General features: G+C 44.6%; 49 protein-coding genes and 2 pseudogenes (2 of these 51 cut by a window edge). 21 read left to right on the top strand and 30 right to left on the bottom strand.

Going from position 1 to position 57,671, the window contains the following annotated elements:
• Window positions 1-627 carry the 3' portion of a 2-hydroxyacid dehydrogenase gene (locus ACED60_RS11600; RefSeq protein WP_012600151.1) on the top strand. 366 nt of this gene lie to the left of the window's left edge, so only the last 627 of its 993 coding nucleotides appear in the window; the start codon falls outside the window, past its left edge; its stop codon occupies window positions 625-627.
• A 118-nt stretch (window positions 628-745) separates the two neighbouring features.
• On the opposite strand, the gene ACED60_RS11605 is transcribed toward ACED60_RS11600, so the two are convergent.
• The 8 genes from ACED60_RS11605 to ACED60_RS11640 form a co-directional block, all read right to left on the bottom strand.
• Entirely contained in the window at window positions 746-1,618 is an 873-nt protein-coding gene (locus ACED60_RS11605) for a patatin family protein (protein WP_371727568.1), read from the bottom strand.
• Between the two features lie 230 nt (window positions 1,619-1,848).
• Window positions 1,849-3,300, bottom strand: coding sequence for a catalase (locus ACED60_RS11610; RefSeq protein ID WP_017100300.1), 1,452 nt, complete (start codon window positions 3,298-3,300; stop codon window positions 1,849-1,851).
• Between the two features lie 201 nt (window positions 3,301-3,501).
• Entirely contained in the window at window positions 3,502-4,671 is a 1,170-nt protein-coding gene (locus ACED60_RS11615; RefSeq protein ID WP_371701162.1) for a glycerate kinase, read from the bottom strand.
• A 56-nt stretch (window positions 4,672-4,727) separates the two neighbouring features.
• A complete protein-coding gene (locus tag ACED60_RS11620) occupies window positions 4,728-6,959 on the bottom strand; it encodes a hypothetical protein (RefSeq protein ID WP_371727569.1) in 2,232 nt (743 codons plus the stop codon).
• 361 nt (window positions 6,960-7,320) lie between these two features.
• Entirely contained in the window at window positions 7,321-8,889 is a 1,569-nt protein-coding gene (locus ACED60_RS11625; RefSeq protein ID WP_371727570.1) for a hypothetical protein, read from the bottom strand.
• 308 nt (window positions 8,890-9,197) lie between these two features.
• Window positions 9,198-9,536: a hypothetical protein gene (locus ACED60_RS11630; protein WP_012600132.1), complete on the bottom strand. Its 339-nt coding sequence runs from the start codon at window positions 9,534-9,536 to the stop codon at window positions 9,198-9,200.
• A 199-nt stretch (window positions 9,537-9,735) separates the two neighbouring features.
• Entirely contained in the window at window positions 9,736-10,710 is a 975-nt protein-coding gene (locus tag ACED60_RS11635) for a Gfo/Idh/MocA family protein (RefSeq protein ID WP_371727572.1), read from the bottom strand.
• Between the two features lie 3 nt (window positions 10,711-10,713).
• Window positions 10,714-11,037, bottom strand: coding sequence for a putative quinol monooxygenase (locus ACED60_RS11640; RefSeq protein ID WP_017092743.1), 324 nt, complete (start codon window positions 11,035-11,037; stop codon window positions 10,714-10,716).
• Window positions 11,038-11,143: 106 nt separating this feature from the next.
• On the opposite strand from ACED60_RS11640, the gene ACED60_RS11645 reads away from it, so the two are divergent.
• A complete protein-coding gene (locus tag ACED60_RS11645) occupies window positions 11,144-12,001 on the top strand; it encodes a LysR substrate-binding domain-containing protein (protein WP_371727573.1) in 858 nt (285 codons plus the stop codon).
• A gap of 65 nt (window positions 12,002-12,066) precedes the next feature.
• Here the strand turns inward: ACED60_RS11645 and ACED60_RS11650 are convergent, their stop codons facing one another.
• The 3 genes from ACED60_RS11650 to ACED60_RS11660 all read right to left on the bottom strand — a co-directional run bounded on the left by ACED60_RS11650 (window position 12,067) and on the right by ACED60_RS11660 (window position 14,936).
• The gene (locus ACED60_RS11650) at window positions 12,067-13,275 is read right to left on the bottom strand and encodes a winged helix-turn-helix domain-containing protein (RefSeq protein ID WP_371727574.1); all 1,209 of its coding nucleotides are present in this window, start codon (window positions 13,273-13,275) and stop codon (window positions 12,067-12,069) included.
• Window positions 13,276-13,309: 34 nt separating this feature from the next.
• The gene (locus tag ACED60_RS11655) at window positions 13,310-13,957 is read right to left on the bottom strand and encodes a DsbA family oxidoreductase (protein WP_371727576.1); all 648 of its coding nucleotides are present in this window, start codon (window positions 13,955-13,957) and stop codon (window positions 13,310-13,312) included.
• A gap of 181 nt (window positions 13,958-14,138) precedes the next feature.
• Window positions 14,139-14,936 (bottom strand): Cof-type HAD-IIB family hydrolase, encoded by a 798-nt coding sequence (locus tag ACED60_RS11660; RefSeq protein ID WP_371727577.1) that lies wholly within the window; start codon window positions 14,934-14,936, stop codon window positions 14,139-14,141.
• A gap of 482 nt (window positions 14,937-15,418) precedes the next feature.
• Here ACED60_RS11660 and ACED60_RS11665 point away from each other — a divergent pair, with 482 nt between their 5' ends.
• Window positions 15,419-15,760, top strand: a complete 342-nt coding sequence (locus ACED60_RS11665) for a helix-turn-helix transcriptional regulator (protein ID WP_171307549.1) — start codon at window positions 15,419-15,421, stop codon at window positions 15,758-15,760.
• A 102-nt stretch (window positions 15,761-15,862) separates the two neighbouring features.
• Entirely contained in the window at window positions 15,863-16,918 is a 1,056-nt protein-coding gene (arsB, locus tag ACED60_RS11670) for an ACR3 family arsenite efflux transporter (RefSeq protein WP_371727578.1), read from the top strand.
• 78 nt (window positions 16,919-16,996) lie between these two features.
• On the opposite strand, the gene ACED60_RS11675 is transcribed toward arsB, so the two are convergent.
• On the bottom strand, window positions 16,997-17,887 hold the full coding sequence (locus ACED60_RS11675) for a LysR family transcriptional regulator (RefSeq protein WP_371727579.1): 891 nt from the start codon (window positions 17,885-17,887) through the stop codon (window positions 16,997-16,999).
• 130 nt (window positions 17,888-18,017) lie between these two features.
• On the opposite strand from ACED60_RS11675, the gene ACED60_RS11680 reads away from it, so the two are divergent.
• From ACED60_RS11680 to ACED60_RS11705, 6 genes are all read left to right on the top strand, one after another.
• Window positions 18,018-18,449, top strand: coding sequence for a PACE efflux transporter (locus ACED60_RS11680; protein ID WP_102249466.1), 432 nt, complete (start codon window positions 18,018-18,020; stop codon window positions 18,447-18,449).
• A gap of 448 nt (window positions 18,450-18,897) precedes the next feature.
• The gene (locus ACED60_RS11685; RefSeq protein WP_004732234.1) at window positions 18,898-19,752 is read left to right on the top strand and encodes an MIP/aquaporin family protein; all 855 of its coding nucleotides are present in this window, start codon (window positions 18,898-18,900) and stop codon (window positions 19,750-19,752) included.
• Window positions 19,753-19,811: 59 nt separating this feature from the next.
• Window positions 19,812-21,335, top strand: coding sequence for a glycerol kinase GlpK (glpK, locus tag ACED60_RS11690; RefSeq protein ID WP_065206658.1), 1,524 nt, complete (start codon window positions 19,812-19,814; stop codon window positions 21,333-21,335).
• A gap of 292 nt (window positions 21,336-21,627) precedes the next feature.
• On the top strand, window positions 21,628-22,413 hold the full coding sequence (locus tag ACED60_RS11695) for a DeoR/GlpR family transcriptional regulator (protein ID WP_371727580.1): 786 nt from the start codon (window positions 21,628-21,630) through the stop codon (window positions 22,411-22,413).
• 267 nt (window positions 22,414-22,680) lie between these two features.
• Window positions 22,681-24,240, top strand: coding sequence for a glycerol-3-phosphate dehydrogenase (gene glpD, locus ACED60_RS11700; protein WP_371727581.1), 1,560 nt, complete (start codon window positions 22,681-22,683; stop codon window positions 24,238-24,240).
• A 302-nt stretch (window positions 24,241-24,542) separates the two neighbouring features.
• Window positions 24,543-25,352: an SDR family NAD(P)-dependent oxidoreductase gene (locus ACED60_RS11705; RefSeq protein ID WP_371727582.1), complete on the top strand. Its 810-nt coding sequence runs from the start codon at window positions 24,543-24,545 to the stop codon at window positions 25,350-25,352.
• A gap of 104 nt (window positions 25,353-25,456) precedes the next feature.
• Here the strand turns inward: ACED60_RS11705 and ACED60_RS11710 are convergent, their stop codons facing one another.
• Complete coding sequence (locus ACED60_RS11710; protein ID WP_102536787.1) at window positions 25,457-26,353, bottom strand: LysR family transcriptional regulator; 897 nt, start codon at window positions 26,351-26,353, stop codon at window positions 25,457-25,459.
• 192 nt (window positions 26,354-26,545) lie between these two features.
• Window positions 26,546-26,782 carry a YdcH family protein gene (locus tag ACED60_RS11715; RefSeq protein ID WP_017060944.1) on the bottom strand — a complete coding sequence of 79 codons (237 nt, stop codon included), beginning with the start codon at window positions 26,780-26,782 and terminating at the stop codon, window positions 26,546-26,548.
• A 667-nt stretch (window positions 26,783-27,449) separates the two neighbouring features.
• Between ACED60_RS11715 and ACED60_RS11720 the strand changes: the two genes are divergently transcribed.
• Window positions 27,450-28,490 (top strand): DUF1214 domain-containing protein, encoded by a 1,041-nt coding sequence (locus tag ACED60_RS11720; protein WP_371727583.1) that lies wholly within the window; start codon window positions 27,450-27,452, stop codon window positions 28,488-28,490.
• Window positions 28,491-28,612: 122 nt separating this feature from the next.
• Here the strand turns inward: ACED60_RS11720 and ACED60_RS11725 are convergent, their stop codons facing one another.
• The 6 genes and pseudogenes from ACED60_RS11725 to ACED60_RS11750 form a co-directional block, all read right to left on the bottom strand.
• Window positions 28,613-29,527 (bottom strand): LysR family transcriptional regulator, encoded by a 915-nt coding sequence (locus tag ACED60_RS11725; protein ID WP_017082586.1) that lies wholly within the window; start codon window positions 29,525-29,527, stop codon window positions 28,613-28,615.
• Window positions 29,528-29,744: 217 nt separating this feature from the next.
• Window positions 29,745-30,989 (bottom strand): annotated as a pseudogene (locus ACED60_RS11730) (NADH:flavin oxidoreductase/NADH oxidase family protein).
• Between the two features lie 176 nt (window positions 30,990-31,165).
• Window positions 31,166-32,596 carry a DUF1254 domain-containing protein gene (locus ACED60_RS11735; RefSeq protein WP_371727584.1) on the bottom strand — a complete coding sequence of 477 codons (1,431 nt, stop codon included), beginning with the start codon at window positions 32,594-32,596 and terminating at the stop codon, window positions 31,166-31,168.
• A gap of 72 nt (window positions 32,597-32,668) precedes the next feature.
• Window positions 32,669-34,207, bottom strand: coding sequence for a sulfatase-like hydrolase/transferase (locus ACED60_RS11740; protein ID WP_371727586.1), 1,539 nt, complete (start codon window positions 34,205-34,207; stop codon window positions 32,669-32,671).
• A 186-nt stretch (window positions 34,208-34,393) separates the two neighbouring features.
• A complete protein-coding gene (locus ACED60_RS11745) occupies window positions 34,394-35,290 on the bottom strand; it encodes a LysR family transcriptional regulator (RefSeq protein ID WP_371727588.1) in 897 nt (298 codons plus the stop codon).
• 17 nt (window positions 35,291-35,307) lie between these two features.
• Window positions 35,308-36,459 carry an anaerobic sulfatase maturase gene (locus ACED60_RS11750; RefSeq protein ID WP_371727589.1) on the bottom strand — a complete coding sequence of 384 codons (1,152 nt, stop codon included), beginning with the start codon at window positions 36,457-36,459 and terminating at the stop codon, window positions 35,308-35,310.
• Between the two features lie 242 nt (window positions 36,460-36,701).
• On the opposite strand from ACED60_RS11750, the gene ACED60_RS11755 reads away from it, so the two are divergent.
• From ACED60_RS11755 to nfsA, 3 genes are all read left to right on the top strand, one after another.
• A complete protein-coding gene (locus ACED60_RS11755) occupies window positions 36,702-38,102 on the top strand; it encodes a DUF1254 domain-containing protein (RefSeq protein ID WP_371727590.1) in 1,401 nt (466 codons plus the stop codon).
• Between the two features lie 188 nt (window positions 38,103-38,290).
• The gene (locus ACED60_RS11760) at window positions 38,291-39,403 is read left to right on the top strand and encodes an OmpP1/FadL family transporter (protein WP_371727591.1); all 1,113 of its coding nucleotides are present in this window, start codon (window positions 38,291-38,293) and stop codon (window positions 39,401-39,403) included.
• A gap of 222 nt (window positions 39,404-39,625) precedes the next feature.
• Window positions 39,626-40,348, top strand: coding sequence for an oxygen-insensitive NADPH nitroreductase (gene nfsA, locus ACED60_RS11765; RefSeq protein WP_371727592.1), 723 nt, complete (start codon window positions 39,626-39,628; stop codon window positions 40,346-40,348).
• Window positions 40,349-40,465: 117 nt separating this feature from the next.
• Here nfsA and ACED60_RS11770 read toward each other — a convergent pair whose 3' ends face one another.
• Complete coding sequence (locus ACED60_RS11770) at window positions 40,466-41,998, bottom strand: phospholipase D family protein (RefSeq protein WP_371727593.1); 1,533 nt, start codon at window positions 41,996-41,998, stop codon at window positions 40,466-40,468.
• A gap of 160 nt (window positions 41,999-42,158) precedes the next feature.
• The gene (locus ACED60_RS11775; RefSeq protein ID WP_371727594.1) at window positions 42,159-42,722 is read right to left on the bottom strand and encodes a TetR/AcrR family transcriptional regulator; all 564 of its coding nucleotides are present in this window, start codon (window positions 42,720-42,722) and stop codon (window positions 42,159-42,161) included.
• Between the two features lie 60 nt (window positions 42,723-42,782).
• On the opposite strand from ACED60_RS11775, the gene ACED60_RS11780 reads away from it, so the two are divergent.
• A complete protein-coding gene (locus tag ACED60_RS11780) occupies window positions 42,783-43,349 on the top strand; it encodes a dihydrofolate reductase family protein (protein ID WP_371727595.1) in 567 nt (188 codons plus the stop codon).
• 139 nt (window positions 43,350-43,488) lie between these two features.
• Entirely contained in the window at window positions 43,489-43,986 is a 498-nt protein-coding gene (locus tag ACED60_RS11785; RefSeq protein ID WP_371727596.1) for a hypothetical protein, read from the top strand.
• Window positions 43,987-44,140: 154 nt separating this feature from the next.
• Here the strand turns inward: ACED60_RS11785 and ACED60_RS11790 are convergent, their stop codons facing one another.
• On the bottom strand, window positions 44,141-45,022 hold the full coding sequence (locus ACED60_RS11790; protein ID WP_371727597.1) for a LysR substrate-binding domain-containing protein: 882 nt from the start codon (window positions 45,020-45,022) through the stop codon (window positions 44,141-44,143).
• Between the two features lie 281 nt (window positions 45,023-45,303).
• Here ACED60_RS11790 and ACED60_RS11795 point away from each other — a divergent pair, with 281 nt between their 5' ends.
• A complete protein-coding gene (locus tag ACED60_RS11795; protein WP_029222798.1) occupies window positions 45,304-46,491 on the top strand; it encodes an MFS transporter in 1,188 nt (395 codons plus the stop codon).
• Window positions 46,492-46,562: 71 nt separating this feature from the next.
• Here the strand turns inward: ACED60_RS11795 and ACED60_RS11800 are convergent, their stop codons facing one another.
• The 5 genes and pseudogenes from ACED60_RS11800 to ACED60_RS11820 all read right to left on the bottom strand — a co-directional run bounded on the left by ACED60_RS11800 (window position 46,563) and on the right by ACED60_RS11820 (window position 51,010).
• On the bottom strand, window positions 46,563-47,126 hold the full coding sequence (locus tag ACED60_RS11800) for a sugar O-acetyltransferase (protein ID WP_017081374.1): 564 nt from the start codon (window positions 47,124-47,126) through the stop codon (window positions 46,563-46,565).
• A 203-nt stretch (window positions 47,127-47,329) separates the two neighbouring features.
• A complete protein-coding gene (locus ACED60_RS11805) occupies window positions 47,330-48,328 on the bottom strand; it encodes a LacI family DNA-binding transcriptional regulator (RefSeq protein ID WP_371727598.1) in 999 nt (332 codons plus the stop codon).
• 106 nt (window positions 48,329-48,434) lie between these two features.
• Window positions 48,435-49,874, bottom strand: a pseudogene (locus ACED60_RS11810) (6-phospho-beta-glucosidase).
• A gap of 170 nt (window positions 49,875-50,044) precedes the next feature.
• Window positions 50,045-50,569, bottom strand: coding sequence for a hypothetical protein (locus ACED60_RS11815; RefSeq protein ID WP_371727614.1), 525 nt, complete (start codon window positions 50,567-50,569; stop codon window positions 50,045-50,047).
• Window positions 50,570-50,620: 51 nt separating this feature from the next.
• On the bottom strand, window positions 50,621-51,010 hold the full coding sequence (locus tag ACED60_RS11820) for a VOC family protein (protein ID WP_371727599.1): 390 nt from the start codon (window positions 51,008-51,010) through the stop codon (window positions 50,621-50,623).
• A 265-nt stretch (window positions 51,011-51,275) separates the two neighbouring features.
• On the opposite strand from ACED60_RS11820, the gene ACED60_RS11825 reads away from it, so the two are divergent.
• Window positions 51,276-52,106 carry a DMT family transporter gene (locus ACED60_RS11825; RefSeq protein WP_371727615.1) on the top strand — a complete coding sequence of 277 codons (831 nt, stop codon included), beginning with the start codon at window positions 51,276-51,278 and terminating at the stop codon, window positions 52,104-52,106.
• Window positions 52,107-52,194: 88 nt separating this feature from the next.
• Here ACED60_RS11825 and ACED60_RS11830 read toward each other — a convergent pair whose 3' ends face one another.
• Window positions 52,195-53,109 (bottom strand): LysR family transcriptional regulator, encoded by a 915-nt coding sequence (locus tag ACED60_RS11830; RefSeq protein ID WP_371727600.1) that lies wholly within the window; start codon window positions 53,107-53,109, stop codon window positions 52,195-52,197.
• A gap of 188 nt (window positions 53,110-53,297) precedes the next feature.
• Between ACED60_RS11830 and ACED60_RS11835 the strand changes: the two genes are divergently transcribed.
• A complete protein-coding gene (locus ACED60_RS11835; protein ID WP_371727602.1) occupies window positions 53,298-55,370 on the top strand; it encodes an alkyl/aryl-sulfatase in 2,073 nt (690 codons plus the stop codon).
• Window positions 55,371-55,715: 345 nt separating this feature from the next.
• On the top strand, window positions 55,716-56,369 hold the full coding sequence (locus ACED60_RS11840) for a YopT-type cysteine protease domain-containing protein (protein WP_371727603.1): 654 nt from the start codon (window positions 55,716-55,718) through the stop codon (window positions 56,367-56,369).
• A gap of 202 nt (window positions 56,370-56,571) precedes the next feature.
• Here ACED60_RS11840 and ACED60_RS11845 read toward each other — a convergent pair whose 3' ends face one another.
• Window positions 56,572-57,162: a TetR family transcriptional regulator gene (locus ACED60_RS11845; protein WP_371727604.1), complete on the bottom strand. Its 591-nt coding sequence runs from the start codon at window positions 57,160-57,162 to the stop codon at window positions 56,572-56,574.
• 119 nt (window positions 57,163-57,281) lie between these two features.
• Here ACED60_RS11845 and ACED60_RS11850 point away from each other — a divergent pair, with 119 nt between their 5' ends.
• On the top strand, window positions 57,282-57,671 hold the 5' portion of the coding sequence (locus ACED60_RS11850; RefSeq protein ID WP_371727605.1) for a DMT family transporter. It continues 498 nt past the right edge of the window; only the first 390 of its 888 coding nucleotides appear in the window; its start codon is at window positions 57,282-57,284; its stop codon lies off the right edge, out of view.

The following is a 57,671-nucleotide window of genomic DNA, read 5'->3' on the forward strand; positions in this document are numbered from 1 at the left end:
AAAGCATACCAACGCACTCGTGATGCGAACTTCTCTCTTGAGGGTTTGGTTGGCTTTAACTTCCACGGTAAAACTGTTGGTGTGATCGGCTCTGGCAAAATTGGTCTAGCAACTATGCGAATTCTGAAAGGTTTAGGCATGAACATCCTATGCTACGACCCATACCCGAACCCATTGGCAAAAGAACTGGGCGCTAAATACGTAGAACTCGACGAGCTTTACCAAGAATCTGACGTGATTTCTCTGCATTGCCCAATGAGCAAAGAGAACTACCACCTGTTGGATGCAACGGCATTTGAGAAAATGAAAGATGGCGTGATGATCGTCAACACCAGCCGTGGTGAACTACTGGATTCAACCGCAGCAATCGAAGCGTTGAAACAAAGCAAGATTGGCGCGCTTGGCCTTGATGTTTACGACAATGAGAAAGAGTTGTTCTTCCAAGACAAATCTAACGACGTGATTGTCGATGACGTATTCCGTCGCCTATCTGCTTGTCACAATGTATTGTTTACAGGTCACCAAGCCTTCTTGACCAAAGATGCTCTGTTCAATATCGCCAATACAACGCTCACCAGTGTTGATGCCTTCTTTACTGGCAACACCAGCGGCAACGAACTGGTTTAACAACAACTTGAGTTAATAGCAGACTGAGTTAGTAATAGACTCAATCTAGAAATAGAAAGCCACGCTAGTCCTAAGGGAACAGCGTGGCTTCTCGTTTATCCCGCATTCAAAAACAGTTCTAAACGCAGAAATGACAATCTTCGGTATCTAAGCCATAGACACCGTTTCTAATGGCAAGGTGCTCTTCCCCTGCTTTCACACCCATCTCATAACCTGCATTCAAGACCGTTTGATCCATTGTCAAACGCTTCACTGCAAACGCTTCTGGCGGCGCTATCACTTTAATGGTCGCATCTTTGGGTGGGTTACGAATGAACTCCAGAGACTGGTTGTAGTTTTCAGCACGTACCGCCATCGACTCAGCAATGTTTGGGAATTTCTTTAACAGTTTTTTTAGCATCCATTGATGCTTTTGAGGCTTCATTCGGTAACTCAAAGGATGAGAAAGAATCACCGTAATGTCTCGTGCGCCGCGACGATAAGCTTCACGAACCGGAATTGAATCGGCTACACCACCATCGGTATAACAACCACCAGAGAAGCACGGCGTTTCGCGGTAAGCGATAGGTAGAGCCGTTGTTGCTTCAACCACGTTAGAAAGGTTTTCTGGCTTGATGTGATAGTAGTCTGCACTGCCAGTATCGACGTTAGTTACAGCAGCAATTAAAGGAACACTTGAGAACAGCTCACCACAATCCAGTGGATAACGATGGTTAGATTCATCCCACAACCACTTAACGTCGACCAAATTGCCACCTTTAGCAAAGCGAGCAGGATTGAAGAACGTTTTATCCGTCGCCATGGTAGTAATCACGTTGTAGCTACGCTTCGGAGCTTGAGATAAGTAACCAACCAAATTCGACACACCCGCAGATACGCCAATAGCAAAATCATAAGGACGGAAATCGTCTTGCATAAAAGCGTCCAATACTCCTGCTGCGAAGATGCCTCTCATTGCCCCACCTTCAACGATTAATGCGCTCTTACTCATCTCAAACTCTTCTACTTTATAAACTGATAGCCGTAGGATAATCCGTTACCCTAACTAAATATAATGGGATGAGTTTATTAATTTGATAGGCAAAAACTATCAATAGAAATGGTGCTAATTTTCAAGTAATTGGTACGACTTACATGACTCACCTAATACACAGCATGATCAAAAAAGGCCGTTGAGTGATTCACTCAACGGCCTTTCATTTAACTAATCAAACTTATTGATTACGACTTAAATTCGCTTACATCGATTTCAAGTAGCTTACCAATGCCTTCTCCGTAAGCAGGGTCGGCTTTGTAACAGTGTCTTAAGTGACGCAGCTGAATCTCTTTAGGCACGCCGCCTAGGTTACGAGCAGTGTTATCAAACAGAATCGCTTGTTTCTCTGGCGTCATCAGGCGGAACAAGTCACCCGGTTGCGAGAAGTAATCTTCATCTTCGCGGTGATCCCAATGCGCTGCAGCACCATCTAGGTTCAATGCTGGCTCTGCAAAGTCTGGCTGCTCTGCCCATTGGCCTTCGTTGTTTGGCTCATAGCCAAGTGTGCTACCAAAGTTACCATCAACACGCATCGCACCATCACGGTGGTAGCTGTGGACAGGGCAACGAGGTGCGTTTACTGGGATATGCTGATGGTTAACACCCAAACGGTAGCGCTGTGCATCACCGTAAGCAAACAGACGGCCTTGTAACATCTTGTCTGGTGAGAAGCTGATACCCGGAACCACGTTTGCCGGGTTGAATGCAGACTGCTCAACTTCAGCGAAGAAGTTTTGTGGGTTACGGTTCAATTCAAACTCACCCACCTCAATTAATGGGTAATCTGCGTGTGGCCAGATCTTAGTCAGATCGAACGGGTTGTATGGCACTTTCGCTGCGTCCGCTTCTGGCATCACTTGAACTTTCAGTGTCCATTTAGGGAAGTCTTGATTATCAATGCTGTCTAGCAGATCACGTTGGTGGCTTTCGCGATCGTCGCCGATCACTTGTGCCGCTTCTGCATCAGACAAGTTCTTAATACCTTGCTGAGATTTGAAGTGGAACTTAACCCAGAAACGTTCGTTGTCTGCATTAATAAAGCTGAATGTATGGCTACCAAAACCATGCATATGACGGTAAGTCGCAGGAATACCACGGTCACTCATTACGATGGTGATTTGGTGAAGCGCTTCAGGTAGAGAGGTCCAGAAATCCCAGTTGTTTTTCGCACTGCGCATGTTGGTGCGCGGGTCACGCTTAACCGCATGGTTTAGATCTGGGAACTTAAGAGGATCACGAAGGAAGAATACCGGCGTGTTGTTACCCACCATGTCCCAGTTGCCTTCTTCGGTATAAAACTTCAATGCAAAGCCGCGGATATCACGCTCAGCATCGGCAGCGCCACGCTCACCCGCCACCGTTGTAAAACGTGCAAACAGGTCGGTCTTTTTGCCTATTTCAGAAAACAGTTTTGCCTTGGTGTATTTGGTAATGTCATGCGTAACAGTAAATGTACCGTAAGCGCCTGAACCTTTCGCGTGCATACGACGCTCTGGAATGACTTCGCGGTCAAAATGCGCCATCTTTTCTAAAAACCAAACATCTTGAAGAAGTTGAGGACCGCGCTTACCCGCAGTTTGAACATTCTGGTTATGAGCAACAGGACAACCCGCAGCTGTAGTTAGTTTTTTACTCATGATCTATTCCTTAAGGTCCAAAGGTGCAGCAATAGTGAGTGCACCTTGATATTTATACTGGCTTCCTTTCAAAAGCCCCTAAAATATTATGGATATAGAATAGACCTCTAATGGTATAAAATATAATCGTTTCTATTTATCGTTGCTATCTATAAAACCTATCGAACCATGATGTTAAGTAACCAATTGTCAAACCTCACTTTATTTCAAGATCGCATGGCCTACTTTCAGAGTCGCAGCGATATTTCTCGCCGTTCTGGTAAGGTTTAGTTCGGCTTCTAGCAGAACTTGGTCAAGTGACTGAGGAGAACGAACCGTACCAAACAAGCTGTTCATTTCACCATAAAGTGCTTCTACTTCTGTTCCCAGTGAGCCAGCAATGCCTATGATCGGAATGCCTTGTAAGCTCGCTCGTTTAGCAATGCCATAAGGCGTTTTCCCTTGCAGAGTTTGGTTGTCCATCTGCCCTTCGCCAGTAATCACCAAGTCGGCACCTTTCAATAGATCATCAGCTTGCAAAACATCGAGCACCATCTCAATGCCGGGTTTAATTTGGATATTGAATAACAAACCAAGCCCCATCGGCGTGCCACCAGCTGCGCCATAACCCACGCGCTTGTAAACAGGCTCATCGCCACCGGCATAACCTTGCGTTTCTGCAACTTGAGCAAAATTCTCAAGCGCCTTATCAAGCATTAAGACTTGTTCAGGTGTCGCTCCTTTTTGCGGACCAAATATATAGCTGGCACCGTTATCACCACACAATGGATTATCCACATCGCACGCCACAATCAACTCAATATCGGAGCAACGAGAATCGACGCCTGTAAGATCAATTGAAGCCAAATCCGCTAGCACAGCGCCACCTCGGCTGAGCTCTTGCCCTGCACGATCAAGCAATTTACCACCTAACGCTTGTACAATGCCTGCACCACCATCATTGGTCGCACTGCCACCCAATCCAAGAATGATGGTTTGAGCACCCTGCTCTATCGCTTCTAATATCAGCTGTCCGGTACCAAAAGAAGAAGCAACCAAAGGATCGCGCTGTTCTGGTGTCAGCAAGTCTAAACCAGACGCAGCAGCTATCTCTATCAAAGCCGTTCTCTTGGAGCTCTGAACTGACGGTTCTAACATCGCCCATTCAGCACTAATCAATGTTCCCAATGGCCCTTGGACTTTATTTGTTCGCTTTTGTCCGGCTAAACCTTGTAGCAATACATCTACCGTACCTTCGCCACCATCGGCCAGAGGCAAGGTCACATAGTCAGCGTCAGGGAAGATTTCACGAAAGCCCTTTTCAATGCACGCCGCCACCGATACAGCAGATAAAGATTCTTTAAACGAGTCTGGTGCAATTACAATTTTCATAGCGATGAGTTCCAATTGAATATTCGTTTTGACAGCTTATTCTCATTCTATTGACTCTAATAAAGCAAGAACAGCCCTTCATAACCGCCAATATGAATTTCAGTCACATACTCTCCGATGTTGCCGTTTTCATCGACAGGCTTCATCGGCACGTCCAATACAATCATCAGCTTCTCTGCCTCATAAAAGCTCGAATTCTTACCGTGGAAATCCGTGCGATACAACACACGACCATTGCTGAACTCTCTCGCTAACACCATATCTTCAGGGCCACCAGCGGCCACCTGATTTTTAGATTGATACATAAAGTACGTGAACGTAGGTAGAACGTGAGTCATACCATTGGGCAGATCAGCATGCACCACTTCACTCATCGATGAATCACCAACGATGGTGTAGTCTGTGGGTTGAGGTGTCGTTGTCGACAACATCAAAGGAATTGGCTCAAATCCCTGTAGGACCTGATGACTCGGCTCTCCCAAATCAACGGCTAATAACGAACTTGGTTGATAAGCGATATTTTTAGGGACACCACTTTGCCAGAAAGTGTCAGCAGTCGTGTTATCACTCCCATAGACGTAACTATTGTTCCACTGATTAAAATAGCTGTGTTGAGCATGTCGATTGAGGTGGTAAATCGCTAGGGTCGAGTATTGGTCTTTCTTCCAATTCTCTTCACTATTTCCTAGATACTGGACTCGCCCGTAACGCGTTGTCGCCTGAAAAATAACTCTTTGTCCATTGTAGGCGAGCGCAGAATTATCCCAGAACTTAGAGATCCCCGAGTAACCACTAAATCCAGTAGACGGAAAAATGTAATGCTCTCTCAGATACAAAGACCCGGCTTCGCTAAGATGACACTGCCCATTTCGACCTAGCAAGTTCGCCGTACCAATGTTCAACCCAATAGACGCATCACTTTCTAAAACAGATAGATTTTTGAGAAACGCTGAAAATTGTTGCTTGTAGAGATCATCCGCTTGAATTGAACCCGCAACAGCTCCTAACTCTTGAACATGTCCGCCAGAATGGACATAGAACTGGTTCGAGCCAATGAGTTTATTTGTGTCGTCGTTGTATGCACCATTCAAACCTTGGCTTGCCCAGCTTTGCTTGTAGTAGCGATGAATGGCCGATAAATAATCCGCGTTTGCGACGTTCGTTAACGACCAAGATGAATTCGCGCTCCACATTCGACCAAATGGCACCACTCTTGATTCCCAACGAAAACGCGCTGTCGCATTCTTATTGGTTCGATTTCGATACTCGCTTGGCGACAAGTAGTTATCGCCATTCAGGTCTGCAGACACGTCAAAGCCACGAATATTTCGCCATTGGCTGATAGCATTGCCATCAGGCGTTGTGGTCGGAGCGTCGGTTAACTTAACGGTTGGAAAGCTGTTTTTGAGTGTTACTTCTTTTAAACGCGGCCTGTCATCAGCGCTCTCACTTTGCCAACGAACTCTCACAACGTGTAAGCGCCCACCATCTCGCAAAAAAGTTGAACCAAAATACTGGCCGCCACCATAACTCGCCCCACTGCCATCATGAGTTGTGGCTCTTACCCAGTTATCCGGAAGGTTCCAAATAACCGATTGGTTTTTGGTCATATTGAGCGTTTTGTCTTTCTTTACATCGAGCCTTTCCCACTGTGAAACCCTTCCGTGAGAATCAATCGCTGTTGGGTATTCAATCCAGAATTCGCCGCTGCCAGCAAACTGTGAGAACTTAAAGGTCAGCCTTTCGAACTGTTCAGCATGATAGACATACAAAGCCCCGTCCTGTTCGAAATTCTCAAACACATCAGCATCCCAAGGAGGCTCTTGATACAGCCAAAAGCCCGCATGATCTTCACTGGCTGTATAGCCCAAGATCATAGGCTTTCCACTTAAGAGAGTATTTTCACCGTGGGTGTTATCAACTTCTGCGAGCACTGTATCTTCAGAAAAATGGAGAAAGAAGTCTTCAAAATTAACGCCATGTAATTCTGCGTTATTACGAAGGTCGTTCTCCAACCAACCAGAATTGAACTCCAATTTTTGGTTATACATATACCCAATTGTCGTAGCTCGCTTATTGTCGGTTTTATCTGCATAAGAGCCAAATACGAGGTCACTGTTCGCAATTTCCCAATCAATGACAGCATTCGCAGACATTGGGGAGCCCGAAAGATCAGCGCCGGATTCATGTTGCCCTGGCAGTACAATCGCTGTACCAACAGCAAAAGAATAACCGGTAATTAAATATGAAGGAATGAGTGTGAGCAGCCCAGAAATGTAAGTTTTCATGATTCAAACTTCCTAATCGATACCATTACCATTCAAAATACTTCGTTTAAAATCAACACATTAAACATCAACCTTGAGGACAATGTACGAAAAAAGTATCGTCTAGAAAAGTTCATAGTTCAAGCGTTAAGCCACCCGGTTCAACGAGCATTTAAGTGTGCCATCGAATACCCGAATGAAGACAATCTGAAACTACCGCCAGCTTAAGGGGAAAATGATTATGTTGGTCGTTATAAAAACCAAATGAGAGGGGGATTAGGCTTGCTGTGTCAGTATCAATCGATGAAAACCACCTACGGATGTAAGTGGTTTTTGCCGGAATAAATAGAAGGGATATATTTAGGTGCTTGAGTCGCTTTAACTAGATTTTGTCTACCTTAACAACCTCATCGTTAAATTTAATGTATTCCACATTGGAAATCTTGTCCGTTCCAATCGATTTACCAGAAATTTTTGTCACACCACCAGCCAGCTTTTCAATCGAATAATCGTTTTTGTTACCATTAATCTTCAATACATCGGTACCATCAGATCCATCGAAAGTGTTGTTAGCAGAATTCCCCTCAAAATAATTATCCTGAGAATTTCCAAGTATATCTAAAGCCTCAGAACCTACGATTTTCAAATTTTTAATATATTGAGATTTAAAGGTGTACTTTTCTTTATCATCAGAAGAAATTTGGATCTTAAATGTATTATTTAAAGACGGGTTCGCATTTAAATACGTATTGACCTTTGAACTGTCAATCCGCGCCGTATACTGATGATATTCAGGCAAGAATTCTTTGACGATAGCAAAACCAGTACTATCACTAGGCAAAGTTTCTCGGGTAACGTAACGGTAGTTATCCATTCCTCCAAACTCTGAATTAAACCCACCATACATTCCGTAATACGTGTCTGCTAGTGCGGCAAAATACTCGTGAGAAAAGGTTTGCCCCATCTTATACTGCTCAGGCATTCCTAGGTCTTTACCTATATCGTCACCGCCCCAATCGCCATCCCATTGTTCTTCACGTTTTTCATCAAGAGTTGCGCCTGCTGCTTGTGGACTCCAAATGGAACTTTTAGCCACATAATCTTTGCTAGTGTCTTTATCCTCGTAAACATATAAGCCTGTTGTGCTGTCATACCGATAATCTTTGAAAATACTCAAGCTATGGGCAGTAATTCTTTTTTGTAATCCGCCTTTGCTACCATCACCGGTCAAAGGGGCAATTCCTTGAGCTTGAGTTATATGAAGAATTTCTTCTATTGAAGCATCTCTTTTACCTACATTGGTAACGGAATTATAACCAGTGAAATACTCTGTCTCACCAACGTATGTCGTTTCGTTATATCCAAGCGCTTGGCTATGAACAAACCAACCATATTTTTTGAATAGCTCATTATCTGAAGCTATCAGCTGCAGGTAGTTATCAGCTGTAGCTGAGGCAAGTTTAGGCTCACGCGCTTTCAACAACCTCAGTAGCTCTTGCTGAAGATTACCAATATCACCTTCTGACGATGCCATAAGAAGCGTACCCTGACGCTGACTTATCGATTTAAAGACATCAAGCTTACTCAGTTCTGTATTCGCTCCATTTTCGGACAAAAGAGAAGTCCACACACCAATGGCTTGACGCAGATCCTCATCACTACCTTTTGTCGCAAGAATGGTAATACTAATACTTGAATCTGAGCGTAACGGTATTTTAATAAAGTAATCAAAACCTGCATCTTTCGCTATCTGGTAGTTACTTGGGAATACCGTATTAAAAGCACTATCGATATTGTAATTGGTAATCAACTTCGATTCATTTGGCAAGGTAAACCCAGGGGTTGGTGCCGGCGTAGGGGTCGTAGCGGCTGGACTCTTACTATCGCTACCACATGCTGAAAGCAAAGGTAAAATTGCGAGGATTGTTAGGGTGATTTTATTTTTGTTCATTTAAATACCATTGAAGTTCAAGTGCGCCTACACACATATTCTCAGTGACTAACTGTATTTTTACCTATTAATCATAAAAATACGTCAGCTTCAATTAGCGATACTTATATACGTGACACCCATTCACCTCAATTATATTTACTCAAAAATAGAGTTAACTCATGCGCTTAAAAAGACAAGTATTGTTAATATTAGGTTGACCGAAATTTAATAATTCCCGGTTCTTTCCCCATTGATTAAAATAAACTAAATAGCCCCCCAGCCATTACATTACCTAAGCACTCAGGTCACTGATCCCCCAAACCTATTTACAACCTCTTGTTCCACTTCCCTTGATGGTCGCGGTCGCAATTTTCTTGTGTATCGTAACTGACGTGCTTATCGATACTCTTCAATGTAATCCCAACCTGACTAAACGCCTTTTGGATAGCAACAGAGACCTCCTGCTGACCTCCCACCTCTAAGAAGTTCGTTCTATCCTGATTGGTATCGAATACGCAGACGATTTTCAAACTTTGCGGGAATGAAGAGAAATTGACCGTATGAGTCACCCACAGAAAACCATCGAAGCCTTTTAACGTGTCTTCACACACGTCCGTTAACACGTCTCTGATTTGATTTTCGATCTTCTTATCTGATTTGCGCATGCAGCAAACTTCCTATTTAACACCTTTAAAAATAAGGTTTTTCGGTCAATGTTGTCTTAACCGACATTGGACACTGTGGCTGTTTCAAATGCAAAGTATTTATTGGGAAGAGTCTACTGGAAGATATAGAGGAAACGCCTCATGCTTGATCACTGACGAAGCAATCAAGCATGAGGCGAATATAGGATTTAGGAAGATCTTAGCTCGCCGCTTGTTCCCAATCAGTCAGTAACTTCATGATCACGCGAGAGTCTTGGTGAGTTGCCATTGGGGCAGCAAGTTGTGTGTCACCTTGCTCAACTGCTTGGCGGATATTACGTACTTGATAATGGAAGCCATCGCCTTGCGCTTCGACTTTCACTTCGCGTGTCGACGTCTCATAGATCTCAACCGTGAATGTGTTGTCTTCAGTCGGTAGCCATGGGTTGGTATCGAGCGTGATACAGCCTTTGCTACCTAGAATCGTGAAGCCATGCTTTAAGCCGTGATCTTCAGCAGTGTGGATTTGCGCGGTAAAACTGCCGTTGAAACGCATCATCGCCGACGATTCACAGATATTGCCATCTTGGCCACGTCGGCCGATTGCCGAGATCTGCACATCATCGAACACACTCTCGCCAAATTGCTGCTGCGCAACAGAATGAATCAGCGACATTGGATAACAACCCAGGTTGTACAACGCGCCTTTGCTCGCAGGGTTAACGAACTGATCAATCGCCGCAACGTAGGAACCTTGGATTGAGCGCACTTCGCCAATCTCACCTGTCACTAATTCTTGATGAAGCTTGGCAATCAATGGATGGTGTAAGTACATCAAACCTTCTGCGAAGAACACGCTAGATGCTTTCACCGCTTGCAGAGCTTGTTCGGTTTTTTCCATATCAACCGATAACGATTTTTCACACAGAATCGCTTTGCCTTTTTGAGCGGCTTTAATCACGTATTCGTGGTGGACGTGATTAGGTAGCGCGATGTAGATAATGTCGACTGACTCATCTTCAATCAGGGCTTCATAGCTGTTGAAGGTTCGTGTTGGTTGATACTGCTCAGCAAACTCATTGAGTGTTTTCTCTGTGCGCCCTGCAACTGCATACAGTTCACTTTGTGCATCGCCTTTGATCGCATCCGCCATTACGCCTGAGATAAAGCTGGTTCCTAGGATTCCCCATTTCATGACTTAGATCTCCTGCTCTTGTGTTTTGATAGGTCCACGTTGCGTTTCAAATGCTTGTACTAATTCCGTTATATCACGCTCAATAAAAGCTTGCGTATGAGGCATCACAAAGTGCTGATTGATCGCCTCACGGTTAACGTATTGCTCAAGCAAGACAACGCGATCGCTTTGGTTTTGATCATAGCTTGCAATTGCTTGTAGGCAGCCCGGCTCACTTTGCATGTCTCGGCAAAATTGCTCGATAGCTTCAATCGCAGCCTCACGATCAATGTTGGTTTTAATCTTAATTTCTGCAGTAACAAAGATGGTTTCATTCGTCTGAGGCATTTCACGCTCTTATTTTAGTTAATTATCGGTTTGCCATTAATATAATTAACCCCTAATAATTGATAAACTCACGTTTTGTTTATTGTTTATCAACCGTGAGTGTTTAATGGATAAGTTAACTAGCATGAAGGTCTTCGTTTACGTGGTCGAGCAAGGCAGCTTTCGTAGCGCCGCCAACCACTTCAACTTGTCGGCGACCATGATCAGTAAACATGTCCACCACCTTGAATCGAGCCTCAACTCTCAACTGATCCACCGCACCACGCGTAAGCAATCGTTAACCGATTCAGGGCAGCTTTATTATCGAGAATGTAAACGAATTCTCGAAGACATCAGCAATGCAGAGAACCTGATTCAAACCTTGGAAAACCAACCACAAGGCACGGTAAAAATTAACTGCCCAGTTACCTATGGAAACAAGGTGCTCGCCCCTATCGTGGCCAAATTTCTCGCACATCACCCAACCATCAACGTTGAGCTGATGTTGAATAATGACCTTGTCGACCCTTATTCATCCGACATTGACCTGATTGTGCGAATTGGCGACCTGTCCGATTCAAGCTTGGTCGCAAGGTATTTAGGGGATTATGAGATGTGTTATTGCGCCGCGCCCGCTTACCTAAACCAACATGCTGAAATCAGAGTACTAGAAGACTTGGCGCAGCACCCATCGCTTGGATTCAGTTACAGCAGCCAAGCCCCTCACACCACACCGAATAAAGAGCGTGTGCGCTTGATGTCGAATAATGGTGATGTGTTGCGATATGCTGCCCTTCAAGGCGTAGGCGTATTGTTACAGCCGACTATCTTAGTTGCCGAAGAAATTGAGCGTGGAATGCTATTGGAGATCTTGCCCGGCATGGCACCTTTCCCTAAGCCGATTCACTTGCTCTACAAAACCAAGCAACTGTCGTTGAAGAACCGAACCTTTGTCGAATTCTTGTTAGCCACTCTTTCTGAGTAACTAAGCGCTGACGAATTAGCAAAGAGGCTTCTAAGTAACGAAGAGTTTTTTTAACAACAAAACCGCTAGACTGTTTGCCAATGGCTCATCAAGCGCTTACCAAGATCAGAGGGTGTGGTGTTATGGACGATCATCTCATCACATTGGTTGAACACCATGAAGTGTTTTAGTTCATCGCATAAAGCATGAACCAAAGACTCATGGTTTTTAATTCGCTCTTCCACAACCAAGTTACGGATATTGAGCAAACCACTCTTCCTGTCGACCTTGCAATCCATTCGTGCCACCAGCTCACCTTGCCAGAGAATCGGTAAGCTAAAATAACCAAACTGACGCTTGGCTTCTGGAACATAGCACTCAAGAAGATAATCAAAGTTAAACAGTGATTGCATTCGCTTTCGTTGAATCAACAGGTTATCAAACGGAGACAATATCTTTAACTTGGTTCTAGAAAGGGGTTGATTCAACAACTCAAACGCATCAGGCAGTACATAGTAATCAGAGCCTTGAATCTCTACTTTCAGAACCTGCTTATCTTCAAGCATCTGTTGGAGTGTTTTCTGAATCAGAGGCTTAGTGTTCTTAAGTAGGTAGCTCATTTCCGACGCTATTCCAACTCCGTTAGCCTCTAAATAACGTGTTATCAGATGCTCGATGTACTCTTGTTCCGTTGGTTCTGAGGTATCAATGCCACTCGGCAAAACTCGTTCGGTTAGGTCATACACCTTATGGAAGTTCACTCGGCTCGGCACCATTAGGTCGCCTTGCATAAACAACGTCTCTAGCGCCTGTTTGGCCGGTTTTCCGCCCCATCCCCCAGGGTTTGGTCTATCCCCTTCAAAGTCTTTCGCCATTAACGGCCCTTCGCTCTCAATGCGTTTGAGAACATGCGCCATCAGTGCATCATCCTTTTTATACCAATGCTTAAGCTTACCGCTCGCAAACCCGTTCTTTCGATGCAAGCTGAAACGGTAATCACGCATAGGTAGATAAGCGGCAGCGTGCGACCAATACTCAAACACTTCTCGACGCTCTAACAGCTTATCCAGATGATCAAGCTTGTAGTCTTGATTACGATTCCACAGCGTATGATGGTGAGCTCGCTGAATCACAGAGATGGTATCAATTTGCACATATCCAAGGTTTTCAATCGCAGACAGCGTGTTCGCCAAAGTGCCCCCATTGCGTTGCTTTTTAGGTGGTAACTTCTTAGGCGGCAGCTTTTGCGAAAGCAATACCAGTTTTTGCGCTTGAGCGAGTGACAGTGATTCCATGTAATTCAGACTCTAATTGATACCAATAATCGGCTTATGATTCAGCAATAAGTTCTTGAAGAATTTGCTTGTACGTTTCGACCGTCTGCGCACCAGTGACTGCACTCTTTCGGTTGAATACCACGGTAGGAACCGCTGAGATTCCCATGCGTTGCCATTCAAACTCTTGCGCTTCAATTTGCTTCAAGTTATCGATGTTCTTTAGGCGCTTCAGTGCTTTCGTTGAGTCTAAGCCAACTGCTTCAAGTTCTTGCGCGATAACCTCAAGATCGGACAAATTTTTCTGCTCTGAAAAATGAGCAGTAAAGAAGCGTAGCTTTAACTCAGTCTGTTTGCCATGCACCAACGCGAAATCGAGCAGCACATGTAGGTGACGTGAATTAACCATTCTCATGCTGTCATAGAAATTGAAATCGAAACCAACCGCTTTGCCACGCGCCGCAAGCTGTTCGCGTGAACTTTGACTCTCTTCTGCGCTAGAGCCGTATTTTCTCATGATATGGTCACGCAGATTTTCACCTTCTTGCGGCATATCGGGATTCAGCTCAAACGGCTGCCATTCAAGTTTAATTTGCTCCGCTAAGCCAAGTTCCGTAATGGCTTGCTCTAAGTTTTTGTAGCCGACTACGCACCATGGGCACATTACGTCAGAAATAATATCGAGTTGAAGTTTCTTGCTCATCGTCATTCCAAGTGATCATTGATAAGGCATGTCTGCAGTAAAAGCAGGCATCCAATTTATCTTCAGACTACAACAACCTGAACAATCGTTCAAATTTAACTAAATTCAACATTAACGAACAAAAAAGCCAACTCATGTTCACGAGTTGGCTTTGATAAAAATCGGGTCGAGCTTAAGAGCGTTACGCTAGCAACTTCTCAAGTACTTGGAATACACCCGCGTCAACGTTACTTGGCGCGCTAAAACGTGCGATCTCTTTTAACTTAGGATGTGCATTTTCCATCGCGTAAGAGTGGTAGCTCTCTTTAAGCATTTCCAAGTCATTGAGGTAGTCACCAAAGCTCATGGTCTGCTCGTAAGTGAAGCCAAGTGTGTTTTGTAGATGTTTAATCGCCGCACCTTTTGACGCTTCAGCGTTCATCACATCCAACCAAATTTTTGCACTCACAACCACTTGGTAGTTCTCACCGAATTTGGCATCAATAGTTGGGTTCACTTTCTCTTGTGAACCGTCGAAGTGACAGATAGCCACCTTGATGAAATCGTCTTCTACCGCCAGTAAGTCTTCTACTTGCGCACGGCGATGGTAGTACTTAGAGATCTCCGCTAAAGCACGCTCATCTTTGGTTTCAATGTATGCAGACTTTTTACCACAAAGTACAACGTGTGCACCTTCAATCGCACGCGCTTCTTTGATGATGTCTTTGATGGCATCAGTATCAAGTAAGCAGCTGTAGAGCTCTTGCCCTTTGTGCATCACTAATGTGCCGTTTTCAGCAACGAACATCATGCGATCTTTTAGCGGAGAAAATGTTTCCATCAGGCTGTAATACTGACGACCCGATGCCGCAGCAAAAATGATGTCTTGAGCTTCTAGTCGCTCATAAAGATTAAAGAATTCTGGGTCTAACTTTCCGTGTTCATTAAGAAGAGTGCCGTCCATATCAGCAGCGATAAATTTGATGTTCTGTTGTGGCATTTCAGGGCTTACCTATAAGTAATACCAATCGTAGTAAATAACTGTTCATCCTAGCTGGTTAAAATACTCGATAACTGCGTTAGAATTTTTGATTGTAGAATAACTACTTATCAAAAAATTCCGCCTTGTTCTCAAGTCTTTTCCCTGCGCTATTTCTGATCATTTACTTACTGTGATTGGTATGAAAATTAAATAGCAAATTATGATTTTTCGTTATCTTGTGTAACGGTTCTGCCTTCGATTATATCGCTAGAGTAGCCAGTGAATGCAATGCTTTTCGGTCGATTTCTTTGTTTAAATCTAAGATCTTGTTTATGCGCAATAAGAAGGTAAAAACAGATAAAAATCGAATATCAAGCTTAACTAAAAACACTGTTCTGAGATGCCAATTTAAGCCGACTTTCAAATTTCGCATTGACCAATAAAAGAAATAGGCCTACCATTAATCGTCTTTTAACGATTATGGAAAGCGAAACATCAATATGAACGAAACTTGCTCTACAACTGCTGGCTGTGCTCTGCCAATCGGACATGGTGATGTCGAAGCTGAAAAGCAAATGGCAACTCTAGCGAAAGCGCTCGCTCACCCGGCAAGAGTTCGTATATTGAGTATCCTTTCAACGTTAGAAAAATCGGGCGGCTGTTTGAACAGTGACTTGGTGAGTGAATTAGGCTTGGCTCAATCAACAGTATCAGAGCACCTAAGAATCTTGAAAACCTCAGGCTTCATCACTGCTGAATCGATACCACCGAAGATGTGCTATCGCATTAACCGAGATAATATTCAGCAATTTGAATCGCTTATCGACATTATTTTAAAATAGATTAACCACGCTTAGTTTGTCGAACACAATAAACTAAGCGTATTTTTTGCCTTTAAATATCGCTTTTCGACGATTAACGATACCAACTAAAGAGATAATATAATGAAACCAAAATTAGGTTTTCTCGATCGCTACTTAACGCTGTGGATCTTCATCGCCATGGGCATTGGTGTACTGCTTGGCACCTTATTCCCACAAATCGAACAGTGGAACGAATCAATGTCTGTTGGCACAACCAACATTCCACTGGCAATTGGCCTTATCTTAATGATGTACCCACCTCTGGCTAAGGTTAACTACAACCTGCTAGGCACCGTGGTAAAAGATAAGAAAGCGATCAAACTATCTTTGATCATGAACTGGCTTGTTGGCCCAATTCTGATGTTTGTGTTGGCGCTAACATTCTTAGGTGACCACCCAGGTTACATGGTCGGCGTGATTCTGATTGGTCTTGCTCGTTGTGTGGCAATGGTTCTGGTTTGGAACGACATCGGCGGCGGTAACAAAGAATACGGCGCGGCGTTGGTTGCCTTGAACAGTGCATTCCAAGTGGTGAGCTATAGCTTTATGGCGTGGCTATTCATCAGCGTTCTACCACCGGTATTCGGTTACGAAGGCATGATGGTTGATATCTCAATGCTCGATATTGCACACAGTGTACTTATCTACCTAGGTATCCCATTCCTAGCAGGCTTCCTAAGCCGTAAGATCCTAGTGTCGATGAAAGGCGAGCAATGGTACAACGATGTGTTCATTCCACGCATCTCACCAATCACACTGATTGCACTACTGGCAACTATCGTTCTAATGTTCAGCCTAAAAGGCGAGATGATTGTTGAACTGCCAATGGACGTATTGTTGATTGCTGTTCCACTAACTATCTACTTCACAGCAATGTTCTTCATCAGCTTCTTCATTGGTAAGAAGATGGGTATTGAATACGACAAGAACGCATCAATTGCATTCACAGCGACAGGTAACAACTTCGAGCTAGCGATTGCCGTTGCTATCTCAGTATTCGGTATCAACTCAGACCAAGCGTTTGCAGGTGTTATCGGTCCACTGATTGAAGTACCGGTGTTGATTTACCTAGTGAACGTGGCGCTTAAGATGAAAGACAAGTACTACAACGGTCAGACGGTTAAACCTAGTGTCTAGCGTCTACATCTACATCTAGCAAGCAAGCAGTATCACTTTAAACAGAAAGGCTCACACGCTAAGCGGTGAGCCTTTTCTTTATTCAGTTTCGTCTAATAAGCCTTTCAATGCTTGTTCAAGCCAAAGTAATGCAGGACCTTTTGAGCGTGTTTTAGACAGAACAAGATCAACGGGCGGCGACCATGTTTTGTGATCGAATGAGACATTAATCTCCACTAAACGCTGTTTGTTCAGCTCCTCTTCGACAAGGTGTTTGGGTAAGTATGCCCACCCAATATCGCTGCCGAGCACCATCTCTTTGATAACAATAAAGCTGTTTGACCACCATACCTTTCCGGCAATCAGCGGAAACTGATCCATCACCTTACCTTTGTCTCCCCTCAACATTAACTGACGATGCGGGAGTAAATCAGAGAGTTTCGCCACACCTGTTTTTGCGAGCGAATGACTTGGATGACACACAGCAATAAACGGTAAGTGACCGATAAAGCAAGGCTCAGAGCCTACATCAAAAGCCAAATTGGTAAACATCAGTCCAATGTCGGCTCTCTCTTCGATAATTAACGGATTGACCTCTGTTGTGGTACACGCAACCAGTTCAACTTCAGTAGCAGGGAATTGTTGACTGAACTGACTAAGGATCTTAGATAAATTCGGAACCAGTAATGAATCATCTAATGCAATTTTGATGAGCCCCTCTTCGCCGCTACCCATCGCGTTAACCGTCACATTCAGATCTTCAACCTGAAGCACGATCGCTTTCACCTGTTTAAATAACTGCTCGCCCGCTTTGGTTAGTGAAGGCTTTCGAGTCGAACGATCAAAAAGCTCAACATTAAAATCTATTTCAAGATTACTGATGCCTTGGCTCACCGCCGACTGCACCTTACCCAAATGACGAGCACTGGCAGAAAATGACCCTAATTCAACGGCATACACAAACATTTTCAGCTGTTCAATGTTGTACATTTGGTTTCTCCCAAAACTTACCATCACTATATATGATGCTAAATATCTTTATATTATCACTTAACTAGATATTATCTAGCCAAGTCATTAGCCCATCGGCGGCTATTTAATCGTAAAGAGAGTTAGAAAAATGTCACATAAAGAACGCATGTTGCACATGGTGCTATTTGAATTAGCAGCTTTGATTTTGATGGCCGTGGCGGCAACTTACATTGTTGGGGGCGGAGCAGTAAAAATGGCAGGCTTGGCGCTGTCTTTGTCGCTGATTGCGATGACGTGGAACTACGTCTACAACTACGGTTACGACAAGATTTACGGTGCTGACCGCAACAAACGAACCAAAAAAACACGTATTCTGCACGGCTTAGGTTTCGAACTGGGTTTGATGCTGGTGACGTTCCCGCTACTAATGTGGGTACTTCAACTCGATTTCTGGACTGTACTAGTAATGGATATCGGAATTGTTATCTTCTTCGTGCTTTACGCGATTGCGTTCAATTGGGTGTATGACTCGATCCGAGCTCAGTTGGTTGCGAGAGGAAAGGTTACAGCTCTGGTTTAGAGCGGTAAGTTCGTATCGTATAACAAGAACATACACCCAAATTAAAACTGCCAAACTACAACATAGTTGGCAGTTTATTCATTTATGCATATAAGCTCATTTGTTAACGCCCTTGTTACATAGCAAAAACATCACACAGCCCTCCCTAATTAAGTCTAATAATCCACCACTCACGAAGTAGCATCACAAATCCAAACATAAACTCCTCGTACCAGTTGTGCATCCGTTTACATACAGGTAGTTTTAGCGACCTCGAAACACATCCATTCGAACAATGACGTTCATGCGAGCGTCTTTTCCGAGCAAAAGTGTTCGGATTAACATTTCAAGTGACTTTAATTAACAATTTCATGCTCAAACGCTCACTTTTTATGTTCGTTTATTTTCGAGTTCGCAAATTTATGCACAATGCACGTGCTAGATAAGCAAAACTAAAAAGGACTCGAACATGACAACAAACAAACACCCTTCTTTATTTGGGCAATGCTTGGCTGAATTTATCGGTACAGGATTACTCATATTCTTTGGCGTTGGCTGTGTGGCCGCTCTGGTATTAACCGGTGCGACATTCGGACAATGGGAAATCAGCATCATCTGGGGCTTCGGTGTTGCGATTGCAATTTACTGTACTGCCGGCGTTTCAGGCGCACACATCAACCCAGCCGTAACGATTGCACTGGCCATGTTCCATGGCTTTGATAAAGCGAAAGTGGTGCCTTACATCATTTCGCAACTGCTTGGCGCTTTCTGCTCTGCAGCATTGGTTTACAGCCTGTACAGCAACCTATTTACTGACTACGAAATCGCACATAACTTCGTTCGTAGCAGCCAAGACGCACTATCAACAGCAGGTATTTTCTCAACATACCCACATGCTTCACTTTCTTTCTTTGGCGCTTTTGCTGTGGAATTTGTGATTACTGCTGTTTTGATGTTCGCTATCTTAGCGTTAGGTGATGAGAACAACGGCGCATCTCGCGGTGCAATGAATCCTCTACTGATCGGTATTCTTATCGCAGTAATTGGTGGTTCTTTAGGTCCACTGACTGGCTTTGCAATGAACCCTGCTCGTGACTTCGGGCCAAAACTTTTTGCTTACTTTGCAGGTTGGGATTTCGCACTAAGCGGTGCTCGTGATATTCCTTACTTCATCGTTCCAATTCTTGCTCCAATTGCTGGTGCGTGTTTTGGTGGTTGGTTGTACCCACGTGTTATCGGTGCTTACCTACCAGTAGAAGGCCAAGGCTGCACAATTCCAAACCAATGTGAAACAGAAGAAGAAGCTGAACAAGCTCAAGCTTAATCCCTAAGCGACCTTACATTTACTAAAATATAAATAACGAAAGAAAAAGGATTCTTACCATGACCGAGCAAAAATACATTGTTGCCCTAGACCAAGGCACTACAAGTTCTCGCGCTGTAATCCTCGACCACGATGCAAACATCGTTAGCTCTTCTCAAAGAGAATTCACTCAGATTTACCCGAAAGCAGGTTGGGTTGAGCACGATCCAATGGAAATCTGGGCAACTCAAAGCTCTACATTGGTTGAAGCTCTTGCTAAAGCAGGCATTCGCAGCGATGAGCTAGCGGGCATTGGTATCACGAACCAACGTGAAACCACCATTGTTTGGAACAAAGAGACAGGCAAGCCTGTTTATAACGCAATCGTATGGCAGTGTCGCCGTACTGCAGACATCTGTGAAGACCTAAAAGCGCGTGGCCTAGAAGACTACGTACGTGACAATACTGGCTTAGTCCTTGACCCGTATTTCTCAGGTACCAAAGTAAAATGGATTCTAGACAACGTTGAAGGCGCTCGTGAAGACGCTGAAGCTGGCAAATTACTGTTCGGTACAGTTGATACTTGGTTGGTTTGGAAGATGACTCAAGGACGTGTTCACGTTACGGATTACACCAACGCGTCACGTACTATGTTGTTCAACATCAACGACCTATGCTGGGACCAGAAGCTACTTGATGAAATGGGCATTCCAGCAGTCATGATGCCTGAAGTGAAGCGCTCTTCAGAGGTTTACGGTCAAACGAACCTTGGTGGTAAAGGCGGTACGCGTATCCCAATCGCGGGTATTGCGGGTGACCAACAAGCGGCACTTTACGGTCAAATGTGTGTAGAAGCAGGCCAAGCTAAGAACACTTACGGCACAGGTTGTTTCCTTCTAATGAACACAGGCCAAGAAAAAGTAACATCAAAGAACGGCCTACTAACAACGCTAGCATGTGGTCCTAAAGGTGAGCCTGCATACGCACTTGAAGGTGCAGTATTCATGGGCGGAGCATCAATCCAATGGCTACGTGATGAAATGAAGCTACTGGCTGGCGCAGAAGACTCTGAGTACTTCGCAACCAAAGTGGATTCTTCAAACGGCGTTTACGTAGTCCCGGCGTTTACTGGTTTAGGCGCACCATACTGGGATGCTTACGCTCGCGGTACGATTGTTGGCCTGACTCGTGGTGTTAACTCTAACCACATCATCCGTGCAACGTTGGAAGGTATTGCTTACCAAACGCGTGACGTACTAGACGCAATGCAAGCGGACTCTGGCATCAAGCTAGCGAAACTACGTGTTGATGGCGGCGCAGTAGCGAATAACTTCCTAATGCAATTCCAATCTGATGTGCTAGATACTGAAGTTCACCGCCCTGAAGTAACGGAAGTAACCGCTCTGGGTGCCGCTTACCTTGCTGGCCTAGCGGTTGGTTTCTGGGACAGTATTGATGAGCTTCAAGACAAAGCCGTTCTTGACCGCACATTCATGCCGCACCACGACGAAGAGAAGCGTAACCGCCGTTACAAAGGCTGGAAGCGTGCTATCAAGTGTGCACAGGTTTGGTCTGAGCTACACGATGACGATGACAACGAGTAATACTAAGTACTCAATTAATCGTTAATCATTAGCCGCTGATCTAGGAACTCGAGTAATCTAATCGACTAGATTGTTCGAACCTCAGCAAACGAAACTAAAAAGAGCACTATTTTGTGCTCTTTTTTGCGTTTCAGGCTCAAATTCCGCGTTTTGCGCAGCGTTTTTGCGGTTTAGACATGATTCCTTACCATCATTACTTCTCTCTTTTCATCAATTCGAGCACAATAGCGTGAGTTTATATTTTCGATTTTGACGCGCTAGAGCCCTTTGCGCGCAGGGAGTGGTAAGTTAAGTGAAGCAGATACCAAGACACCAGCAGATTGTAGATCTGGTAAAAACACAAGGATATGTGAGTACCGAAGAGCTCGTTGAAAAGTTCGATGTCAGCCCACAAACCATCAGACGAGACCTCAATGAACTTGCCGATAGCAACAAAATTCGTCGCTATCATGGTGGTGCAACCATTCCTTTAAGCTCGGAAAACACCTCGTATAACACGCGTAAAGCGCTTAACTTCAACGAAAAAGACGTGATCGCCGACGAACTGGTTAATCACATCCCAGATGGTGCAACCCTATTCGTTGATATCGGTACCACGCCAGAATCGGTGGCACGCGCACTCAACAAAAACCACAAACAACTAAGAGTCGTCACCAACAACATTAACGTTGCCAGCATCCTTCTACCGAACCCAGAGATCAAGGTTATCTTGGCGGGTGGCGAAGTGAGAAACCGTGATGGCGGTATAGTTGGCGAAGCGACACTCGATTTCGTGAAGCAGTTCCGCCTCGATTTCGGTATTTTGGGCATCAGCGGCATCGACTTTGATGGCTCACTGCTCGACTTTGATTACCACGAAGTTCGTGTGAAACAAGCTATCATCGAAAACAGTCGCAGCATCTTCTTAGCCGTCGACCACACTAAGTTTGGCCGTAACGCGATGGTTAAGCTCGGTAATATCTCTCAAGCGCACATGGTCTTTACCAATAAACAGCCACCAGAAGAGATTCTCAACATCCTTAAAGATTCAGCAATACCATTAGAAGTAATCGATACCGCTCGTCCTGTGAGCGAATAACTAACATAAGTGCTCGGTGAGCCACTTTCTATAATGAATCACGATTCTTTATAGAAAAGTTAAAAAAGTAAAACTTGCTCACTACCACTGTCGCTTCTATGCTCGAATTAGACTTATTTGAACCTCTGCTTTCATAAGCAGAGGTTTTTTTATGCCCAAATCACATAAAACGCGCATTAACGAAAATAATAAATGACCGCAAACGAAAGTTCATATAGGATTCAATTATGTTCTAAAATGCTCGTTCGCTCAGAAGAGGTCAAAACCATGAGTGCTCAACAAAATAATTCAAACAACAGTACATCTTCCACTTTAGACTTGATCGTGATTGGCGGCGGCATCAATGGTGCAGGCATCGCGGCAGATGCATCAGGTCGTGGTCTAAACGTTGGCTTATACGAAGCAAATGATTTTGCTTCTGCTACTTCATCTGCAAGTTCAAAACTGATCCACGGTGGCTTACGTTACCTTGAACATTACGAGTTTCGTTTGGTTTCGGAAGCGCTTGCAGAACGCGAAGTATTGTTAAGAAAAGCACCTCATGTTGCACAGCCAATGCGTTTCCGTTTACCTCATCGACCATTTTTACGCCCAGCTTGGATGATCCGCTGTGGCCTATTCCTTTACGATAACTTGGGTAAACGCACCACACTTCCTGGAAGTAAAACGGTGAACTTGGCTAAATCAGGTTTATTGAAGCCAGAAATGAAGACCGGTTTCGAATACTCAGATTGCTGGGTTGACGATGCGCGAATGGTATTGCTCAACGTGTTGGCAGCAAAAGAAAACAACGCAGAAGTACGTAACTACTGCCGTGTTGAAAAAGCGCACCGCGAAGGTGGTATTTGGCATGTGACGATCCTTGATGTGATGACAAACCAGCGTTTTGAACGTAAAGCGAAAGCACTGGTCAACGCAGCTGGCCCTTGGGTTAAGCAGTTCTTTGATGATGGATTAGAGCAAGCTTCGCCTCGTAATATTCGTCTGATCAAAGGCTCTCACATTGTTGTGCCACGTATTCACGACGAACCACAAGCGTACATCCTGCAAAACAAAGACAATCGTATTGTGTTCATGATCCCTTACCTAGATAAGTTCTCGATCATCGGCACCACCGACCTTGAATACAAAGGCGACCCACGTAACGTCGCAATTGATGATGTCGAAGTGGATTACTTAATTGATATTGTTAACCAACACTTTGTTAAACAGCTTGGTCGTGAAGACGTGGTTTGGACATACAGTGGCGTAAGACCGCTTTGTGACGACGAATCGGATTCACCACAAGCGATCACTCGTGACTACACATTGGAATTGGACGCAGAGCTTGATCAAGCACCATTGCTTTCGATCTTCGGTGGCAAGTTAACTACTTATCGTAAACTCGGCGAAGCAGCACTTAAGAAGCTTGAGCCGCACCTAACCAACATGGGTGCACCATGGACAGCAAACGACACGCTTCCAGGTGGTAACTTTAGTTGCAGCAGAGAGCAACTTGCGAAGATGATCCACACTAAATACCCTTGGGCATCTGAAGCGTTGTTACTTCGCTACGTGACTCAATTTGGTACTTACACGTGGAAGCTACTGGAAGCCGCAAATAGCGAAGCTGACCTTGGCATCCAATTCTCAAGCGAAGCGCATGGCGTTTATCAAGTTGAAATCGATTACTTGATCAATGAAGAGATGGCGATGACTGACGAAGATATCTTGTGGCGCAGAACCAAACTTGGCCTGTACATGAGCGAATCCGAGCAGCAAGCGGTGACGGATTACCTGAAAGAGAAGCTACAAAGCAAGGTTGTAAGCTTTTCTCAAGTAGGCTAACCCCACCAGCCTAAACATGGTTCAAGAACATATTTAACAACGAAGCTTAGCGTCCCCCGCGCTAAGCTTTTTTATTGCCTGCTATTCCGGCCTAAGAACTCGATCAGATAAATCTCTCGATTGATCGTCTCCTTCGCACGGACTGAGGCTTTGTTCACTCCCCCATTTTCAACAAAAACTAAATAGTGTTTTATTAATCCGGTCGATTATCAACTTCATAAAAGGTTGCTATTCTTTACCTCAACGAAACGACACATTTAAAAACGCTCACTATGTCAGCGCTTTAATAAGGAATCTATTCCATGCAAAAAGTTATTCTGATCACAGGCTCTACCGATGGTATCGGCTTCGAAACGGCAAAAGTACTTGTTCAACAAGGCCACCACGTTTTATTGCATGGACGTAACCCAAGCAAACTCAAAGACGTTGAGCAGCAACTTGTGGCTATCTCTGCAGAAGCGAAAATTCAAAGTTACGTGGCAGACTTGTCTGTTCTGGCCGATGTGGATGCGTTGGCTGACAAAGTAATTGCTGAGCACGATAAGATTGATGTACTGATTAACAACGCAGGTGTGTTCAACACTCCGAACCCAATCACTAAAGACGGTTTAGATGTTCGTTTTGTTGTGAATACCATTTCACCATACCACCTGACTAAACGTCTGCTACCTGTCCTCGATGCATCTAGCCGAGTAGTGAACCTATCTTCAGCGGCGCAAGCAGCAGTGAACATCGAAGCGCTAGAAGGCAAGAAACCGCTTTCTGATGGCGACGCTTACGCACAAAGCAAGCTTGCGATCACCATGTGGACTCGCGAGATGGCAAAAGAGTTAGGTTCTACAGGGCCAATGGTGGTTGCGGTCAACCCAGCTTCGTTACTAGGCAGTAAGATGGTGAAAGACGCTTATGGCATTGCAGGCGGAGACCTAAGCATCGGTTCTGATATTCTGGTTCGCGCATCATTGTCTGATGAGTTCGCACAAGTAGGTGGTCAATACTTTGATAACGACAACAACAGGTTTGCGAACCCGCACCCAGATGCGATTTACGGCGATAAATCGCAGCAAGTTGTCGCTAAAATTGAAGAGATCATCAAAGCAACACTTTCTTAATTGCGACGACTCGTACTGAGTTAATTTGCAAATCTCAATAAAAAGCCCTGCGTTTCTAATAAATTAACTTAGACACGCAGGGCTTTTTCGTACAACGTTTGTCTCTACGTTTGTTCCCAATACGGCGGGTTACCATAATATTCAGAGAAGTAGTCGATGAAGGCTCTCACCTTTGGTGCAAGTAATCTTGTGCTTGGGTACACAGCCCAAATTGCAGGCTCTGAGGTTAATGGGTAATCTTCTAATATTTGAACCAGCTGACCGCTTTTCAGTTGTTCATAGGCACACCAATTCGATGTCACCGTGATACCCATACCACCTGAGGCTGCGTCACGCAGTGCTTCCCCGTTATCTGCCCTGAACGACCCAGATGCCTTAATCGTCTTAGGCCCGCTTTCAGTATTGAAGGTCCAGTTTTCTAAACCAATCAAGCTAATACACTGATGATCATTAAGATCTCGAGGTGTGGCTGGCTTACCATATTTAATTAAGTAATCAGGCGATGCACACACAATACGCTTGTCTGTCGCAAGTTTTCGGGCAATCAGTGTCGAGTCTTTCAGCTCTGAGATACGAATTGCGATATCAAAGCCACCCTCAACAACATCCACCATCGAATCTGATAGCCTGAGATCGACTTTTAACCCAGGGTAGCGCTCTAAGAATCCAGGTAAAGCAGGGACAAGATGCAAACGCCCAAAAGACGCAGATGCGGTAACTCTCAGCGTTCCGGTTGGAGAATCACAACCCACACCGACCGCCGATTTGGCAGCATCCACGCTCGATAACACTTCTTCAGCATGAGGTAAGAATGCTTCCCCCTCTTCGGTTAAAGAGACCTTACGAGTGGTTCTGTGGACCAAGCGAACGCCTAAATTGTCTTCCAGTTTACTGATGTGCGAGCTTGCAACAGCAGGAGACAAACCAAGCTCTTGCCCAGCCATGCTGATGTTATGTGTGGAAGCTAAACGAACAAACAATTTGAGGTGTTCAATATTCATGAGATTACCAATAAAATCTTAAAAATCGTGTACCAGTAACCCTCATTATGCGTCATTCACATAACAATACAACGTATTAACTCAGTTGAATTGTGAAGAAGTGATTGAGCCAAAACGAAAAAAAACTCCCGAAGGAGTTTTTGTCTAAGTCTGTAATTCGCCATTTAGATAGTCAGCAAAATTACCAACTCACTAGCCCGTTAAACGAGCATGCAGTAAATCTTTAAGCTCAGAACGATCATGTTTCAATTGGTGCATCGAGCCGTCATCAATGGGTGAATCTTTCAGCTCTAGTTTACGAATCTCTTTATCAAGGTTGTCGTATGTCTTCATATCTGCTGCAAAGCCATCGTCAGTTTTAGCAAGCTCAGCAATTTTGTCTTTCATTTCAGGAAATTCGTGAACAAGAGAGTGATTTTCACCTAGCATAGAAACCTCTTAAGTTGAGTAAAGTGATTGGTAGTACACATTCATTATTTACCTTAGCAAGGGACTCAAATAACAAATGAGGTCCAGTACACAGCCTAGAATATAGACAGTTCAGATTCACAAATTTACAACATAAATCGGCAGGGATGCATTGTTTTACATAGAAGAAAGCCTCACGTAATCGCAAGGCTTTGTAGAGGTGAGTTCTTTATAAGAACAGTGACAGAAATGATAATAACAGCAGCTAAAAAGTATTTTCAAAAAAGGATTAGCTGCTACAACCACCAGAATGAACTCGATTCATTTGATCATGTGAAGACGTGTCAGAGCCTGTCGATTGGCATCCTGCCACGAACAATAGCGTTACAGATAAGATAAGCCATTTCATAATTAATCCTCTTTTAGTCATGACTAAAGCATAGTGCTTAAAAGCGCGAATACCTCAGTCATTAACTAAAGCCTTACCTGCCGATAAAGCCTTAGTTAATGAACAAAGCATCGCTTCACTAACTAACGACCTGTCTTCGTGCAAAAAACTTTCACCAAACGAACAAAAAACAGTCACAACTCTCTCTAAGCTTCACAAAAACCGGCCTTTCAATTCCTTTTAGTAATTATCTAAATAACATCAATTCATTTTTAGAATCACCACCAAACCGATACATTAGTGTCATCTCCTAATGACGACCTCAAGGTAAACGATATGAAAAAGACCATTTTAGCAACACTGATTACCATCACATCAATGCAAACAATGGCAGCAGTTGAAGTAACCGACGAAAACTTCGCTCGTGCAGAAAGCGACCTTTACTTCACTCAACAGTTAGAGCATCAACCGGTTAATGTTTTTGAGCATAATCGTGAGAACGTAACGGTAGAGAACCAAATGATTATCCGCTCTAACACCGACCTGCTCTATTCAACCGCGGTTGTCGATGTCTCAGAAGGCGCAACATTCAAACTGGCGAAAGGCAATGCGTACCAGATCATGCATATCTTCAATAACAATCATGATAACCACATGGCCATTTATGGTGGCGAAGAAATTTACATCGACTCAGAAATCGCAGGTTCAGACTACATCTACATACTGATGCGAACTGCAACAAGTGCTGGCGCAGATGAAGCGCATCGACTGCAAGATGCGGCGGTCATTAATGCGAAATCAGCTAAGCCTTTTGAACCTGCTTCAGATTGGGATGATGCTTCTCGAGATAACGTCCGAGCAAAATGGGAGAAGCTAGTTAATGACATCAAGACAGAAGAAGCCTTCACACCAAACATCACAGCAACATCAAATAACAAGCAGTTTATGATTGGTACTGCGGTGGGTTGGGCTGGTATGCCGGCAGAGCATGCTGTGTATACATCACGAGCGGGCACAGGTAAAACAGAATGTGCAAACATCACGTTTGAAGCACCCTCATTACGTTATGACAAAGGCGGTTATTGGTCAATTACGGCCTATTCAAGCCAAGGCTGGTTGATGACGAACAACAACAGTGCTGATTCAACGACATCAACACCCAATAAAGACGGTTCTTACACGATCCACTTTGCGCCAAAAGGGCAAACCTGTGACGCTGCAAATAACGTAATTGAAGTAAACGATGATGGCTGGAACTTTGCGGTTCGTGCATACCGTCCTAGTGATGAAGCGGTAGCATCAGGTGAGATGCACAACTTCCCACAGGTCACCACTCAATAGCGGGGAATAACGACTGAATTGCGAGTGATTAGTGTTAATTAACTGGCAATAACAGCTGCTAACAATAACAACTACTAACAATAACAACTACTAACAATAACCTAGCCTCTCATTTGAGAGGCTTATTGCTTTTCTTTTATGATGGCTTGGGAGGTAGTGATAATTTTACGCTTAAGCCATTGATTCATCGGGTGCATTCTCTTGTTATGAGATTCCACCAGCACGATTTTTTTGAGCTCTTCCGGTGCATAATCAGGAAAAGAGAGATAATCGAACTCTTCATGAAGATAAAGAGCAAGCTGCTTGGAACACGGTAGAATCATGTCACTTTGTTTAATGACCTCTAATAGCGTGTGCAAATACGAGCTTCTTGCTTTGACTTTAAGCTGCTCTGTCGACAAATGCTTGGCGATATAAGGCTGAATATCATTCCACCCCGGTATCACCAAACTCGCGTATTCCGCTTCATCTATCTCTTGCTGTGAAATCACTTTGCCAGCTAATGGATGGCCGGTTTTAACCAACCCGACAAAGTCATCCTCACCGATAATCTGATGGGTAAACTGCTTATTCGTGTCGATTGGAGAAAAGTTGATAGCTGCTTGTATCTCGCCATCCAACAATTTTTTCAGCGTTTGAGAGCCCCAATTAACAATATTGACTTGAGCATTGGGCGCTTCTTGAATGAGACCAAGGCATAAACGCGCACCAAGCCAGTTCGAGATAAAACCGTTAATCGCAATCGTGATGTTGCCTTGATACTCGGCAGGGTCAAAGCTTGGAGTTTCAAGAATCACGTCGTCTAAGCTTTCCATGATCATTGGCAGCCGTTCACCAAGCTCTAACGCACGTGGAGTTGGCTTCAAACCTGAATGGACACGAGTAAACAATTCGTCATCAAAGTATTCTCTCAATCGCCCTAGTGCTTTACTCACTGCGGGCTGACTCAGCGCCAATTTATTGCCAGCAATGCGAGTATTTTGGGTTTCTAGCAAAACCAGAAATACGCGGATTAAATTGAGATCCAATTGTTTCATAGTTACCTGTCATTAAAGTTTGGTCAGGGAGATATTTAGCCGTCTGGCGATAAAAGCTAACTTAGCGAATATCTCTCTCATTATGGCTCATTTGACGATTGATTCGCTTAACGATCTTTAGCTCTTTCTTACTATCTAGACAAACTAAACAATAAATCATCATAGAAAAAGCAGAACTTCAATTCCTCAAAGTTCTGCTTTAACAATCCATGACTGCTTACGCTCTGCGCTTTTTGAAAGCGTGCCAGCCGGCGCTGAAAATTGTTTTTAACACCACACCGAGTGCGCTTAGTTTTGGGTCGGCGTTCTTGCCAGAGGCAATGCGCCACATCTGATGTTCATACCAAACCAGCCCGACCATCGCCATCTTGTCTAAAGCGGGCTTTCCTGTGGTTGGCACGGTTAGTGGCATGCCGTGGCTAGGGTCTTCAATTAACTTGTTAGGGAAATCAGGATCAATCGCCATTGTGCGCGCAATACCAATAAAATCGGTCGCCGAGGTGTTTAATGCTTCATTCATTGCTTGCGCGGTTCGAAAACCACCCGTGACCACCAGCGGAGTGCTGACGAGTTTTCTCGCCTTCACCATGTAATCCATAAAATACGCTTCACGTTTTACCGTGCTGGCCTTGATTGGTTCAGCTTTGCTCTTTGAACCCATCATTGATGGACTTTCATAGGTGCCGCCAGAGATCTCAATCAGGTCGATACCGTTATCACTCAGTGTTTGCGCAACCTGCATCGACTCTTCTTCAGTGAAGCCACCTTTCATAAAGTCAGCGCTGTTGAGCTTAATTCCGACAGGGAAATCTTCACCGACCTCTTTTCGAATCGCGCGATAAACCTCAAGCACGAAACGAAGTCTGTTTTCGAGTGAGCCACCCCATTTGTCTTGACGTTGATTGTGTCTCGAAGACAAAAACTGACTTACAAGATAACCATGAGCACCGTGAATCTGCACGCCAGTAAAACCCGCTTGTTTTGATAGCTTTGCACTCAGCGCGAATTTATCAATAATTGCGATTATTTCCGTCTCATTCAGAGCTCGTGGCGTATTGAAGCCTTTTTCTAATCCGCGCTCTAAAGAGATCGCAGAAGGAGCAACGGGGCTATCACATAAGAATTTAGGAATTTGCTTTCCTGGGTGGTTCAATTGCATCCATATCTGCGAACCATTTTGTGTTCCAGCCTTCGCCCACTCACGAAATACGATTAAGTCACTTTGCTCATCCAACACAACGTTTCTAGGTTCACCAAGCGCACCTCTATCGACCATCACGTTGCCCGTCATGGATAGGCCAATTCCTCCTTGAGCCCAACGCTGGTAAAGCGTGACTAAACCTTACTTAGGGTTATGATGTTTATCACCTAGCTATTCACTCATTGCCGATTTGAACAGGCGATTTTTGATCACTTGACCATTAGGAAGAGAAAAAGGGTCGTTGAGGCAAATTGGATTCATGCGCGTGGTTACTTTCTTTGGTTTATATATTCAGTCCAGTATGCCCTATTTTATCCGACAGTTCTGAGCATTTAACGCCTATTTCGAAGCAAGTTTCGCTCAATAAAAAATGCCAGCGGCATAGCAACTGGCATTAATCGATTATAAACAAAACCTTAAACAGGTGACTTAAATCATCACTTTACCGTGGATTTTTTGACCTTGGTAAATGGTGTCGATTTCCATTTATCTGTTCTAACCTCTTCACCGGGCGTGTACATGCGTAACACTGAATACCATTGGTGATCGGGTATAGGTAAGAAGTTAGGATCATCTTCATGCCCTTTTACATCGCTACTCATGTAAATGGTGTAGCTGCCATCAGCATTAGGCGTTAGCGTTCTGTCTCCACGGGAATGACGGTTTAAGTCGTTTTTCTCCATCAATCGAGTTTCACCACTGTAGGCCGTGTATGACCAAAAACCACCCTCTTCTAGCGGTGGCGCATCGAAGGTCACCGTGTAATCATACTTACTACCGTCGAGCGCACCACCTTCACTATCGAAGAAGTCACCGCTGTACATAGTGTGTTTTGCAGGCAACCCCCATTGGCCCATTAAGGTGCCGTAGGCGTGCTGAAAGCTTGGAACCTTGGTCATTTCATCGCGAGTGCCTAATACGTCACGTGAATCATCAAAGCCCGCATTAATAATTCGTTCCAGTCCGTCTTTTTGACCAGACTCGATCATACTAAGCTGCTCTGCCGTAAATGGATGATTGGCTTTGCCTAATTCAACATCTCCTAAGCCAATGTACTCGAACAATTCAAGCAGCTTTTGGTCATGTGCCTTCATAGTTCCTTCAGACAGAATGAAATTGGTTCGCTCGACCCAATTAGAGTCTTCAGGATCTGGATACTCGCGCTCAATAGGAACTGGCCCTTTCTGACCTAAGTATTCCGACAACGTCCTAACATTCCATTGATCCATTAACTTTTGAGCAGTTGCAGAATCGTCACCGCCAAGGTCCATGATTCGACCCATCATTTTGACCAGCGGGTGCTCGACATAGATGACTTGATCGACACTCGCAGGCACTTCACCTTTCCACCCTTCAACTGCATACATGAAACTGCCGCCTTTTGTCCCTCGCTGTGGAGAGCCAAAAGCCGAGTCAGTAAAGTGCTGCATATTCATGGTATGGAACAACCAGTATCGATTGTCATCATGGTCTGGAATCGTAACGATGACAGGCTCTGCTGCTAGGTCCATCCAACCCATCAAATGTAACGTGTCATTGTTAATCGTCGGGTGCGCAGTGTAAGTGTCGTCAGCAAGTATTCGAATATTTTGGAATCGATTCAAAGGGTAATCTTGCTCAACGACGGTTTTGTAAAAGTATTTGTAGGCTTCATCTATCGAGTACGCGTACTCATAGGCAAGTTGTGCCAATAGCTGATTATCCTTTTTGAGCGACGCTAAACTCGCCATCTCAATGGGTAGAGTTTCCGTCTTGATCCCAATAGATGCACTCGTCGCGTCCACGGATTGGCTCGCGAGTACCGGAGACGGAAGTGCAACCATGAAAGCACAAGTCAGTGCTGCCGCAAGTATGTTTTTTTTCATCATTTAATGTCCCAACTAAAAGCAATATGTAAGGTGCGCTTGTTACAGCACACCTTGTATTAGTCGTATTTGGCGCTAGTCAGCAACCACTGATTTGTCTGCCATACCAATACCACCGGCTTTCTGTCTTGGTGGAAACGCTTTGAGTGACTTCTGATATTCCGCCGCTGATTTTTGCAGCTTTGGTAATACCCAAGACTTCTCTTTCATCCATAAGAACCAACCACGAGTATCAGGGCTACGCTCGTAAGGATCAGCCTTGATGTTGATGAGCATCCCTAGTGGCCACTCTTCAGGAGGCGCAATCCACTCCGTTTTGGTTTTTAGGTGCACTTTCCAATCATCAACTCGGAACGCATTTAAATCTTGCTCGTTGTAGAAGAAGAACTCATGACGTTGGCTCGGCTCACCTTTGGTCAACATATCCAGCTGGTTATAACCATCCAAGTGGACTTGGTAACGCTCGCCGTTTAACTCTTTTCCATCAAGCAGTTCTTGCTTAATGTGGCCTTCACCCACTGCTGCCATAATGGTTGGCACCCAGTCTTCAGAAGTCATGAAGCCATCGGTGTATTCACCTTGAGGGATTTTATCTGGCCAGCTGACCAGCATTGGTACACGGAAACCGCCATCCCACGTCGTGCCTTTTTGACCACGGAAAGAGGCAGAACCACCATCAGGCCAGTGATCTAGGTTTACGCCGTTGTCTGAGGTAAACAAGATTATCGTGTTATCAATTTCACCAAGATCTTCTAACTTATCGAGTAATACACCGATCTGGTCATCAAGTTCAATCAAGCCATCGTAATACGTGTTGATTTGGCTCGCGCCTTGATACTCAGGACGCACGTGTGTTTTTTGGTGCATACGAGTCGGGTTGTACCACATGAAGTAAGGTTGTTCGTCTTTCTCTGCTTCATGTCTATCAAGCCAATTCGTAGCAAACTCCAAAAATTCGCCATCAACGGTTTGCATGCGTTTAGAGCCTAAAGGACCTTTATCTTCAATCGTTTGCTTTCCAACCACACCAAACCTTGGGTCTTCTTGCATGTCCACACTCTCGGTAGCGATGGTGTGAAGAACATTACGAGGGCGACCTCTGAAGTTAGGGTCTGTTGGGAATTCCGGCTGTTCAGGCATCTCCATAACGTTGAGGTGGTATAGGAAACCGAAGAATTCATCAAAGCCGTGCACCGTTGGCAGGTGACTATTGTTATCGCCTAAATGACTTTTACCAACATGCACGGTCGCATAGCCTTTGTCTTTCAGCATTTCGGCTAGGGTTGGATCTTCTTTTTGAAGGCCAAGTGAAGAGCCCGGCTGACCGACAGACGTTAAGCCTGTTCGGAAAGGATATTGACCCGTGATAAAGGCAGAGCGCCCCGCGGTAGAGCTGCCTTGTGCGTAGTAATCGCTGACCATCATGCCGCGCTCGGCAATTCGATCAATGTTCGGCGTATCCACCGCGCCTAAACCACGGTGGTAGGCTGACAGATCCGTTGGGCTCACATCATCGAGCATGATGGCAACCACATTGGGTTGGCTCGCTGCATGTACATTGACGCTCGCCAGTACCGAGAGCGCCAGAGCGGATTTAACAAAAGACTTATACATTTATAACCCTCATTCACTATGAGTAAATCGCTGAAGTCACAACGAAAATTGTGCATGTCTCAGCGAACCATTGTTGAGGTAAATGGTATAAGAAAGAGGCCAAAAATGGCTTGATAGCCACTATTACGATTCTTAATAGTGGCCGTTAGAAAGGGGGAGTTATTTAGAAGGAATAGTAGCGTGACACTAGGATTGAATAATCAACGTAATTTCTTTTTGAAGCCAATCCGTGAACGGGTTATTGCGGTTTGCTTGATGAGTAAACAGTGCCAATTCTCGACGATAGGTGTCTTTCAACAGTTCCGGCGGTAAATCGATACAGCGATAAGAGTGATCAAGCAAATAGCGGCATTTCGACGATGTCACATAGATGAAGTCGCTGTCCTTAACGACTTCTAGCATCAAATTCATATTGTTGCTTCTGAGCCCGATGTGTTTATCTAAGTCGTATTTTTTGATCAACATTTCCGTCTTGGACGGCTGAATATAACCAGGGATCATATTGATACAGAGTGGGTATTTCAGAATGTCCTCAAGGGAATTGCCTTGAATTGGGTGGTCAGCTCTTAGCACCAACATGAACTTATCAAAGCCAACTGGGCGCTCAGTCAGGGTTTTATTGACGTCCATAGGAAGATAGCTCACTCCCCAACACATTCGGTTGGTCTCTAGGGACTGGACGCCGTTATCTAACCAAGGTGAACATTGAAACGTCACTTGCGGCGCTTCTTTGGTCAGCTTTTTGATTAATGGCACACCCACTGGGATCAACAGCGGGGAAGGCAACATGATTTGAACCTCCCCTCTTAAATCTTCCAAGCCCCACTTATCATTGGGTATGTAAAGGTTATCTAGTTGCTCTAATAGCAGAGGCAAGGTTTCGATAAGCTTTAAGCATTTTGGGGTGGGTTCAAGCCTTGCTTTATCTCGAACAAACAACTCGTCATCAAATTGTTCTCTGAGTTTACGAAGCATGACACTGATCGTCGGCTGACTTACGTTTAAAGCTTTTGCTGCACTCACCGTTTGACGAGTTTCATTAAGCACCAAAATGAGCCGCAGTAAGTTTAGGTCTTTAGTCATGCCCTACTCCAAATGATTTAGAAAAGTGGAAAGTACGCTGGCGAATACCCTTTTTTCATCGCTTCTACCATAGGCAATAATTTGGGTAATGCGTGACGAAAAAACATTTCATACCCTTGGCACAAATGATTCATCGGACTGCCATCTTCAGTTGTTGCTATCCTGTTTTTAGGACAACCACCTTGGCAGAGTTCAACAAAATCACAACGTCGACAAGTGCTGTTTAACTCTTCATATTTGTTGGTGCCAAACGCGATTTGTTCTGGTGAGCTCGCCATAGTTGCAAGCTTATCACTGTTCATGGTGCCCAATTGATGATCTTGATACCCATAATGGTCACAACTGTAAACATTGCCGTCATGCTCAACCATTAATTGCTGCCCACAAGTCGCGCTGTGATGGCACATTTGGCTTTGGTAGCCCATCAACACCATTAAACAGTTTTCAAAAAACTGGATATACACTTTACCGACATCATTGGCGCTCCATGCATCAAACAAGTCACAAAGAAATTGCCCCCACTGCTCACCGGTTAACGACCAATCATGCCCTGTTCGTCTGTCTAACTCATGATCGATACAAGGCTGAAACTGCATGTAACCACTGCCATTTTCAACCAAAAACTGATAGATCGTTTTACCGTGTTTGTAGGTTTTATTGTTCACGACCGTTAACGTATTAAAATCAACATTGTGCTTCTTTAGGTAAGACACCCCACGCATTGTGCGTTCAAAAGACGACTCGCCATTTTTGTCGATCCGAGCGATGTCATTCAGAATATTGGGGCCATCGATACTGATGCCCATCATGAAATTATGTTTAGCAAAGAAACTCGCCCAGCGATCGTTAATCATGGTTCCATTAGTCTGCATCGTATTCACGACGAGCTTGGTAGTCACTTTGCTTGCCTGCGCTTTCATCGCTGATTCATAGAAATCGAGCCCTCTTAACATAGGCTCGCCACCATGCCAGATAAAGTCCACTTGCTGATCTTTAATTGGCTGCGCGTCGATATGAGCACCGACAATTTGCTCCATCATGTCCAAAGACATTGAAGACCTCTTATCGACATCTTGTCTATTGAGATAATAGCAGTAGCTACAATCCAAATTACATTGAGCCCCTTCTGCTTTAATGAATAAGCTAAAAGGATAAGTAGATGTGTTCATATCGATTCCCGTACTTTTTTGCCAACATATCAACCGAAAATCAATCAAACAATAGCGTCTCAAGCACACTACCTGCACACGTCGTAGAGTCGCTTCACCACCCTAAATCAATGTTAATTAAAACAATCACTTGAAGGGTAAAAAGAGACTATTAACATCCTTAATATCGGCTATTACACTCCTTAATCTCACTTGCTCATATGATAAATGCCTAATTCTGTTCCTACGATCTAAGGTGTTCCATGAGAAAGCTCCTCTATAAGAAAAGTGTACTGACCAGTTTAGTGTGTTCTTTGTCCAGTATTATCGCGATGCCATCCCTTGCCCAACAATCTATTAATCCTGAAGAAGAGCTCGCTTACAACCTAGGTGTTCAAGCATTTATCTATGGTACAGGCCCATTAACCGTGGCAGCGGTTAGGCAAACGACCACATCTGTTGATGCGCCGATGGACAACGCCATGGCACCATTGAATGAGATGGGTAAAACACGCGTTCTATCCGGACCTCAGGATAGAATTGTACCTACCGTCAACAACGATACGCTCTACTCACAGGCTCACTACGATCTGGATTTATCAGGTCCAATGGTGATTGATATTCCTCGCACCGATAACCGTTATTACATTGTTCAGCTATTGGATGCTTACTCAGATTCGATTGAAGATCTGCACGTGAAGAATGTCGGCGACCAAGGTTCAAAAGTGCTTTTGGTCAACAAAGGATGGGCTGGTGAAGTACCAGAGGGAATTGATCGTGTCGTAGAATCTCGCACTCCTATGGTTTGGTTGATTCAACGAACGGGCGTGTTTGGCGAGCAAGACCTCAATGACGCACTGGTTATTCACGATAAATTCCTCAGCTACCCACTCGATCAACTCGGCGCAGAGCATGACATCGTAGAGCTCAAAGCTTCGACAGGTCGTATCCCACCCATGGCGAGGCCTGAAGGGTTAGAGTGGTATTCGCTAATTGACCGTGAACTACGTAAAAACCCGATTCCAGAAGATGCTGCCATCGTTGATCAATTCCAACAAATTGGTATTGGAGGATCGACCCCCTTTAACCCTGAAGCGCTAACCTCAGCACAGAAAAAAGGGCTAATGCGCGCGATTGAGTCTTCACAGCAGATCATTCAATACGCTGGTCGAAGCATCGGTGATGTCAATAATGGCTGGTCGATGATGTACGAGGGAGGCCGTTACGGGAATGATTACCTGAGCCGAGCGAGCATCAATATGCGTGCGGCTGGTTTGAATGTGCCAGAGCGAGCACTCTACCCAAATCGATACACGGACTCGAATGGCGAGCAGCTGTCGGGAGACAATCAATATCGAATGACCATGCCTGCCGATGCACCCGCTGACGCCTTTTGGTCTTTGACCATGTACGACGCTAAAAACCTGTTCATGGTTGAGAACTTCATTCAACGCTACTCCATCTCAACCAATCGTAAGGATGAACTGAAATACGCAGAAGACGGCACATTGCCAATATGCATTCAATACGCAAAACCAACCGATCCTACGTGTAACTGGCTGCCTGCACCTCAAGATGACTTCTATCTTCACATGCGCCTGTATGAACCAACTCAAGCCGTTCTCGACAATGAATATCCACTGCCACAAGTTGGAAAGCTCTAGCCTCAATTAAGTTAATTACTTCGATTAATCCAACTAAGGCAATTAAGTCGATCAAGTCAATTGCCACGGCGTTCTTAGTGTTCGCTCGTGGCAATGACTTCTCTCTCTAAGAGCATGGCTCGAACTGCTAGAAACATCACCCAAATTACTGGAAACATAACTCATACACTGAAAATGAGGTTCTATTCTTGAAAACACCTTTCATCACACTGTCTCTGTTAGTAACAGGGATAGTCAGCTCTCTCGCTCACGCGGGTGGATTAAACCTATCTCAGATTGCGACAACCAAAAGCGTTGGCACAGCCGGCGCAGGAAACGTAACCGCGAACGATGCATCCGCCGTGATCACCAACGCTGCTGGGTTATCGGCCATTGAAGAAAGCGCTTGGACTCTCGGCGTTCAATACCTCGATGTTGAAACCACATTTGTCCGCGACGATAACTCGGCTTCGACCACAGGAAGCAGCGCCGATGTTCTCCCTCATTTGTCTTACGCATCAAGGCTCAATGACCAATGGGTCGTCGGCGCAGCATTGCACGCAGCTGGCGGCACTGGCGTTGAATACTCACACGGCGTTGGCGCACACCCTGCTTTATTGATCAAAGAAAATAGCATTTCGGCACTCAACTTTACGTCGTCATTGTCATATCAGGTCAATGAACAACTGTCTCTTGGTGGTTCTTTGATATTGCAGCACGCAGCGCTTGAAACTCAAGCATTGAATGGTCGAGAGCTTCAAGGAGATAGCCTCGACCTAGGATTCGGCCTGAGTCTCAATCACCACATCAGTGACAACACACAATTGGGTGTCAGTTATCAGGGCCAATTTGATCACGACCTTTCCCTTGATAACGCCAACGCTTTTGGCATTAGCTCTGAACTAACATGGGTTCGAAGCTTAAACTTAGGGTTGAAGCATTCATTAAATGAAGACTTAAACCTTCTACTCAGCTCCAACATGGAGACATGGCAAGATTATGATGACAAATACTCAACCACCTATTCTCTTGGGGTTGGTGTGGAATACGCATACGAGGATTGGTTGCTGTACAGCGGAGTGAGCGGTGACACGAGCCCTGTAAGCAGTCAAAACAGAGATGTGTTACTCCCGCTCGATAAACAGTGGCGTATCGGATTCGGCGCTGAGAAGAAGATATCCAACGACTTACATCTAGGATTGAGCTACCAATACCAAGATTTAGGCCATGGTGAAATTAATGCTGACTCAGGACTATTTCAGCCTTCTGGCAGCTATTCGACCAACAGAGTTCACTTCATCACTTTGTCTCTTCGCCATTAAAGCGAACTCTTGAGCGTGATTCACTTCTAGCTTCTAGCTTCTAGCTTCTAGCTTCTAGCTTCTAGCAAGAAACGGTAAAAAAAGGATTGGCTGTGACAGCAATCCTTTTAAATTCATGAATATCATTCCGCCAACCAGAAAGGCTCGAACACCCTTTACGCTCATGGTAATTGTCGTTATTGTGATTCTCTACGTCATCATCACAAGGACTGTCTGAGAGTTATGAACAGCACGATTGAAACTATTCTGGGGCACCGCTCCATTCGTCAATATACAAATCAACCGATTGAAAAAGCACAACTTGATGTGATTATTCAAGCTGGTCTCGCGGCTTCGTCATCGAGCTTACTGCAGGCTGTTTCTATCGTGAGAGTGACAGACAAAGAGAAGCGCAAACTGTTAGCCGAATACGCAGGTAACCAAGCTTACGTTGAGAATGCGGCTGAGTTTTTGGTGTTCTGTATCGACTATCAACGCCACGCTCAAATTAACCCTGAAGTGAAAACCGACTTTACTGAACTGACCCTGATTGGCGCGGTAGATTCTGGCATCATGGCGCAAAACTGCATACTGGCTGCTGAGTCTCTAGATTTAGGTGGCGTATACATTGGCGGGTTACGTAACAGCGCACAACAAGTCGATGAACTGTTAGAACTGCCACAGCACACCGCCGTGTTGTTCGGAATGTGCTTAGGTCACCCGGCACAACAACCAGAGGTTAAGCCTCGCCTCCCTGCTCATGTGGTGATGCACGAAAACCAATACCAACCGCTGAGCCTAGATGAAATTGCCAGCTACGATGATTCAATGCAGAGCTACTACGCAAGCCGTTCAAGCAACCAAAAGCAGAGCAGTTGGTCACAACAGATCACTCAAAAGCTGTCTGGCGAATCTCGCCCGCATATCCTGCCTTACTTGAACAGCAAGCAGCTGACCAAGCGTTAAGCCGTTAAGCCGTTAAGCGATTAGAGCTAGCAGCAAACAGCAGTACAAACAGCAGTACAAACAAAAATGTCAGCGTATAATACGCTGACATTTTTCATTTCTGGGATACTGACACCCTTACAGGTATTTCTCAATCGGTAGCAATTGCAAAAAGCCTGACTGCATTCGTTCCCACTTACCCGTTTCTGGTTCGCTGTCCCAGCTTTGATCGCCTGAATACCAATACACATCACCGTCTTCCAGTTCCAAGCGCCAGCTATTATCGTCACTCATCGCTTGCTCAATAGTGTCAGCTAACGTTTCAGCAATCTCTTTATTCTCGATGATCAAAACCGATTCTGTATTGAGGTAGGTAGAGCGCAAGTTGAAGTTAAATGAACCGATGCTTGCGATGCTGCGGTCGAATACGACTGATTTTGCGTGCAAGCCATAGGCCGTCTCAGGTGCACATTTCGACAAGTCCTGAGTCGATGCTTCACACAGCTTAGATTCTGGTTTTAGCTCAAACAGGTCGATACCATGCTCCAACATATCGTAACGTCTGCCCGCATAAGCGGAGTGATTGGTCACCAGATCATTAGACGCCATAGAGTTCGTTAGCGCTTTTATCTCAACGCCCTTGTTGTTCAATACCTGCCACTCTTCAAGCTGACCATCATCGAATACAAGGTAAGCCGATTCCAACAAGATCTCTTGTTTCGACTCGCTCGCTAATTTCCCTAGAAGAATCGCGGTCGCTTTTGGTTCATCAGTATTATCGGAGTCATCAGGGACGGGTTGATCGTAAACAAAACGCGCATTCACCCAAGTCATCTCACCAACCACCTCTTTCAGTAAGCTATCAGCAGCCTTACGATCTAGTGGCAATTCCGGGTAATTTTGATAATGCGGAACGACAATATTATCTATCTTCGAGAGATCAGGTTGTTCGTCATCACCCAACATATCGACAGGGTAAGACCAACGGCTATTCCAGTATTCGACAAAGCTGGTTTGAATGGTGTTAACTACCGAGCCCATCACCAACACATCGCGGTCTCGGAAATTGATTTCATCAGAAAGGTCGAAGTATTCATCACCAATATTACGTCCACCCACCACAGACAAAGTACCATCGACGGTAAACGACTTATTGTGCATACGGCGATTTAAACGAGAAAAGTCGCCGACAAAGCTCAGCCATTTACTGAAACCACGGCGTGTTGGTGTTGGATTGAAGATACGAATCTCGACATTAGGGTGCGCATCCAGTGCCGACAGCAACCCTTCACGTTCGTTGAGGTTGATATCATCCAGCATTACGCGCACCTTCACACCACGCTCAGCCGCGGCTAATAAGCGGCTAGCGAGATAGCTTCCCGATTCGTCAGAGTTCCAGATGTAGTATTGAATGTCGATGGTGTGCTCGGCACTTTCGACCAGCGCTAATCGCTGTGCCAAAGCATCCCAACCGGACTCTTGCAGACGAACCGCAGTGTTGCCTTGCTCTAAAGCTTCAGGCTGAAATTCATTGGTTAGAACCGATAAAGAACTAGGTGCAGGAGAGGTTGGCGGTTCTGTTGGATGATCGATGCCTTCAGGAAGTGAAGAACACCCACCTAAAACGGCGATTAAGATTAACGTTAAACTGATGCGTTGGAGCACAGGCATGTATCTGACTTCCTTTTCACGATGGCGTCTTTAGAAACTTTCCGTAAAGCTTTTCAATGAACAAGCTATTCCGATCTATTCATTGATTATTACTGCTAAAGCCTGAAATTTATAGGTAATTATCCAGTATAAATTTAAAGGTCAGTAAATTGCCTACAGATCACTTAAGTTGAGTGAGCGCCAAACAGTATAAACTCAGCGGCTTTTCGACCATTTCAATAGTGAGTTCAGTTCGGTCTGGGTTGCAGTTCAACGCCAAAGCGTAGCCGTGTAAATAATCCACCAGCAAGTCCAACGCATTTTTGGTTTGCTCTTCCGTTAACGCTAACGGGCTCAACACCGCTTCAAAACGTTCACTAAATACCTCCATCGGCCCGAGGGATTTCATGGTCAATAAGGTCTCTAACAAGCCTCTATATTCGTTGAGCATCGACAAGTAACTCACACTGAGCCGATAAAGGTTATCTCGCCAGTCTTGGATCAGCTCTGGCTGCGCAACTTCTTCAATCAAAGAAACCGTGATTGCCTCAAGCAGATCGTTTTTGTTTTTGAAGTAATGGTATATGGCCATCGCATCGACACCGAGTTCCGTCGCGAGCCCTCGAACACTTGGCACTTTGCCACTCTCTCGCATCATGCTTTTTGCAATAGTGAGAATTCTCTCGGCGCTGAGTTGGCTTGATCCACTCTTTGGTCGACCTCGTTTCTGATCCTTGACAGTCATACCGTCACCTTTTAAACTTTATTTCTACACTGTAGAATATTTTAGTTTATTACTGTGTAGATGCCAAGTTTCTCATCGATATCGGAGTTAAAAATGTCAAATATTGTATTTATCGCAACCAGCCTTGACGGTTACATTGCAGACAAGCAAGGCGGCTTAGATTGGCTGCAAGCGATTCCAAATCCAGACGGTGACGACATGGGTTACAACGCTCATACCGATCGTATCGATGCGCTGGTCATGGGACGTAATACAATGGATATGGTGTTGAGCTTTGGTATCGATTGGCCTTACAGCAAGCCAGTCTATGTACTGAGCAACACTTTGAATAAAGTACCTCAAGAGCTTGAAGGTAAAGTATTTTTGATGAAGGGCGAGCTCAAACAGATTGTCGCGGATTTGAATAACAAAGGCCTAAAGAACCTGTACATCGATGGCGGCATCACCATTCAAAACTTCATGAAAGAAGACCTGATTGATGAGCTGATCATCTCGACTATTCCTGTCGTGCTTGGTGGTGGATCCCCGTTATTTGGTGACTTAGTATCTCCCGTCGACTTTACGTTAAAAGACGTCACGACGTACCTTGATGAAATAGTGCAAACGCATTACTTACGTAAGCATTAAAGCTGTTGTTGCTCTAAGGGCATGAAAGGATCAACACCGAAAACATTGTTCACGCGACGTAAGCTTTACCGTCTCTACACAAGCCTCCCCTAAAGTAGTACCCTTTATCGTCTCTCATTCTTGATAGTAGCTGGATATTATGAAGCTTTTGGTCGATCGCACTGGTGAACAGTTTTTAGAAATTCTGCAAGAATCGGGAGATACATTGACCGTTCAATTCATTACCAATGAAGGCAATCGAAAGGGTAAGCCATTCCAAGATAACCTGAGTGGATTGTTCCTCACAGGGTGGAAGCCACGCACCACTTCAACCGCCATCGGATTAGAACGCTTTAAGCAAGGCAAACTTGAAGATCCCAAAGTGAGTTTCGCATTGCACCAACTCTATCCACTCGGTCGAGACGTAAAATTACCTTCCGGTGATATCGCAACTATCGCGAGTTACGCCAATACCCATGCCGATGGCTACTATATGTTTGTGCGCCTCAACGATGAATTAACCCGACTCAAGATTACGCCCGATTGGGAACTGCAACCTTCCGTTCAAAGGTTAGCCTTGCCTTATTACCCTGTGCCAAGAAGCCAGCAAGAACTCGACAATATTGACGATTTTGATGCGTGGGCGGGCGGTTTTTAAACACTGAAAGTCAGTAAACGCTATTGAGATCACATCCACCTATCGAATCTCAATACAACAATATGTGCTCTCTAAACATTGATACGAATACCCGTTCTCAAACGATGCAAATAACGGTTTGGCTGTGTGCTGCTAAAGAGTGTTTCATTCTTTCCTACAAGCTCAAACGGGGCTGAATAAAGTCAATAAACGCCGAGATACGTTTAGAGACAGAGGACGACTTGTAATAAACCGCATTCACTCGCTCTCGGTCTGTGTTGGCAAGTTTGTCTTGTTCCAGAATAGGAATTAGGCGACCCGCAGCCATATCTTCCTGCACCATAAACCCCGATAAACAAGCGATCCCATTTCCAGCTAAGACTAGTTGACGCACGGTTTCACCATTACTGGCTGTCACAGTAGGCGCGACATCACTTTGGTTTGGTAAAGGCCAATGGTTAAGCACTTTGTTCCCTGCAAAACCCACAATTTGATGCGAACTCAAATCTTCAGGTTTGGTGGGTAACCCACGCTTAGCGAGATAATCAGGTGACGCCACAATATGGAGTAAACTTTTGCCTAACGGGCGCGCGTGCAGTGTTGAGTCGGACAACTTACCGATTCGAATCGCAACATCAGTTCTCTTTTCTAGAAGGTCAACGAAGCCTTCGTTGGAAGTGAGTTCCAATTCAATGTCTGGGTAAGCCTCTTTGAATGACTGCACCAACGGCACTAACTGATGGAATACGAATGGACTGGCGGCATCGACTCTTAAACGACCTTTTGGCAGCTCACCGCGCGACACGATTTCTTCTTCCGCGCTCTGGATCATCTGTAACCCCAACCTGACTGAATCGACAAACTGCCGTCCTTCTTCCGTCAATTCCACGCGTCTCGTTGTTCGGTTGAATATTGATACGCCGAGTTGCGACTCAACCTTACTCACCGAACGAGATACCTTGGCGACTTGCACATCCAACGTCTCTGCCGCCGCAGAAAAACCACCAGCATCGACAACGGTGAGTACCATTTCTAAATCATCTGAACGGGTTAGCATGAGGCTCCTTCGCTATCTTCATTTTGTTTAATGTCATCTCGCTTGTGCTCATCACAGCTCAAATCATCTATGTCTTTTCGATCTCATCAGCTTAATCCAATGATCGGCTAACTCTCCAATTATTGCAAATAACACAAAGGTTATTTGTTAATGAGGGCATTTTTCACAAATATATTTTGCTAGATAATCCTCGCCATCAAACGAAGCGCTCCTATTGCAGTCGCAAGCTGCCCCATTTTATCGCGCTCGGTATTTAACAAAGAACAGTAAGAGAGATGATTATGCCATTAGCATTACTTGCATTGACGCTCAGCGCCTTTGCCATCGGAACCACAGAATTTGTCATCGTAGGCTTGATTCCTACCATGGCGAGCGACTTGAATGTATCTCTGCCATCGGCAGGCCTATTAGTCAGTTTATACGCGCTTGGCGTTGCTATTGGCGCACCAGTCTTAACGGCATTAACCGGCAAATGGAATCGTAAATCGGTGTTGCTGACCGTGATGGCATTGTTTGTCATTGGTAACTTATTGGCGTGGCAAGCTCCAGGCTATAACACGCTGATCGCCGCACGAATTTTGACTGGCCTTGCCCATGGTGTGTTCTTCTCGATTGGATCGACCATCGCGACAGGTTTGGTTTCAAAAGATAAAGCAGCCAGTGCTATTGCGATCATGTTTACGGGTTTAACGGTTGCATTGGTAACCGGCGTACCACTGGGCACTTATATCGGCCAAACCTTTGGCTGGCAAGCGACCTTCTTGATCGTTGCTCTGCTTGGTCTTATTGCTCTTATCGGTAGCGCTATCTTGGTTCCAAGCAACCTTAAGCAACCACCAGCGGCGAAGATTTCGGCACAGCTAAAGGTTCTAACTCAACCACGCTTACTGTTGGTTTACGCTATCACAGCACTAGGTTATGGCGGCACGTTCACAGCGTTTACGTTCCTTGCTCCAATACTAGAAAACGTATCAGGGTTTGATTCGAGCTCTATCAGTCTCATCATGTTGGTTTACGGTGTGTCAGTAGCAGTCGGTAACATCTGGGGCGGAAAAATGGCCGACAAGATGGGCCCAATTAAAGCACTGACCGTTATCTTCTCTGGTTTGGCCGCAGTACTGGTGGTATTCAACTTTACCGCAGTAAACCCTTACGCAGCTGTTGCTACCATTTTGGTTTGGGGTGCATTCGCATTCGGTAACGTTCCGGGGCTACAAGTGTATGTTGTGAAACTGGCTGAGAAATACACACCAGATGCAGTCGATGTCGCTTCTGGGTTGAACATTGCAGCCTTCAACGTCGGTATCGCATTGGGATCATGGGGCGGTGGTTTGATTGTCGCGAAATCTGGATTAATGAACACCCCTTGGGTAGGTGCTGTGATCGTTTTGATCGCTCTTGTTCTGACTCGATTCAGTGGTGCGTTAGATAAGAAGCAAGCACAACAAGCTGTTCCATCTAGCATCTAGCATCTAGCATCTAGCAAGAATAGAAAAAACAAAGCCCGAACCTAGGTTCGGGCTTTGTCATTTACATCTGATTATTGTCCGTTATCGATCGCTTTCAGCACTTTACACGGGTTACCGACTGCAACCACATTGGCTGGGATGTCTTTGGTTACCACACTGCCCGCGCCAATCACGCTGTTTTCGCCAATGGTGACACCGGGGCAAATGATCACACCACCGCCAAGCCAAACATTGTCGCCAACATTAATCGGTGTGCCAAACTCAACGCCTTCTTCTACACGGCCTTTCACATCGAGTGGGTGACCTGCGGTCAGGATTTGAACGTTCGGACCAAGCAGCACATTGTCGCCAATGGTCACTTCAGCCACATCCAAAATCACGCAGTTAAAGTTAGCGTAGAAGTTCTTGCCCAGCTTGATGTTCGAGCCGTAGTCACAACGAAATGGAGGTTCTAGATGCGCGTTTTCACAGCCCGGAATGAGCTCTTGCGTTGCCGCTTCCCATTCAGGAGTGTCAGGAATACTGTTATTGAGTTTTTGAAGCACCTTACGACACTCGATACGAGCGGCATAAAGCTCTTTATCCCAAGCCTGATAAGGTTCGCCTGCTAGCATTTTTTGTTTTTCTGTTTTCACGTTACTTACCTGTTCTCGCATCACTCAGCTATTTTCATATTACTTAGCTAGTTTCACATTACTTAACTAATGGTGGTCAATTCATCGACCAAAAAACGCAATATCGCACATCTAAATAACAGTGAATAAGGAGTGTTTGAGCTTGGTTTAAGAGATGCGCAGCTCGTCACTTTTTGTAGGTGAAATATGAAATTCGAACGGTGCTAATTTAGCTTCGCTATCGAATCACGTAACACCAAACTGCCAGTGGTATTGATGGTGGTCGCTTGCTCTGTTTCACCGACAATTTGCAGGATCGCCTTTTGCGTCATTTGCTCTAATGGCACACTGACAGACGTTAAGCTTGGCGTTAAAAACGCCCCCACTTTGCTGTTATCAAAACCAACGATAGAAACATCTTGAGGCAATGAGTACCCAAGTTCGGTTAACGCCTTAATCGCACCAATCGCCATGTCATCGTTTTCAGACAAGATAGCGGTGAATGTTGCTTTGCTTTTTACCAGAGCCTGAGCCGCATGATAACCGCTCTCCATCGTCCAATCACCTTGAACAACCTTGGACTCATCCAATGCAATACCCTGTTTAGTTAGCACATCTTGATAGGCTTGGTAACGCAACTCATCGGTCGAAGAACCGGCTTTACCACGAATCACTGCAATGTCTGTATGGCCTTGCTCGATGATGTGCTCAACCATCAAACAAGCGCTCTGATAATGGTCGGTGGTAATGGCATGATTAGGCTTCGACGGCATTTCTCGGTTGAGTACCAGAATCGGTGTGTCAGTACTTTCGATGATCTTTGCAATCTCGCTTTCGGTTAAGCATTGCGGATAGATGATGATGCCCGCGCACTTCATATCCAGCAGGAAATTGATCGCCTTTCTTTCGTCTTCAGCGCTGTGTTTGCCATCGGTGATCACCAATTGGTGATTCGACCTTTCGCTATAAGAAGCCGCGTGATACATCAAGGAAGAAAAGTAAGGGCCATTGAACAACTCATTGGTGATTACAAAGCCGATGAAATTGGTCTTCTTGGTCGCCAATTGCTGAGCCAACAAGTTCGGTCGATAACCTGTTTCTTGAATCGCATCAAATACCTTTTTCACCACATCCGGGCGCACGATGTTCTTGCCATTTAAGACACGAGAAACGGTCGATTTAGATACGCCTGCGCGGTTCGCGACATCAAGCATGGTTACCATTGGCTTCTCTTCCTTTATAAAAAATTAGCCGACATAGGCCGACTAATTCATTGCAAAATGACAGCTCACAGCTCACAGTTCACATAACTGCGCTGGGAAATGCATTCTAAATAGTGGCACCGTTAGATGCAATCACACCTTTATACCACTCGAACGACTTCTTACGTTTGCGTTCTAGTGAGCCAGATTGATCGTTGTGTTTATCTACGTAAATGAATCCGTAGCGTTTTTTCATCTCGCCCGTGGTGAACGACACTAAATCGATACAGCCCCAAGGGGTATACCTCATCAAATCAACACCATCAATCGAAACGGCTTTTTTCATCTCTTTGATGTGGTCACCAAGGTAAGCTATGCGGTAGTCGTCATTAATGCTGCCATCTTCTTCAATGGTATCAACAGCGCCAAAACCGTTTTCAACGATAAACAATGGCACTTCATAACGTTCATACAAAGAAGCTAAACAGAAACGCAGACCCGTTGGGTCAATTGGCCAGCCCCAATCGCTCGACTGGATGAACGGGTTATCGACCGAGTTCTCATGACCGCCGTCCATCGCTTCTTCGGTTGACTGATGCGAAGAAGAATCCAAGGTATTCGACATGTAGTAGCTAAAGCCTAAATAATCCGCTTTACCTTCTTTCAATATTTGCTCATCTTCAGGCTACATTTCAATATTGAAGCCTTTGATTTCCCAATCGCGTTTTGCGTAGCTTGGGTAGTGGCCACGAACCATCACATCCGAGAAGAAGTAACGATCACGCATCGCTTGCTGTGCCACCATGATATCTTCTGGCTTTGAAGAACGAGGGTAGAAAGGCACCATCGCACACATTGCACCGATTTGAAGATCTGGGTTAATTTCGTGACCTTTCTTAACCACTAAAGCACTTGCCACAAACTGGTGGTGAACCGCTTGATACATCGCCTCTTGCGGCTTTTCACATTGTGGGAACTTCACGCCAGAGCATAACCAGCCAAAGATATCTGCCGAAGTATTCATCTGGTTATTTATCTCATTGAACGTCATCCAGTACTTCACCTTGTGCTGGTAGCGTTCCATCACTGTGCCCGAATACTTAACGAAGAAATCGATCACTTTACGGTTCATCCAACCGCCGTATTCTTTGGCTAAGTGGTAAGGCATTTCAAAATGGCTCAGCGTCACTACTGGCTGAATATCGTATTTCAACAGCTCATCAAACAGATCATCGTAAAATGCTAAACCCGCTTCACACGGCTCAGCTTCATCGCCATTTGGGAAAATACGCGTCCAAGCGATACTGGTACGGAAACACTTAAAGCCCATCTCAGCAAATAACTTAATGTCTTCTTTATAACGATGGTAGAAATCCACTGCGACTTGGTTGGGGTAGTTTTCGCCATCAATCACACCATCGGTAATTCGACGTTGTACACCATGAGCACCCGCTGTTAAAACATCAACAACACTGACACCTTTACCATTCGCATCCCAGCCGCCTTCTAGCTGATGCGCCGCAACCGCACCACCCCACAAAAAATCGTTCGGAAATTCGTTGTTCATACCATTACTCGCTACAAGTTATTCGCAAAAAAGATCAGGATTAGAGAGCTCATTGCAGCCCTGAAACCGATTTCAATAAATGCAAAGATACAGATTGAAACCGGTTTCAGCAATAACTAAACGATCTTTTTCTGATCGAACTACAGACTAATCAAAAGTCAGCGTTACGATCAGTGCTCTTCAAAATATTGATCATGTGTGTGTTTGCTAGATTGGTCTTGAGTTCCGGGATAGAACTGAACCAAAGTCTGATCGGCTAGTGTGAGGTGAATCCAACCCTCTTTGACTTTCAGCCAATTGGTGCCGTTGGTCTCGTAGACGGCAGGAAAACTGCCCCAGCCTGACTCTGATACCTGCAACTCTTGAAAACGGTCAATTGGAATGAGTTTATTGCTGTTGAAATCAGCACCGGAGTAAACCAACAGAGGCTTGATAGCATCGTTTGGCTTAAACGTATAACAGCTCACAGAGGCTGAAGTACGATCAAACCACTGGTAGGGTTGTGCGCCTGTTAAATCATAGACCGTACAGTCGTTAAATTGAATGGCCCACTCTTGGTGAGCTTTAAAACCGAGGTAACCTATGGGTTGTGATGGTTCAGGTTTCGAGTCCGTCTCCTGCTCATACACCGGTTCTGAGGTAGCACATCCCATAAGCCCAAGACTAAAAAGGAAAGTCACAGCAAGCTTCATCATTGTCATACCTCAGTTCCGTTAGTAGATGAGTAACTCAATTAAGTCTCTACATTAAACGGTAAGTTCCAAGCGATTACCATCCGGATCGAGCACACAGCTCTCATAATAGCCATCGCCTGTTCTTCTTGGGCCATCTAAGCGCTCATAGCCGTCTTCGACCAAGCGTTGAGTCAGTTGATCGACCGCTTGTTCCGACCCTAATGAAATCGCCATGTGAATGAAGCCTGTGAACTGCTCATAGATATCGTCTTTCGATTCAGGCACAGAATCCATTTCCATGATCTCTAAACGACTTCCCGTTTCAAACGAGAGGAAGTATGAAGAAAACCCTTTAGTTGGGTTGTGATATTTTGATTTCGATGTCGCGCCGAAATAATCTTCATAAAATCGCTTCAGTACTTCGAGTTTTTTGGTCCAAATTGCGATATGTTCAATCTTCATTTTGTTTGCCTAAGTTTGATGTCTAACGCTAGATTACTCATCAAATAAGGAACAATAAACAGAACATAATTCATCAAAAGTGTTCCTATTTAATAGTCAGTTCCGTTATCAAAATACCAACAATTAGCTGCACAGTATTGGTATCTATGTTTGTGTAATAGTTATCTTTCCTCCATAGTCAGGTTTTACACAATCAGAGATTCAAACTGTGAGCTTTTTAAAACTGATACTACTTGCGGCTATATGGGGAGGCTCGTTTCTTTTCATGAGAATGGCGGCCAATCCATTAGGGCCCGCAGTCTTAATTGAAGCGCGAGTTCTGTTTGCAGCACTTACTCTGCTTTTAGTTTCTTTCTATTTAAAAAAGAAGCTCTCTTTTCATGATCACGCTAAACACTTCTTCATTCTCGGGCTGTTTAACACCACACTTCCTTTTTTGCTTTTCGCTTATGCCGCGCAGACACTTAACGCCTCGACACTCGCCATCTTGAACTCTACCGCGCCAATATGGGCGGCAATCATTGGTGCAATATGGACCAAAACAGCACTCGAGGCGAAAGTTCTATTGGGACTTGGGATTGGGGTAACGGGAGTTGGCGTGTTAGTCGGTTGGGATGCGATGAACATTGGCCGTGAGGCTATGCTTCCTATCTTTGCAGCAGTGATGGCGGCCTTTAGCTACGGAATAGCGTCAAACTATACCAAACAAGCCCCTAAAGTTGAGGCATTCAACAATGCTCATGGCAGCATGTGGGCTGCGGTGTTGCTGGTTTTGCCATTTGTATTCTTTATTCCGATGAGAGAAACACCCGACGTTACGATCACTACGTCGGTTATCTTATTAGGCGCGGTATGTACTGGGTTAGCGTATCTACTTTACTTCAATCTCGTCTCTGAACTCGGCGCACCTTCAGCCCTGTCCGTGACCTTCATCATTCCGGTATTTGGTATTCTCTGGGGTAACTTGTTCTTAGATGAAGCAATTGGCATCAATACGATTGTTGGTTCAATTCTGGTTATCACCGGCACCATGTTGGTGACAGGAATGTCGCCAATGAAAATGCTCAATGCCGCTCGTCAGAAACGCGCACAATAAGTTGATTGAATCCAAAAAACCTAATTAAAACCCTCAAGTAACAGAGACAAAAACGGCCTCCAAATGGAAGCCGTTTTTCATTGAGTCGTTAACAGCTTTGAGAGCTCGTCATGTATTGTTGAATCTTGGTTCTTAACCATTGATGTGCGGGGTTTAAGTCTGTTCGTTTATGCCAAATCATATACTGTTTCATCGGCAAGACCTCAAAAGGCTGCTCGATAACTTGCAGTTGGAATCGCTCCGCAAATTGATTAGCAAAACCTCTAGATGTGCTACCAACACAGTCGGAGCCAGAGACCAACACACACATCGTCATTAATGAATCACATTCGGAACTGACTTTTCGCTGCTGTATCGGATTTTTTGTAAAGTAATCCGCGGTGTAAAGGTGAGAGCGACGCATTCTGAAGGTGATGTGTTTCTCATGATAATACTGCGCTTCCGTTACCGATCCATCAATCCTTGGATGCCCTTTCTTGGCGATCAGCACGAGCTCATCTTCAATCACTTGCTGGTTCATATAGCCATTCACTTGTGGGTAGTGAATATCGATCGCTAAGTCGGCTTGCTGCATGCTCAAACTCTGCAGCAGATCTTCTTCATTGCTTGGCACCATATTGAATTCAATTGAGATGTTACCAAGCGTCTCGTCCTTTTCCACAAGGGGCTGAAGCTTGGTTAAACCGATCTCGTTGACCAAAATTCGAAACACATGATGCTGCTGATTATCGAACTGCTTTAGCGTGCTGACCGCGCTGGTTATCCCGTCCAATGCGGGCTCTACACGTAACGCCAACTGCATCGCTGCATTGGTCGGCGTTATACCTCTACCCTCTCGAATAAAAAGGTCTGTACCCAATTGTGCTTGAAGCCGTTTCAAAGCGCCGCTGACTCCAGGTTGAGTCATACCAAGCGATTCTGATGCAAGCGTGATCGACTTTAATCGGTACACTTCTAAGAACACGCTCAGTAGATTTAAATCCAACTTTTCCATGTCGCTCACCGTTACTCTCCCTGTCAATGTGCTCTTAATCAATCATAGGTCAGGTTTTATCTTCGTTCCCTAACCATTGCACGACTCAATACATAGCCAATCGTGATGTATTAACTAAAGCTTACTTTATTTTTTGCTATATGTCTTAGGCATATAATTTCCTCAACGAAACGAAATCCCGAATTGAAGAGGCACCTATGACTCCATCACGCACTTTCACAAATGCATCACTGTTCTTAGCAATCTCTCTTGCGTTCCCAGCTGTTGCAGCTAACCATGACCACGCGCACTTTAGCGAAATCGGCGATCAGGGTGGCAAAGACGCGACCGAGATGACGAAGAAAGCAAACCAAGAATTCGCGAAAACGCTTAACTTCGAAGACACTCGCGCTTTCGACAATAACAACAAAGGGTTGATTGCGAGCTTCGATCAAGAAACTGGCGATATTATTCGTAACAGCTTCAACTTCATCGACCCTAGCGTGAACAATGCCGATCAAGCGCCCGATTCAGTGAACCCTTCGCTTTGGCGTCAAGCCGTGCTGAACCAAGCTGCTGAAGGTTTGTACGAAGTTGTCCCGGGCAAAGTGTATCAAGTACGTGGTGCCGATTTAGCGTCTATTTCTTTCATCCGCAGTGACAATGGTTGGATTGCTTACGACGTTCTTCTCACAAAGGAATCAGCAGCTAAGTCATTAAAGTTCTTTAAGAACAACGTGCCTGATGGCGACGACTTACCTATCGTAGCGATGATTTACTCACACTCACACGCCGATCACTTTGGCGGTGCACGAGCAATCAAAGAAGCCTACCCAGACGTAAAAGTGTACGGTTCAAAAAACATCACGAAAGAAATCGTCGACGAAAACGTACTGGCAGGTAATGCGATGTCTCGTCGTACCGCTTATCAATATGGCGCAACACTGAATCGTCATGAGCACGGTATTGTGGATGCGGCACTCGCGAAAGGCTTGTCGACTGGCACCATTACTTACGTATTGCCGGATTACGAACTTAACCATAACGAAGAAATTGAAACGCTGGTTATCGATGGTCTAGAGATGCAATTCATGGATGCATCAGGCACTGAAGCGGCATCAGAAATGGTGACCTACATTCCGAGCATGAAGGCACTTTGGACTGGTGAGCTAACGTATCAAGGCATGCACAACCTCTACACATTGCGTGGTGCAAAAGTACGTGATGGCTTGAAGTGGTCTAAGAAAATCAACGAGATGTTGGTCACTTGGGGTGAAGATACCGAGGTGCTATTTGCCTCTCACTCATCGCCAATTTGGGGCGAACAAGAAATCTCTGACTACCTAAAAATGCAGCGTGACGCTTACGGTTTCACTCATAACCAAACACTTCGCCTTGCGAACAATGGTGTTGTTCTGCAAGACATTGGCGACGAGATCTACAAAGTCATGCCAGACAGCATTCAACAGTCTTGGCACACCAATGGTTACCACGGTACTTACTCTCACAATGCTCGTGCGGTGTACAACATGTACCTTGGCTACTTCGACATGAACCCAGCCAATCTGAACCCGCTACAAATTCACCCAGAGTCGGTTAAGTTTGTTGAATACATGGGTGGCAGTGACGCGGTGATTGAAAAAGCGCAGCAAGATTTCCAAGAAGGTGAATATCGCTTCGTTGCAACAGCACTGAACAAGGTTGTCCAAGCGGAACCCGAGAACAAAAAAGCGCGTGGTTTACTGGCCGATACTTATGAACAGCTAGGCTACCAATCAGAAGGCGCGGGCTGGAGAAACATCTACCTAACGGGTGCTCAAGAACTGCGTATCGGCACACAACCGGGCGCACCAAAAACGGCTTCTCCGGATGTATTGGCGAACATGACCATCGAAAACTTGCTGGATTACTTAGCGGTAAAAGTGGACTCATTGAAGGCGCAAGACACGCCGTTTACCATGAATATCCAATTACCTGATGTGAAAGAGTTCTACTACGTAGAGATGTCGAATGGCAACCTGAACAACATTCAAGTGAGCGAACTGCAAGATGCCGATACCACACTGGTCATCAACAAATCAGATGTATCAGACATCGTACTGAAGAAAACGACACTCAACCAATTATTGGAAGATGGCCAAGCGGGCGTGAAAGGAGACAAAACATCGTTGAACAAACTGCTGTCTTCATTGACTGAAGCTGATACCTCTTTTGAGATTGTTCCTCGTCCAAACAAAGGCGAAGAAGTCGACGCTGAGTTGTACCAAGATTCACACGAGCACGCGCATTAAACGCCCGATACACTAAATAGATAAAAACGACACCAGTTAGCTAGAAAAACGTTCTATAAAGAACACACAACAAGCCCTTACCTTTTGGTCGGGGCTTTCTTGCTATGTCATCTAATACATTGGGCCGTTTACGTTTCAATTCCAATACGACTGCGTTCTGTAATATCCCTTTTGGTAATTTAATAGAGAGGGATATATGATAGAGATTAGAACCATAATGCTCATCAGAAAGAGCAACAGTTACCAAATAATTCGAAATCAAACTAAGTTAAGTGAGAATAACTTAGGCTTTCAACCTAACAGACAATATTTAGTTTTGTATTTTTCAAAACGAGGATAGATTAAATGCCAATATCTAAAAAAATTCTAATCGAAGCAGTAAATCGATATAAAATTGAATTTGCAAAGCTATCACACAAAACTCAAGGTAAAACTAGGAATTTAGCTCAACACTCATTTATATGGGCGCTGAAAGATGGTGATTACCAAGCTCTAGGGGATGGTATTTGTGCAGGTTTAGCTATTAAATGGATAGAATATGATGTTCAAAATATAGACTTTATTGAGAGCTTAGATAAGCATCGTATGGAGATTTATACCGTACTTGGTTCGAAAGAAAAAACAACATTTGGCCAAGACATCGTTAAATCACATTTGATGCAAAAGGATTTACAAAAAGCACTAACTGGCACTTGCACACTAACGGGAAAGGTAAAAAACTTCCAATACCCGTATAAGTCACTCAGTAAAGCTCTAACGAAAAATCATTATTATTATGTATCAAGTGGAAGTCATGCGACTGCCATTAAATCAAATGGTACAACGGTCGACTTTTACGATCCTAATGTTGGAGAAATCAAAGAACTACTCCCTCATCATCTACCGTCTTATTTCAAAGCGGCAAAAGAAGCAAGTAGGCTCGCACAAGGGAAAAGTATAAAAGGTTACTCTTCCACCGTATATTCAGACCTCCAGATGGTTCAATTAAGTCCAAATTAAAAATACTCAAATTCACCAAGGTTTAGTGTTATTAACCTAATATTCAGATGCTATTGGCGATAAAGCCATAAGACCAAATAGACTCTATTTAATCCCCCCTCCCCCTTTTTTTTTATATAGTCTTATTTGCCAAACCAGATTGCGAAACGAGCTATGAGTGCTTCACTGTTAGAAGCATTCTCAAGCTCAAAACCTAGTACAGCTATTCTGCGCTTAGCGCAGCCAACAAAAACTCCGTACTTGCGCTAGCATGTTGCTCAATATCTTGTAGATTTGGTTTTGCCATCCCCATCAACACGCCGCTTCTCAAGCTTAATAGCATTCCCGTCCAAAGAGTAACCTTAGTGGCGACATCTTCGGTATCAAACCTATCCTTGAAAAACTGAGCGAGTGCAATATCGGTTTCGTTTTCACCTACCCACATAAAGCTTTCCAAGATAGCGGGAGACTTACCGTTTTCTGCAATCAATAGCTTCAACGTAGCGATATGTTCGTCCGACAAATGAAACGCCAAAAAGGCCGTAGCGAACCCATACAATGCCTGATAATTATCAGAGATTTTTAACTGCTCGACAGAAAGCTCATCAAACTGAGCCCCCATTTGTCTTAACGTCGCTCCAAACAACACATCTTTAGAAGAGAAGTAACGATAAAGCGTTTGCTTCGTCATTTTCGCTTCACTAGCGACTCGGTCCATGCTGGTTTGCACATAGCCTTCCGCGAGGAATATCTCCTTCGCCGCTTTTAAAATCGCGAGTCGTTTCTTCTCTTTGTTCTGCTCAATCTTGCTCATTACTTCATCCCCCCCAAAACAGAGATCATACTTTAAAGTATGATTTGTATTGACTCAACTAATTTTTAAAATCATACTTACCAGTATGATTTATTGATGGCAGATAATTGGATAGAGAAATGACGACAATGAACCTCCCTAAAACTGAAGCAAGAAATACTCGAACCCTCGGCTTTACCCTCGCGATCGCAGGTGCTGTATTAATGAGTATTGACCCCATCTTTATTCGTTATGCGGGTGTCAGCGGGTTTGATACGGCCTTCTTGTTCGGCTTATTCAGCGCAATTTCGATGCCTATTTTGCTTAAATTCAACGACAAACGCGGAATACGAAAGGCAGTAGCACAAAGCGGTTGGCCATTGTTGGCGGCGGGTATTCTTATGCTCGGCAGCGCATCAGGTTTGGTTTTCAGCATCAAAATGACTTCAATCGCTAATACCTTTGTGATCCTCAGTGCAGCCCCTGCGGTTGCCGCCATTTTCAGCTGGTTAATATTGAAAGAAGCCACC

The organism is Vibrio sp. 1F279, assembly GCF_041439815.1.
GTDB lineage: Bacteria > Pseudomonadota > Gammaproteobacteria > Enterobacterales > Vibrionaceae > Vibrio > Vibrio tasmaniensis_A.

Coding starts and splice junctions, on each gene's coding strand:
- ACED60_RS11605 (WP_371727568.1), bottom strand. CDS start 1,618: ATGAGTAAGAGCGCATTAATCGTTGAAGGTGGGGCAATGAGAGGCATC.
- ACED60_RS11610 (WP_017100300.1), bottom strand. CDS start 3,300: ATGAGTAAAAAACTAACTACAGCTGCGGGTTGTCCTGTTGCTCATAAC.
- ACED60_RS11615 (WP_371701162.1), bottom strand. CDS start 4,671: ATGAAAATTGTAATTGCACCAGACTCGTTTAAAGAATCTTTATCTGCT.
- ACED60_RS11620 (WP_371727569.1), bottom strand. CDS start 6,959: ATGAAAACTTACATTTCTGGGCTGCTCACACTCATTCCTTCATATTTA.
- ACED60_RS11625 (WP_371727570.1), bottom strand. CDS start 8,889: ATGAACAAAAATAAAATCACCCTAACAATCCTCGCAATTTTACCTTTG.
- ACED60_RS11630 (WP_012600132.1), bottom strand. CDS start 9,536: ATGCGCAAATCAGATAAGAAGATCGAAAATCAAATCAGAGACGTGTTA.
- ACED60_RS11635 (WP_371727572.1), bottom strand. CDS start 10,710: ATGAAATGGGGAATCCTAGGAACCAGCTTTATCTCAGGCGTAATGGCG.
- ACED60_RS11640 (WP_017092743.1), bottom strand. CDS start 11,037: ATGCCTCAGACGAATGAAACCATCTTTGTTACTGCAGAAATTAAGATT.
- ACED60_RS11645 (WP_371727573.1), top strand. CDS start 11,144: ATGGATAAGTTAACTAGCATGAAGGTCTTCGTTTACGTGGTCGAGCAA.
- ACED60_RS11650 (WP_371727574.1), bottom strand. CDS start 13,275: ATGGAATCACTGTCACTCGCTCAAGCGCAAAAACTGGTATTGCTTTCG.
- ACED60_RS11655 (WP_371727576.1), bottom strand. CDS start 13,957: ATGAGCAAGAAACTTCAACTCGATATTATTTCTGACGTAATGTGCCCA.
- ACED60_RS11660 (WP_371727577.1), bottom strand. CDS start 14,936: ATGCCACAACAGAACATCAAATTTATCGCTGCTGATATGGACGGCACT.
- ACED60_RS11665 (WP_171307549.1), top strand. CDS start 15,419: ATGAACGAAACTTGCTCTACAACTGCTGGCTGTGCTCTGCCAATCGGA.
- arsB (WP_371727578.1), top strand. CDS start 15,863: ATGAAACCAAAATTAGGTTTTCTCGATCGCTACTTAACGCTGTGGATC.
- ACED60_RS11675 (WP_371727579.1), bottom strand. CDS start 17,887: ATGTACAACATTGAACAGCTGAAAATGTTTGTGTATGCCGTTGAATTA.
- ACED60_RS11680 (WP_102249466.1), top strand. CDS start 18,018: ATGTCACATAAAGAACGCATGTTGCACATGGTGCTATTTGAATTAGCA.
- ACED60_RS11685 (WP_004732234.1), top strand. CDS start 18,898: ATGACAACAAACAAACACCCTTCTTTATTTGGGCAATGCTTGGCTGAA.
- glpK (WP_065206658.1), top strand. CDS start 19,812: ATGACCGAGCAAAAATACATTGTTGCCCTAGACCAAGGCACTACAAGT.
- glpD (WP_371727581.1), top strand. CDS start 22,681: ATGAGTGCTCAACAAAATAATTCAAACAACAGTACATCTTCCACTTTA.
- ACED60_RS11705 (WP_371727582.1), top strand. CDS start 24,543: ATGCAAAAAGTTATTCTGATCACAGGCTCTACCGATGGTATCGGCTTC.
- ACED60_RS11710 (WP_102536787.1), bottom strand. CDS start 26,353: ATGAATATTGAACACCTCAAATTGTTTGTTCGTTTAGCTTCCACACAT.
- ACED60_RS11715 (WP_017060944.1), bottom strand. CDS start 26,782: ATGCTAGGTGAAAATCACTCTCTTGTTCACGAATTTCCTGAAATGAAA.
- ACED60_RS11725 (WP_017082586.1), bottom strand. CDS start 29,527: ATGAAACAATTGGATCTCAATTTAATCCGCGTATTTCTGGTTTTGCTA.
- ACED60_RS11735 (WP_371727584.1), bottom strand. CDS start 32,596: ATGATGAAAAAAAACATACTTGCGGCAGCACTGACTTGTGCTTTCATG.
- ACED60_RS11740 (WP_371727586.1), bottom strand. CDS start 34,207: ATGTATAAGTCTTTTGTTAAATCCGCTCTGGCGCTCTCGGTACTGGCG.
- ACED60_RS11745 (WP_371727588.1), bottom strand. CDS start 35,290: ATGACTAAAGACCTAAACTTACTGCGGCTCATTTTGGTGCTTAATGAA.
- ACED60_RS11750 (WP_371727589.1), bottom strand. CDS start 36,459: ATGAACACATCTACTTATCCTTTTAGCTTATTCATTAAAGCAGAAGGG.
- ACED60_RS11755 (WP_371727590.1), top strand. CDS start 36,702: ATGAGAAAGCTCCTCTATAAGAAAAGTGTACTGACCAGTTTAGTGTGT.
- nfsA (WP_371727592.1), top strand. CDS start 39,626: ATGAACAGCACGATTGAAACTATTCTGGGGCACCGCTCCATTCGTCAA.
- ACED60_RS11770 (WP_371727593.1), bottom strand. CDS start 41,998: ATGCCTGTGCTCCAACGCATCAGTTTAACGTTAATCTTAATCGCCGTT.
- ACED60_RS11775 (WP_371727594.1), bottom strand. CDS start 42,722: ATGACTGTCAAGGATCAGAAACGAGGTCGACCAAAGAGTGGATCAAGC.
- ACED60_RS11780 (WP_371727595.1), top strand. CDS start 42,783: ATGCCAAGTTTCTCATCGATATCGGAGTTAAAAATGTCAAATATTGTA.
- ACED60_RS11785 (WP_371727596.1), top strand. CDS start 43,489: ATGAAGCTTTTGGTCGATCGCACTGGTGAACAGTTTTTAGAAATTCTG.
- ACED60_RS11790 (WP_371727597.1), bottom strand. CDS start 45,022: ATGCTAACCCGTTCAGATGATTTAGAAATGGTACTCACCGTTGTCGAT.
- ACED60_RS11795 (WP_029222798.1), top strand. CDS start 45,304: ATGCCATTAGCATTACTTGCATTGACGCTCAGCGCCTTTGCCATCGGA.
- ACED60_RS11805 (WP_371727598.1), bottom strand. CDS start 48,328: ATGGTAACCATGCTTGATGTCGCGAACCGCGCAGGCGTATCTAAATCG.
- ACED60_RS11815 (WP_371727614.1), bottom strand. CDS start 50,569: ATGATGAAGCTTGCTGTGACTTTCCTTTTTAGTCTTGGGCTTATGGGA.
- ACED60_RS11820 (WP_371727599.1), bottom strand. CDS start 51,010: ATGAAGATTGAACATATCGCAATTTGGACCAAAAAACTCGAAGTACTG.
- ACED60_RS11825 (WP_371727615.1), top strand. CDS start 51,276: ATGAGAATGGCGGCCAATCCATTAGGGCCCGCAGTCTTAATTGAAGCG.
- ACED60_RS11835 (WP_371727602.1), top strand. CDS start 53,298: ATGACTCCATCACGCACTTTCACAAATGCATCACTGTTCTTAGCAATC.
- ACED60_RS11840 (WP_371727603.1), top strand. CDS start 55,716: ATGCCAATATCTAAAAAAATTCTAATCGAAGCAGTAAATCGATATAAA.
- ACED60_RS11845 (WP_371727604.1), bottom strand. CDS start 57,162: ATGAGCAAGATTGAGCAGAACAAAGAGAAGAAACGACTCGCGATTTTA.